General features: G+C 65.7%; 49 protein-coding genes and 1 pseudogene. 29 read left to right on the top strand and 21 right to left on the bottom strand.

Annotation, left to right across the window (positions count from 1 at the left end):
• The 6 genes and pseudogenes from QZY44_RS24850 to rluD all read right to left on the bottom strand — a co-directional run.
• Positions 1 to 308, bottom strand: a pseudogene (locus QZY44_RS24850) (DNA phosphorothioation system restriction enzyme); the annotation flags it as partial.
• A 61-nt stretch (positions 309 to 369) separates the two neighbouring features.
• Positions 370 to 1,350, bottom strand: a complete 981-nt coding sequence (locus QZY44_RS24845) for a DUF4351 domain-containing protein (protein WP_295454472.1) — start codon at positions 1,348 to 1,350, stop codon at positions 370 to 372.
• Between the two features lie 237 nt (positions 1,351 to 1,587).
• A complete protein-coding gene (gene gshA, locus QZY44_RS24840; RefSeq protein WP_295454469.1) occupies positions 1,588 to 3,213 on the bottom strand; it encodes a glutamate--cysteine ligase in 1,626 nt (541 codons plus the stop codon).
• A gap of 206 nt (positions 3,214 to 3,419) precedes the next feature.
• On the bottom strand, positions 3,420 to 5,519 hold the full coding sequence (locus QZY44_RS24835; protein WP_295454467.1) for a carboxy terminal-processing peptidase: 2,100 nt from the start codon (positions 5,517 to 5,519) through the stop codon (positions 3,420 to 3,422).
• 211 nt (positions 5,520 to 5,730) lie between these two features.
• Positions 5,731 to 6,486 (bottom strand): peptidoglycan editing factor PgeF, encoded by a 756-nt coding sequence (gene pgeF, locus QZY44_RS24830; RefSeq protein ID WP_295454464.1) that lies wholly within the window; start codon positions 6,484 to 6,486, stop codon positions 5,731 to 5,733.
• The gene (gene rluD / locus QZY44_RS24825; protein ID WP_295454462.1) at positions 6,467 to 7,447 is read right to left on the bottom strand and encodes a 23S rRNA pseudouridine(1911/1915/1917) synthase RluD; all 981 of its coding nucleotides are present in this window, start codon (positions 7,445 to 7,447) and stop codon (positions 6,467 to 6,469) included. The genes pgeF and rluD overlap by 20 nt, the downstream gene beginning before the upstream one ends.
• A gap of 93 nt (positions 7,448 to 7,540) precedes the next feature.
• Between rluD and QZY44_RS24820 the strand changes: the two genes are divergently transcribed.
• Complete coding sequence (locus QZY44_RS24820) at positions 7,541 to 8,383, top strand: outer membrane protein assembly factor BamD (protein ID WP_295454460.1); 843 nt, start codon at positions 7,541 to 7,543, stop codon at positions 8,381 to 8,383.
• Between the two features lie 4 nt (positions 8,384 to 8,387).
• On the opposite strand, the gene QZY44_RS24815 is transcribed toward QZY44_RS24820, so the two are convergent.
• Both QZY44_RS24815 and QZY44_RS24810 read right to left on the bottom strand, forming a co-directional pair.
• Positions 8,388 to 8,729 carry a hypothetical protein gene (locus QZY44_RS24815; RefSeq protein ID WP_295454458.1) on the bottom strand — a complete coding sequence of 114 codons (342 nt, stop codon included), beginning with the start codon at positions 8,727 to 8,729 and terminating at the stop codon, positions 8,388 to 8,390.
• Entirely contained in the window at positions 8,726 to 8,929 is a 204-nt protein-coding gene (locus tag QZY44_RS24810; protein ID WP_295454455.1) for a DUF29 family protein, read from the bottom strand. Before QZY44_RS24810 ends, QZY44_RS24815 begins: the two co-directional genes overlap by 4 nt.
• A gap of 180 nt (positions 8,930 to 9,109) precedes the next feature.
• Between QZY44_RS24810 and QZY44_RS24805 the strand changes: the two genes are divergently transcribed.
• The 7 genes from QZY44_RS24805 to QZY44_RS24775 are packed head-to-tail and all read left to right on the top strand — an operon-like array spanning position 9,110 to position 16,884.
• On the top strand, positions 9,110 to 9,418 hold the full coding sequence (locus QZY44_RS24805; RefSeq protein ID WP_295454453.1) for a helix-turn-helix transcriptional regulator: 309 nt from the start codon (positions 9,110 to 9,112) through the stop codon (positions 9,416 to 9,418).
• On the top strand, positions 9,415 to 11,442 hold the full coding sequence (gene hyfB / locus QZY44_RS24800; RefSeq protein WP_295454451.1) for a hydrogenase 4 subunit B: 2,028 nt from the start codon (positions 9,415 to 9,417) through the stop codon (positions 11,440 to 11,442). Before QZY44_RS24805 ends, hyfB begins: the two co-directional genes overlap by 4 nt.
• Complete coding sequence (locus QZY44_RS24795) at positions 11,427 to 12,392, top strand: NADH-quinone oxidoreductase subunit H (protein ID WP_295454449.1); 966 nt, start codon at positions 11,427 to 11,429, stop codon at positions 12,390 to 12,392. The genes hyfB and QZY44_RS24795 overlap by 16 nt, the downstream gene beginning before the upstream one ends.
• Entirely contained in the window at positions 12,389 to 13,087 is a 699-nt protein-coding gene (locus QZY44_RS24790; protein WP_295454446.1) for a formate hydrogenlyase, read from the top strand. Before QZY44_RS24795 ends, QZY44_RS24790 begins: the two co-directional genes overlap by 4 nt.
• Positions 13,084 to 14,604 carry a hydrogenase 4 subunit F gene (locus QZY44_RS24785; RefSeq protein ID WP_295454442.1) on the top strand — a complete coding sequence of 507 codons (1,521 nt, stop codon included), beginning with the start codon at positions 13,084 to 13,086 and terminating at the stop codon, positions 14,602 to 14,604. Before QZY44_RS24790 ends, QZY44_RS24785 begins: the two co-directional genes overlap by 4 nt.
• A gap of 58 nt (positions 14,605 to 14,662) precedes the next feature.
• Positions 14,663 to 16,327, top strand: coding sequence for an NADH-quinone oxidoreductase subunit C (locus QZY44_RS24780; RefSeq protein ID WP_295454440.1), 1,665 nt, complete (start codon positions 14,663 to 14,665; stop codon positions 16,325 to 16,327).
• Between the two features lie 5 nt (positions 16,328 to 16,332).
• Positions 16,333 to 16,884, top strand: coding sequence for a hydrogenase (locus tag QZY44_RS24775; RefSeq protein WP_295454438.1), 552 nt, complete (start codon positions 16,333 to 16,335; stop codon positions 16,882 to 16,884).
• Positions 16,885 to 17,030: 146 nt separating this feature from the next.
• On the opposite strand, the gene QZY44_RS24770 is transcribed toward QZY44_RS24775, so the two are convergent.
• Positions 17,031 to 17,483, bottom strand: a complete 453-nt coding sequence (locus QZY44_RS24770) for a phage tail protein (RefSeq protein WP_295454435.1) — start codon at positions 17,481 to 17,483, stop codon at positions 17,031 to 17,033.
• A gap of 54 nt (positions 17,484 to 17,537) precedes the next feature.
• A complete protein-coding gene (locus QZY44_RS24765; RefSeq protein ID WP_295454433.1) occupies positions 17,538 to 19,100 on the bottom strand; it encodes a phage tail sheath C-terminal domain-containing protein in 1,563 nt (520 codons plus the stop codon).
• 1,335 nt (positions 19,101 to 20,435) lie between these two features.
• Here QZY44_RS24765 and QZY44_RS24760 point away from each other — a divergent pair.
• A complete protein-coding gene (locus tag QZY44_RS24760) occupies positions 20,436 to 20,615 on the top strand; it encodes a hypothetical protein (RefSeq protein WP_295454431.1) in 180 nt (59 codons plus the stop codon).
• Here QZY44_RS24760 and QZY44_RS24755 read toward each other — a convergent pair.
• Genes QZY44_RS24755 through QZY44_RS24745 form a run of 3 tightly spaced genes read right to left on the bottom strand, consistent with a single transcriptional unit; the run spans position 20,612 to position 23,019 of the window.
• On the bottom strand, positions 20,612 to 21,313 hold the full coding sequence (locus QZY44_RS24755) for a CDP-alcohol phosphatidyltransferase family protein (RefSeq protein WP_295454428.1): 702 nt from the start codon (positions 21,311 to 21,313) through the stop codon (positions 20,612 to 20,614). The genes QZY44_RS24760 and QZY44_RS24755 overlap by 4 nt on opposite strands.
• Positions 21,314 to 21,328: 15 nt before the next feature.
• Positions 21,329 to 21,766, bottom strand: a complete 438-nt coding sequence (locus tag QZY44_RS24750; protein ID WP_295454424.1) for a DUF29 domain-containing protein — start codon at positions 21,764 to 21,766, stop codon at positions 21,329 to 21,331.
• A 2-nt stretch (positions 21,767 to 21,768) separates the two neighbouring features.
• Positions 21,769 to 23,019, bottom strand: coding sequence for a S1 RNA-binding domain-containing protein (locus tag QZY44_RS24745; RefSeq protein ID WP_295454421.1), 1,251 nt, complete (start codon positions 23,017 to 23,019; stop codon positions 21,769 to 21,771).
• A gap of 182 nt (positions 23,020 to 23,201) precedes the next feature.
• Between QZY44_RS24745 and QZY44_RS24740 the strand changes: the two genes are divergently transcribed.
• From QZY44_RS24740 to QZY44_RS24710, 7 genes are all read left to right on the top strand, one after another.
• Positions 23,202 to 23,789, top strand: coding sequence for a DJ-1/PfpI family protein (locus tag QZY44_RS24740; protein ID WP_295454419.1), 588 nt, complete (start codon positions 23,202 to 23,204; stop codon positions 23,787 to 23,789).
• 9 nt (positions 23,790 to 23,798) lie between these two features.
• Complete coding sequence (locus tag QZY44_RS24735) at positions 23,799 to 24,248, top strand: gamma-glutamylcyclotransferase family protein (RefSeq protein WP_295454417.1); 450 nt, start codon at positions 23,799 to 23,801, stop codon at positions 24,246 to 24,248.
• A gap of 13 nt (positions 24,249 to 24,261) precedes the next feature.
• A complete protein-coding gene (locus QZY44_RS24730; protein WP_295454415.1) occupies positions 24,262 to 24,723 on the top strand; it encodes an OsmC family protein in 462 nt (153 codons plus the stop codon).
• Positions 24,720 to 26,456, top strand: a complete 1,737-nt coding sequence (locus QZY44_RS24725) for a RyR domain-containing protein (protein WP_295454413.1) — start codon at positions 24,720 to 24,722, stop codon at positions 26,454 to 26,456. Before QZY44_RS24730 ends, QZY44_RS24725 begins: the two co-directional genes overlap by 4 nt.
• A gap of 98 nt (positions 26,457 to 26,554) precedes the next feature.
• Positions 26,555 to 28,816, top strand: coding sequence for a 2OG-Fe(II) oxygenase (locus tag QZY44_RS24720; protein WP_295454411.1), 2,262 nt, complete (start codon positions 26,555 to 26,557; stop codon positions 28,814 to 28,816).
• Between the two features lie 118 nt (positions 28,817 to 28,934).
• Positions 28,935 to 29,705 (top strand): polysaccharide deacetylase family protein, encoded by a 771-nt coding sequence (locus tag QZY44_RS24715; RefSeq protein ID WP_295454410.1) that lies wholly within the window; start codon positions 28,935 to 28,937, stop codon positions 29,703 to 29,705.
• Positions 29,698 to 30,576, top strand: a complete 879-nt coding sequence (locus QZY44_RS24710; RefSeq protein WP_295454408.1) for a fructosamine kinase family protein — start codon at positions 29,698 to 29,700, stop codon at positions 30,574 to 30,576. The genes QZY44_RS24715 and QZY44_RS24710 overlap by 8 nt, the downstream gene beginning before the upstream one ends.
• 50 nt (positions 30,577 to 30,626) lie before the next feature.
• On the opposite strand, the gene QZY44_RS24705 is transcribed toward QZY44_RS24710, so the two are convergent.
• The 3 genes from QZY44_RS24705 to QZY44_RS24695 form a co-directional block, all read right to left on the bottom strand.
• Complete coding sequence (locus QZY44_RS24705; RefSeq protein WP_295454405.1) at positions 30,627 to 31,763, bottom strand: SMP-30/gluconolactonase/LRE family protein; 1,137 nt, start codon at positions 31,761 to 31,763, stop codon at positions 30,627 to 30,629.
• A gap of 282 nt (positions 31,764 to 32,045) precedes the next feature.
• Positions 32,046 to 32,555: a histidine phosphatase family protein gene (locus QZY44_RS24700; protein ID WP_295454403.1), complete on the bottom strand. Its 510-nt coding sequence runs from the start codon at positions 32,553 to 32,555 to the stop codon at positions 32,046 to 32,048.
• A gap of 147 nt (positions 32,556 to 32,702) precedes the next feature.
• A complete protein-coding gene (locus tag QZY44_RS24695) occupies positions 32,703 to 32,975 on the bottom strand; it encodes a BPTI/Kunitz domain-containing protein (protein ID WP_295454401.1) in 273 nt (90 codons plus the stop codon).
• A 203-nt stretch (positions 32,976 to 33,178) separates the two neighbouring features.
• Here QZY44_RS24695 and QZY44_RS24690 point away from each other — a divergent pair, with 203 nt between their 5' ends.
• Positions 33,179 to 34,342 carry a carbohydrate porin gene (locus QZY44_RS24690; protein ID WP_295454398.1) on the top strand — a complete coding sequence of 388 codons (1,164 nt, stop codon included), beginning with the start codon at positions 33,179 to 33,181 and terminating at the stop codon, positions 34,340 to 34,342.
• On the opposite strand, the gene QZY44_RS24685 is transcribed toward QZY44_RS24690, so the two are convergent.
• The gene (locus QZY44_RS24685; RefSeq protein ID WP_295454396.1) at positions 34,339 to 34,827 is read right to left on the bottom strand and encodes a low molecular weight protein-tyrosine-phosphatase; all 489 of its coding nucleotides are present in this window, start codon (positions 34,825 to 34,827) and stop codon (positions 34,339 to 34,341) included. The two genes, QZY44_RS24690 and QZY44_RS24685, sit on opposite strands and share 4 nt — an antisense overlap.
• Before the next feature lie 237 nt (positions 34,828 to 35,064).
• Here QZY44_RS24685 and QZY44_RS24680 point away from each other — a divergent pair, with 237 nt between their 5' ends.
• On the top strand, positions 35,065 to 35,346 hold the full coding sequence (locus QZY44_RS24680) for a DUF6516 family protein (protein ID WP_295454393.1): 282 nt from the start codon (positions 35,065 to 35,067) through the stop codon (positions 35,344 to 35,346).
• Position 35,347: 1 nt separating this feature from the next.
• Positions 35,348 to 35,722, top strand: coding sequence for a hypothetical protein (locus tag QZY44_RS24675; RefSeq protein WP_295454391.1), 375 nt, complete (start codon positions 35,348 to 35,350; stop codon positions 35,720 to 35,722).
• Here the strand turns inward: QZY44_RS24675 and QZY44_RS24670 are convergent.
• From QZY44_RS24670 to QZY44_RS24655, 4 genes are all read right to left on the bottom strand, one after another.
• Positions 35,719 to 35,928 (bottom strand): type II toxin-antitoxin system prevent-host-death family antitoxin, encoded by a 210-nt coding sequence (locus QZY44_RS24670; RefSeq protein ID WP_295454389.1) that lies wholly within the window; start codon positions 35,926 to 35,928, stop codon positions 35,719 to 35,721. The genes QZY44_RS24675 and QZY44_RS24670 overlap by 4 nt on opposite strands.
• Positions 35,929 to 36,231: 303 nt before the next feature.
• Positions 36,232 to 37,944, bottom strand: coding sequence for a bifunctional serine/threonine-protein kinase/formylglycine-generating enzyme family protein (locus QZY44_RS24665; protein WP_295454387.1), 1,713 nt, complete (start codon positions 37,942 to 37,944; stop codon positions 36,232 to 36,234).
• 152 nt (positions 37,945 to 38,096) lie between these two features.
• Positions 38,097 to 38,528, bottom strand: a complete 432-nt coding sequence (locus QZY44_RS24660; protein WP_295454385.1) for a hypothetical protein — start codon at positions 38,526 to 38,528, stop codon at positions 38,097 to 38,099.
• Positions 38,525 to 40,570 carry a thioredoxin domain-containing protein gene (locus QZY44_RS24655; RefSeq protein ID WP_295454383.1) on the bottom strand — a complete coding sequence of 682 codons (2,046 nt, stop codon included), beginning with the start codon at positions 40,568 to 40,570 and terminating at the stop codon, positions 38,525 to 38,527. Before QZY44_RS24655 ends, QZY44_RS24660 begins: the two co-directional genes overlap by 4 nt.
• A 270-nt stretch (positions 40,571 to 40,840) precedes the next feature.
• Here QZY44_RS24655 and hoxE point away from each other — a divergent pair, with 270 nt between their 5' ends.
• From hoxE to QZY44_RS24605, 10 genes are all read left to right on the top strand, one after another.
• Positions 40,841 to 41,341, top strand: a complete 501-nt coding sequence (gene hoxE, locus QZY44_RS24650) for a bidirectional hydrogenase complex protein HoxE (RefSeq protein WP_295454381.1) — start codon at positions 40,841 to 40,843, stop codon at positions 41,339 to 41,341.
• A complete protein-coding gene (nuoF, locus tag QZY44_RS24645) occupies positions 41,338 to 42,951 on the top strand; it encodes an NADH-quinone oxidoreductase subunit NuoF (RefSeq protein WP_295454379.1) in 1,614 nt (537 codons plus the stop codon). Before hoxE ends, nuoF begins: the two co-directional genes overlap by 4 nt.
• Positions 42,951 to 43,385, top strand: a complete 435-nt coding sequence (locus tag QZY44_RS24640; RefSeq protein WP_295454377.1) for a DUF29 domain-containing protein — start codon at positions 42,951 to 42,953, stop codon at positions 43,383 to 43,385. The genes nuoF and QZY44_RS24640 overlap by 1 nt, the downstream gene beginning before the upstream one ends.
• Positions 43,386 to 43,556: 171 nt before the next feature.
• On the top strand, positions 43,557 to 44,303 hold the full coding sequence (gene hoxU, locus QZY44_RS24635; protein ID WP_295454374.1) for a bidirectional hydrogenase complex protein HoxU: 747 nt from the start codon (positions 43,557 to 43,559) through the stop codon (positions 44,301 to 44,303).
• Complete coding sequence (locus tag QZY44_RS24630; RefSeq protein WP_295454370.1) at positions 44,300 to 44,869, top strand: NADP oxidoreductase; 570 nt, start codon at positions 44,300 to 44,302, stop codon at positions 44,867 to 44,869. The genes hoxU and QZY44_RS24630 overlap by 4 nt, the downstream gene beginning before the upstream one ends.
• Positions 44,870 to 44,935: 66 nt before the next feature.
• Positions 44,936 to 45,229 carry a hypothetical protein gene (locus tag QZY44_RS24625; protein WP_295454368.1) on the top strand — a complete coding sequence of 98 codons (294 nt, stop codon included), beginning with the start codon at positions 44,936 to 44,938 and terminating at the stop codon, positions 45,227 to 45,229.
• A gap of 71 nt (positions 45,230 to 45,300) precedes the next feature.
• Positions 45,301 to 46,728, top strand: a complete 1,428-nt coding sequence (locus tag QZY44_RS24620) for a Ni/Fe hydrogenase subunit alpha (RefSeq protein WP_295454365.1) — start codon at positions 45,301 to 45,303, stop codon at positions 46,726 to 46,728.
• Between the two features lie 367 nt (positions 46,729 to 47,095).
• Positions 47,096 to 49,414 carry a formate C-acetyltransferase gene (gene pflB, locus QZY44_RS24615; protein WP_295454363.1) on the top strand — a complete coding sequence of 773 codons (2,319 nt, stop codon included), beginning with the start codon at positions 47,096 to 47,098 and terminating at the stop codon, positions 49,412 to 49,414.
• Positions 49,415 to 49,424: 10 nt separating this feature from the next.
• The gene (pflA, locus tag QZY44_RS24610) at positions 49,425 to 50,183 is read left to right on the top strand and encodes a pyruvate formate-lyase-activating protein (protein WP_295454361.1); all 759 of its coding nucleotides are present in this window, start codon (positions 49,425 to 49,427) and stop codon (positions 50,181 to 50,183) included.
• A 10-nt stretch (positions 50,184 to 50,193) separates the two neighbouring features.
• Positions 50,194 to 50,658, top strand: a complete 465-nt coding sequence (locus QZY44_RS24605; RefSeq protein ID WP_295454357.1) for a hydrogenase maturation protease — start codon at positions 50,194 to 50,196, stop codon at positions 50,656 to 50,658.
• Positions 50,659 to 50,817: the final 159 nt, after the last annotated feature.

Genomic DNA, 50,817 nt, shown 5'->3' with positions numbered 1-50,817 from the left:
TCGATCTCGGCCAGGCTGCGGGCGGCGATGGTGCGCAGGACGGCGGCGGGGGTGTCGCGGGCGCGTTCCAGGGCGGCGCAGTCGTCCGGTTCCAGGTGCGGGGAGACGACCAGGCGCATGCGTCCGCGCCGGAGCGCCAGGCTCGCGACACCGCGGGCGGCCAGTGCGAGGCCGGCGCTGGTGAAGTAGCCGGCGGCGCGGCGGTAGAGCACGGCGGCTTCGAGGCAGGGAACGAAGAAGGCACGCACCAGGTCGTCGCGACCGGTGCGGTAGGTGAGTTTCAGCGGGAGGTCGGTGAGGCTAGGCACTGATGGACCGCGCCGCTCGGTGATCACTGGACTGGGTTCTGATAGTCTTGCTGGGACTGGCTCAGTGCCGACGCAACCAGGCATCCAGGTCGGTAACCGCGGTGAAATCCAGCAGCGCCTCACCCAGGGCTTCGATGCGCTCCTCGATTCCCGGGGGCAGTGAGCCGAAGCGGCGCCGGAGCAACTTTTGAATTAGGGCGGAGGCTTCCACATGGCGGCCTTCCTCGCGGCCTTCCTCGCGGCCAATTTCGCGGCCTTCCAGGTGGCCGCGTTGATACCCGATGCGTTCGACAGAGGTGACGTAAGGCATGGTTTTGTTGCACTCCAGGGTGGTGAGTTCCTGCCAGAGTTTGTTCTCCAGATCCGGCGGCAGCCGCATCATCCAATCGATGACGGCGAAAAGATCAATGATCCGCTGCCTGTCCCAGTCCCGTTCGTAGAGTAGTCGGGCGAGTCGCCATTTTGCCGCATATCGGCGTTGCGCGTCGCCCCGAGTCAGACGGGTCAGCAGATGTGCGGCGGTGACGAGGGCAAAGGGGTTGGGGTCCGCGAGCAGGGCTTCCAGCCGGGCCGCGTAGTCGAGGAGCTTGATCAGCGGATATTCCAGGACGTGCCGACAACCGAAGAGATCCCAGCCGAAGGCACTCGGACGCCAGGTGGAGTTGTCGTCCGCCAGCACGGCGAGGCTGGCGACGGGCCGGTCGTAGCGCTCAAAAAGCCGGCAGTTGTAGGTGAACATCCGCTTGGCGAAGGCGCTGTCGTGGCCACCCTGGATCTCGATATGGATATAGACCCAATCCTCGGTGCCATCGGACCGGTGGACGCAGACGAGCTTGTCGACATAGCGCTTGCCCAGTTCGGCATCCTGAACGACTTGGGCCAATTCCTTGTCAAGGAATTGATAGCCGCGGGTCCAGTCGATTCCGGCGTCGGCGTCAGGAAAGTAAAAGCCGAGGAACTCCGGGAAGTGGTGCTCCAGGGCATTCTTCCAAGGGGTGTCATTGTCGGTTGCGGGAGTCGGCTGGTCGGCAGTTTCGGCCATGGATTGATCTCGGATTGGGGCGCTTTGGTCATCATGCCGGCCATCGCGCTACCCATGACTTCGCTGTAGGCTGGGCAGAGCGCAGCGAAACCAATCAAACAACGCTTGGCCTTAGCTCTGACGATGGGTTTCGCTGCGCTCAACCCATCCTACGGGAATACGCTCACAGTCTCTGGAGTCGTGTCGCGAGCGCGACTTTAGGCGCGGTGCGGCGGTCGGAATAACGATCAAGGCCGGTCACTCCACCGCCCGCCCCTGGGCGAAATAACGAGCCAGGAAGGTATCGAAATCCACATCATCGGCGGACTCGATCGCCGCGCGGCGGCGGTTGGACTCGGCGGCAAGCTCGGCGAACAGGGTCTCGCGCTCGGGGGTCAGGGTGCGCGCGCGTAGGCGCGCCCGATGGGCGCTGGAATAGCGCTCGGCCAAGGCGAAAAACGACTCACCGGTGGCGCGCAATTCGGCCAACATGAGCGCGGAGGGGGTGCAGTCGGGGTCGGCCGCCTTGTCGCGCTGGCGAATCAGGCTGCGAGTGCGCGGGCCATCCGCAACACCGTCGAGCAATTCGGCCACCGGCGCCATGGCCTCCAGCACCTCCCCCGCCCAACGGCGCAACGCGACCGGTGTCCCGCCGCGGTTGAGCGTCAGCCCGGGCTCGCGCCCACGGTGGGCGGTGCGGACCTGGTTGTCGTCGATGGCGCACCGCTCAGCGGGGGTGACACGCGGGCTGTCGCCGAGCAGACAATAGAGCATCAGGGTCTCCAGGAACAGGAGTTGCTCCATCCCCACCCCGATCGGCTCGAAGAGATTGAGATCCACCGAGCGCAATTCGACATAGCGAATACCGCGGCGGCGCAAGGCCAGGCTCGGTTTCTCCATCCAGTCGATGATCTGCTTGGGTCGCACCGAGCTATAGTATTCGTTCTCGATCTGCAAGACCGAGGCATTGAGCTGCTCATAGCGGTTACCCACCTTGACCCCCATCTGTTCGTATTGGGGACAGGTGGTCTCGATCGCCCACGTGAGGCTGCGGATATAGGCATCCAGGCTGTCATAATTGGCCTTGAGGCCAGTGCCCTGCTCTTGCTGGTTCTGGTAGCCGATATCACCCATGCGCAGCGAGGTGGCATAGGGGTAGTAGAGGGTATTGGCATCGAAGGGAACCAGGTCGGTGTCGCGCCCCTGTACAAAGCTCCGACACACCGCCGGCGAGGCGCCGAAGAGATAGGGTACCAGCCAGCCGAGCCGCAGCAGGTTGCGGATCATGGCCATATAGGACTCGGAGCGGAACGCCCCGAAATCCCCCCGGTCCCCTTCCTGGTCCTGGTAGAGCCGCCAGAAATCGTCGCCGAAGGAAAAGTTGAAATGGACGCCGGCGATCAACTGCATGGTTCGCCCATAGCGGTTACCCAGGCCACGGCGGTAGACCGTCTTCATGGTCGCGGCGTTGGAGGTCCCGTAGCGGGCCAGCGGTATGTTGCGCGCGCCGTCCAACACACAGGGCATGCTGGTGCCCCAGAGCAGGTCGTCCCCCAGGTGGCGATACACGACGGTATGGATGTCGGCAAGAAAGTCGAGCACCGCCGCGGAGTCACCCAGGGCCGGGGTCACCAGCTCGATGAGTGCCTCGGAAAAGTCAGTGGTGATGTGCGGATGGGTCAGGGGTGAGCCGAGTCCGGGCGGATGGGGGCTGGCGGCGAGACGCCCGGTCGGAGAAACTCGCAGTGACTCCTTCTCCAGACCGATGCGGTTACCCTTCAGCGCCTGCGCCAAGTCATCTGACTGCGCGGCACGTTCCAGCGCGCGTAGGCGCTGAACCAGAGTAGCGGAGGAAGCGTTCACGGTGCGGTCCTTGTTTGTCATTGCGTGGAAAAAGCACTCGCACCCGCGGCGCGGAGCGCCTGAGACATACGTGTCACCGCATAGTGGTGTCACGAGCAATAGCCTTGATCATCGCTGCGACCATTGGCGCTCGCGGCGCAGAACGCCTGACTCATGCGTGACACCGCACAGCGGTGTCACGGGCGCCATATTTTAGCCAACTGAATTTTGGCCCAGCGGGCCAAGATTCAGTTGCGCATGGCGGCCTTGGGTCGGGTCGCGCCCTCCGCTTGGATGCCATCGGCTAGCACCCGCGCGGCCTCTTCCACCTGGATGCGGGCGATCGCATTGCGCTGGGCGTCGAGTGCATCCTCGTCGACTTGGTCTGAGTCCTCCTTCACCGGGGTAATGCCGCGGGCGCGCAGGAAGCGGTCCTTTTCGTCCTCGAACAGGGTGCGCCGGTGCTTGTCCTCGGTGCGCCGGTCGGCCTCGCGCAGCGAAATGCGCTTCTCTTCCTTGATCTCGCGCAGCACTTGATTGCGCCGCTCCAGCATCTGGAAGCCAGGGTCCTGGCCGATCCGCCGGACGGACGCCCGGGTGAGCGCAGCCGCGTCGGGGATCTGGGCGCGGTGATAATCGGCCGCATCAATACGGGCCCAAGGCAGCGGATTGTGCAACGAGCGTTCGCCGTGATCACCGGAATCGTCGGCGGCCGGGAAGTGTACGTCCGGCTCCACCCCCTTCAACTGGGTGCTGCCCCCGCTGACGCGGAAGAACTCTGCCATGGTGAGACGCAGGCGACCCAGATCGGTCTGGTCCCCGGGCACATAGCGGTTGAGATCGACCAGGGTCTGCACGGTGCCCTTGCCGAAGGTCGGCTCACCGATCACCAGTCCCCGACCATAGTCCTGGATCGCGCCGGCGAAGATCTCGGAGGCAGAGGCGCTGTCGCGATCCACCAGCACCGCCAGGGGCCCAGAGTAGGCCACACCGGGGTCCGTATCGCGCTCCACCTCGACCTTGCCGAAGGTGTCCTTGACCTGGACCACCGGCCCGGTGTCGATGAAGAGCCCGGTGAGCGAGGTGGCCTCGGCCAGAGAACCGCCGCCGTTGCCGCGCAGGTCGATCACGACCCCGTCGACCCCCTGCCCAACCAGCTTGGTCAGGAGTTGCCGCACGTCACGAGTGGTGCTCTTGAAGTCGCGTTTGCCCTTGGTCTCGGCGTCAAAGTCACGGTAGAACACGGGCAACTCGATCACCCCGATCTTGAGCCCGGGGGCGTTGGGCAGGTCTTTGATGATGGACTCCTTGGCGGCTTGATCCTCGAGCTTGATCTCGTTGCGCACCAACGACACCTCGCGGGCACCGCCCTCGTGAGCGCCGGTCTGGGCCAGCAGTTGCAGACGCACCACGGAGCCCTTGGGACCGCGGATCTTGTCCACCACGTCCTGCAGCCGCCAACCGACCACGTCCTCGACCTTGCCGTCCAGGCCCTGAGCGACGCCGATGATGCGATCCCCGGCGGACACCTGGCCGGAGTCCCGCGCCGGTCCGCCAGGGATCGTGCGCTGGATGACCGTGTACTCGTTGTCGGAACGCAGCACCGCACCGATCCCCTCCAGCGACAACTTCATACTGATGTCGAAGTTCTCGGAAGTGGCCGGCGACATATAGCTGGTGTGGGGCTCCAGGGTCTCGGTGTAGGCACTCATGAAGGTCTGGAAGACGTCTTCGCCGGTGAACTGCTGGATGCGCCGGGCCAGGCTGTCGTAGCGCTGGCGCAGCCGCTCACGGATGTCGTCGTCGCCTTTGCCGGCGATGCGCAGGCTCAGGAAGTCATTCTTGACTCGCTGACGCCAGATCTCGTCGAGCTCCGCATCGGTCTTGGCCCAAGGCGCCTTGGAGCGGTCGAAGGCGTAGCTCTCGTTGGCGGTGAAATCGAACTTGCCTCCAACGAGCTTCAGGGCATAGGCGACTCGCTCGTCCACCCGCATCCGGTAGACGCGAAAGATATCGAAGGCACTGTCAAGCTCGCCGCGCCGCAGGTTGTCGTTGAGGCGGCGGGCGCCACCCTCGAAGCGCTCAACGTCCCGCGCCAGGAAGAAGGACCGGTTGGGGTCCAGTGCCTCCAGATAATTGTCGAGCACCGCGCGGGCAAAGGCATCGTCGAAGGTCACTTTGCGATAGTGGTAACGCTCCAAGACCTTGTTGATGACGATTGCGGTCTTGGCCTGCGCCTGGGTGGGAAACAGTTCGGAGAGTGATACCTGCCGCGGCGAGGCACCGGCCACCCAAGCGCTGAAACAGAGTGCCACGGCGGTCAGAAACAGGGGTAGGCGGGGTCTCATGAAGATGCTCGATAAAAGTGACTGAAGAAGACCGATAAGTGAAGCGAAAACAGGCACTGCCGGTAGATTCCAGAGAAAGCCGGCGGGGACCGGTGCGAATCAGGATCACACTAAGCGACGAAACCTGCGACGCGGCCGGCCCGGCCCGCCGCGAAGGTATTATCTCACGGTAGAGGTCGGGCAGGAGGATTTCAACAAGTTAGATTGCCTCTCACGCAAAAAAACTGCTCCCGGTGGGCGGCCCCAGCCAGATGAGACTCGCCATCCGCCCGGTAACACCGTCGCGGCGGAAGGAGAAAAAGCGCTCGGGGTCCGCATAGGTACAGTCGCCGCCGCCGAAGACCCGCGTCACCCCGGCCCGGGCGAGCCGGGCGCGGGCCAACGCGAAGAGGTCCGCCAGCCAGCAATCGCCCGGACCGGCGTGGAAGGCGCAGCCGTCCGCCGGGTCAGTCGCGAGGAAGGCCGCACGCACCTCGGGTCCCACCGCGAAAGACGCAGGACCGATCGCCGGACCCAGCCAGGCCAAGATATCCAAGGGGGACTCGCCCAAGGCACTGATCGTATCTTCGATCACCCCCGCGGCCAAGCCGCGCCAACCGGCATGGACGGCCGCCACCCGGCGCCCGCGCCGATCGCACAGGAGCAGCGGCAGGCAATCGGCGGTCAGCACCGCACACACCGCACCGCTCTGCCGGGCGATGGCGGCATCCGCGGTACAACCAAGGTCCGCGGTGGCCAGCTCCGCCACGGCGCACCCGTGGACCTGCTTGAGCCACAACGGCTCGGCGGGCAAGTTGAGCGCGGCGCTCAGCCGCGCCCGGTTAAGGGCGACCCGTCCGGGCTCATCCCCCACATGATCACCCAGGTTTAGACTAGCCCACACCCCGGTACTCACGCCGCCCAGCCGGGTGGTGCAACAGGCCTGGACCCAGGGGGGGGCCGGCCAGTCAGGTCGGATCAGTTGCACGTGCCCTCTCCCGTCGGAAGCACTCGATCAGAGACTCAAGATCGGCCGCCATGGGGACCTCCCAGACCAGCGGCCGGCCGGTCTCGGGGTGATCGAGTCCGAGGCGGATGGCGTGCAGGGCCTGTCGCCCAAACGCCTGGATGGCCGCGGTCAAGGCCGGGTCGCAGCCCTTGGGCGGCCGCGGGCGCACCCCGTAGACCGGGTCGCCCAGCAGCGGGTGGCGCACATGGGCCAGGTGCACCCGGATCTGGTGAGTGCGCCCGGTCTCCAATTCCACCCCGAGCAAACAGTGACCTGGATAGCGTTCCAACACCCGGTAACGGGTGAGTGCCGCACGAGCGCCGGCGACCACGGCCATGCGGGTGCGCTGGGTCGGGTGCCGACCGATAGGGGCTTCCACCGCGCCGCCGGCCACCAGGTCGCCGACCACCAGCGCCCGATATTCCCGGTGAACGCTGCGGCGCTTGAGCTGCTCAACCAGTGAGCAGTGGGCCCGGAGCGTCTTGGCCACCACCAGCAGCCCGCTGGTGTCCTTGTCTAACCGATGCACAATCCCCGCCCGCGGCAGGGCGGCCAGCCCAGGGGCATGGTGCAGCAAGGCATTGAGCAGGGTACCGTCCGGGTTCCCGGCGGCGGGGTGGACCACCAGCCCCGCGGGCTTGTTGATCACCAGGATCGACGTATCCTCATAGACGACGTCAAGCGCAATCGCCTGCGGCAAGTCCCGACCATCCCCGCGCAGCTCGACATCCAGGCAAACCGCCTCGCCACCCCAGACGCGGTCGCGACAGCGGCGCGGGGCCCCGTCCACCAAGACCTGTCCGGCCTCGATCCACTGCTGGACGCGACCGCGGGAAAACTCCGGCCAGGCCTGCGCCAGGGCCTGATCCAGGCGCAGGCCGGCACAGGCGCCGTCCAAGCGCAGCCCGCGCTGCACCCGAACCGCCGGCTCGACACTCATGGGCACCCCCGTGCAACAATCGGCACGGGGCCGGGACCCGGCCCCGTGCCATCGGGTATACTCACCGGCTTAAAATATTGGTAACTTGCCGACATGAGCCGCACCCTAACACGACTGGCCACTTTGCTGCTGATTGCGTTCCTGATCGGGACCCTCGGCGGCTGCTCCATGTTCAAAGGCAAGGAGTACGACGACACCGAAGGTTGGAGCGCCTCCAAGCTCTACGCGGAGGCCGCGTCCGAGATGGACTCGGGCGGCTACAAGAAGGCGATCGAACTCTACGAGAAACTCGAGTCCCGTTACCCCTTCGGCCGCTACGCCATGCAGGCCCAACTCGACGTCGCCTACGCCAACTATAGGGCAGAAGAGCCGGAGGCCGCCATCGCCGCGGCCGACCGCTTCATCAAGCTCTACCCCCAGAATCCGTATGTCGATTACGCCTACTATATGAAGGGCATAATTAACTACAACCGCAGTGTCGGCTACCTGGACCGCTACGTCCCCACCGACGCCTCCCAGCGCGACCCCGGCTCCGCCCTGGACGCCTTCACGGACTTCTCGGAGCTGGTCAAGCGCTTCCCGGACAGCAAGTATGCCGTCGATGCCCGCCAGCGCATGGTCTATCTGCGCAACAACCTGGCGCACAACGAGGTCAACGTGGCCAGCTACTACATGAAGCGCGGGGCCTATGTGGCCGCGGCGAACCGCTGCACCTATGTGATCGAGCATTATCAACGCACCAGTGCGGTCAAGGAGGCACTCGAGGTCCTGGTGGCGGCTTACAAGGCACTGGGTGAGGAGAAACTGGCGGCCGATGCACAACGAGTCCTGGACGTCAACCGCAAGGCCGGGCGCTTCGTCTCGGACGAACCGGCCCCTGGCGAGGTGACCCTCGGCCGCAAGTTCTGGGACTATCTGGAGCTCGACCGGAACTAGCCCCTTAAGATCGAGGGTTTCGCGGGCGTATGCCGCCACGGCGGATACGCCCCAGGCGGATGGTCTGCACGACCATCTGATTCACCAGCCAGGCGTTCCAGGCCACGGCGCCCGCGGTCAGCAGCAGGAACAGGGCCTGCTGCACCACGCCACCGAGGGCGGACCGGGGCTGCTCCAAAAAGTCGAGCAGCAGGAGCGACCAGGGTAGAGCCGCGCTGGTGAGAAAGAATGCCTCGTGGTCATACTCGGGCGGCAGCACATGGAGCACGCGCCCGAGGACCAGCCCGGCGAGGAAGTACCACAGGACCAGGGTGAGGGTAATTTCGACGAGGCGTTTGCTGTTCATTTGAGCAAATGCAGGATCAGCACGTGCAGATAACGCTCGATCGCGCGGCGCTCGCGCTTGCCCATGTCTTCCAATTCTTCCCCAATATGCACCGCATCGATCTCCCTGGGGCGGCCTTGGCGCAAGAGGTCCGCGTTGCCGGTCAGCCAGGCATACAGGTCTTGTTCGTAGTCGGCGGGTGCAGTGGCGAGGGTCGACATGGGACGGCACCTGGGTCAAGAGCCAATGAATGCCTATTTTATCAGGAACTCTGCGACGCGTCGGGCCGCGACCGGCTGAAGCCTCGACCTCCAGCGGCATCCCCGGCCGTTTCCCGCTTGCCGACTCAAGCCAAAAGTGGCTATTCTAACGCCTCAAGCATCACAACCGATGTCTCGCGCATGCTCACCGCCGCCCAACTCCGAGCCGCCCGCGCCCTGCTGGGTCTCGACCAACGCCGTCTCGCCGAGGCAGCGGGGTTGTCGCTGCCGACCATCCAGCGCATGGAGGCCAGCGAGGGCAACGTGCGCGGGAACGTCGACTCGCTGGTCAAGCTGGTGGATGCACTGGAGCGGGCCGGGGTCGAGTTCATCGCCGAGGGTGCTGCCACTGGCGTCGGCGGGCGCGGCGTACGTCTGAAGACACCGACCGCCACATCGGAGCTAAGCCCTGAACAGATTGGGGAGTCGCGAACGGAGTCGGCACCATGACGATGGAGACCGCCCTGGCCCTGGCGGGACTCGCGGTCGTGCTGGCCCTCACCTCCGCGGCGGTGTCGCTGCTCGCCAAGCGGGTGCCCGCAACGCTACGCACGGTAGCCACGCCACTGCTCGGGTTGGCCGGGCTGGCGGCCCTGGCAGCAGGCCTCGCCGCGCTGGTCCTCGGGGGCTCGATCCAGACAACGCTGCCGCTCGGGCTCCCCTGGCTGCCCTGGCATATCCGACTCGACGCCCTGGCCGGGTTCTTTCTGCTGCTGATCGGGGTCGTGACCTGCGCCGTCGGGCTCTATGGCCCGGCCTATGTCCGCGGTTTCGAGCACTCAGAGGATTCACTCACCGCCTTAGGCGGATTCAGCGGTCTCTTCGTGACCGGCATGTTGATGGTGGTGCTGGCGGACGACGCCTTCCTGTTTATGGTCGCCTGGGAACTGATGTCGCTCTCGTCCTATTTCCTGGTTGCCTACCACCACGAACACGGTGCCAACCGACGCGCCGCCTTCCTGTATCTGCTGATGGCCCATGTGGGCGGACTCATGATCCTGCTGGCCTACGGGGTGCTGGCGGCCTTCGGTACCGGCTTCTCATTCAACGAACTGCGCGTGGCCCAACTGCCGCCGATGTGGGCTGGGGTGGCCTTCACGCTGGCCTTCGTAGGCTTCGGCATGAAGGCTGGCCTGGTGCCGCTGCATGCCTGGCTGCCGGCCGCCCACCCGGTGGCCCCGTCGCATATCTCGGCCCTGATGTCCGGGGTCATGCTCAAGGTGGCGGTGTACGGCTTCATCCGCGTCGTGTTCGACCTGATCGGTGAGTTCCCCTGGCAATGGGGTGTGGCGGTGCTCAGCATCGGCAGCGTCTCGGCCCTGTACGGCGTACTCGCGGCCATGATGCAGAGCGACCTGAAGCGGCTGCTCGCCTATTCATCGGTCGAGAACCTGGGGATCATTTTCATCGGGTTGGGCCTGAGCCTGCTGTTTCTCAGCACGGGCTTCCGCGCCCTGGGCGCCTTGGCCTTCGTCGCCGCCCTGTATCACTGCCTGAATCATGCGGTGTTCAAGGGACTGCTGTTCCTCGGGGCCGGGGCCATCCTGCACAGTACCCACGAGCGCGACCTGGATCAGATGGGCGGGCTCTTGCGCCGCAAGCCCTGGACTGGACTCTTCTTCCTGGTCGGGGTCTTGTCCATCTCCGCCCTCCCCCCCTTCAACGGCTTCGTCTCCGAGTGGCTGACCTTCCAGGCGGCACTCCAGGCCTGGCAACTGGAGAGCGGGGTGCTGCGTAGCATCGTCCCCATCGTCTCCGCGGTCCTGGCCCTGACCGGGGCACTGGTGGCGGCCACCTTCGTCAAGGTCTACGGGGTCGCCTTCCTCGGCCAGGCGCGCTCGCGCCATGTGCGCCGCGCCCGCCGGGGGCCCTGGGGCATGCAGGCGGGTCAGGGCTGGTTGGCCGTGCTGTGCCTGCTGCTCGGGGCCTTCCCGACCTGGGCCATCCAGCTGATCGACGCGGTGCCCCGCGAGGTGCTCGGCAGCGGCCTGCCCCAGGCCGGCACCCACGGCTGGCTGTGGCTGACCCCAGTGTCGGCGCAGACCGCCAGCTACAGCGGCCCGCTGGTAGTGCTGATGCTCGCCGGGATCGGCCTGACGGCCTTCTGGGGGCTCAACCACCTGTGGGCACGCGGCGCGCCGGTGCGTTGGGTGCGTCGGGGTGACGCCTGGGACTGCGGCTTCGCCCCCCCGTCGCCGCGGATGCAGTACACCGCCACCGCCTTCGCCCAACCGATCCGCCGGATCTTCGGGCTACTGTTTACGATCGACGAATCGGTCACGGAGCAGGAGGACGGCACCACCCGCCATCGGCTGAAGATCGGCGACCGCTTCTGGGGGTGGCTCTATCTGCCCATCGCGGATGCGGTGGAATCGGCGGCAAAACGGGTGGTCCGGCTGCAATCGGGCAGTGTCCGGGTCTATCTCGGCTGGACGCTCGCAACCCTGGTGGGGCTCCTATGGATCATTACCTGACCCTGCCCGGCTGGGGCATCGCGTTCGTCCAGTCATTCCTGTACATCGCCCTGGCACCGCTCTTGGTGGGCTGGGTGCGCAAGGTCAAGGCACGCCTGCAAAACCGGCGCGGGGCACCCTTGCTCCAGGCCTATCGGGACCTCTACAAGCTCCTGGCCAAGGAGGTGCGCGTCGCCCATACCGCTTCCCCACTGTTCCGCGCCGCGCCCTATATCGTCTTTACCGCCACCTGGATGGCGGCGGCGACGGTCCCCCTGCTGGTGGTGGACCTGCCCACCGCGGCCATCGCCGACATCATCGTGCTGGTCGGGCTGCTGGCCCTGGCCCGCGTGTTCCTGGCCCTCGCGGGGATGGACGTGGGCACCGCCTTCGGCGGCATGGGGGCGTCGCGGGAGATGATGATCGGGGCCTTGGCCGAGCCGGCCATGCTGATGGCGGTCTTCACGCTCACCATGACCGCCCATTCCACCAACCTGTCGAGCGTGATCGACCAGCATCTGGCCGATGGCTTCATGCTGCGCCCGTCCTATCTATTCGCCCTGGGCGGGCTGGTACTGGTGGCCATCGCCGAAACCGGCCGCATCCCGGTGGACAACCCGACGACCCATCTGGAACTGACCATGATCCATGAGGCCATGCTGCTTGAGTATTCGGGGCGGCACCTGGCCATGATGGAGTGGGCGGCCCAGATCAAGCTCCTGCTCTACGGGACCCTGATCGCCAATGTATTCCTGCCGTGGGGGATCGGACGCGGGGTCAGCGCCGCCGCCTTGGGGTTGGGGCTGGCCGCGGTGCTGGCCAAACTCGCGGTGCTCGGGGTGGCCCTGGCCGTGGGTGAGACGGTACTCGCGAAGATGCGGATCTTCCGCGCCCCCGCCTTTCTGAACCTGGCGCTCCTGCTGTCGCTGCTGGGGCTGTTGAGCCATGTGATCCTGGAGGTGGGGGCATGAACATGACTACGCTGCCGCTGCTCCAGCAATTGGTGCTGGTGCTGGCGGCGATCGTACTGTTCCTGTCCTTTGTGCTGCTGGCCCAGACCCGGCTGATCTCGGCGATCCACGCCTTTGCCTGGCAGGGCGCGCTGGTAGCGGCGGTGACCTCGGTGGTCGCAGCGACCGGACAGGTGCCGCACCTGTATTTCTCCGCAGCGCTGACGCTGGCACTCAAGGCGATCCTGATTCCCTGGATGCTGCACCGGCTGGTGCGCCGCCTGCAACTGGAGCGTCACACCGAGTCACTGCAGAGCCCCACGCTCGTGACCATGGCCGCGGTGGCCCTGGTGATCTTCAGCTATTGGCTGGTGCTGCCCATGATCCAGGCGGAACTCACCTTCACCCGCAACATCGTTGCAGTCAGTCTCGCGGTGGTGCTGATCGGGCTCCTGATGATGGTCTTCCGCACGCAAGCGGTGGCCCAGGTGCTGGGATTCATGTCGATGGAGAACGGGCTCTTCCTGGCCGCCGTGTCGGCCACCGGCGGCATGCCGCTGGTGGTGGAGTTGGGGGTCGCCTTCGACGTGCTCGTGGCGATGGTGCTGTTCGGCGTCTTTTTCCTGCAGATCCGCGAGAGCATCGATTCACTGGACGTGGACCGGCTCAATCGATTGAGCGAAACCCCTGGTGAGACCAGGACGGAGGGCCAGTGAACGCGCTGACGCTGGTCTTGCTGACACCGCTCCTGGGGGCACTGGTGTTGGGCCTGATCCGCCCGGCGGCGCCCGCTGGCTGGTTCAATCTGGGCGTCTCGGTGGTCTCACTGGGGGCGGCGCTGTGGCTCGGCTGGACGGTGGCACTGGTCGGTGACGCGGTCGACACTGGGCCCGGTTCGATCACCGGTTCCCTCTCCGGCGGCATCGCCGGTCTGGCCTTCCGGGTCGATGCATTCAACGTCTATCTGGTGGTATTGACCGCCTTCGTCGGACTGACCACCAGCATCTTCTCCCGCCCCTACATGCGCCACGTCATCGACACCGGGCGCATCGGCCCGAACCGGCTGCGCACCTATCATTCCATGTACCAGCTCTTCATGTTCACGATGCTGGTCGCGCTCACCACCGACAACCTGGGTGTCATGTGGGTCGCGGTGGAGGGGGCGACGCTCGCGACCGTGCTGCTGGTGTCACTCTACCGCACGCCGGAGGCGGTTGAGGCTGCCTGGAAATATTTCATCCTGTGCGGCGTCGGCATCGCGCTCGCACTGTTCGGCACCGTGCTGACCTATTTTGCCGCCCAACAGGTGATCAGCGACCCCGCGGCCGGTCTGAACTGGAGCACCCTTTACGCCGAGGCCGGACGGTTGGAACCGGCGGTGATGCGGCTCGCCTTCGTCTTCCTGCTGGTGGGCTACGGGACCAAGGTCGGCCTGGTGCCCATGCATCAATGGCTGCCCGATGCCCACTCCGAGGGCCCCACACCGATGTCCGCGGTGCTCTCCGGGCTGTTGCTCAACGTCGCACTGTACGCGGTGGTGCGGCTCAAGATGCTGGTGGACGGCTCACTCGTACACAGTAGCTCCCCGCACCTGGCCGGCTACCTGCTCATGGGGTTCGGCCTCGTCTCATTCATGGTCGCGGGTCTCTTCCTGCACCGCCAGCGCGACATCAAGCGCATGTTCAGCTACTCATCCATCGAGCACATGGGACTCATGACCTTCGGCTTCGGCCTGGGCGGACCGCTCGCCACCTTCGGCGCTCTGCTGCACATGCTGGTGCATTCGCTGACCAAGTCCGCGATCTTCATCACCGTCGGTCACGCCGCCCACATCGCCGGCACCCAGTCGATCGAGCACATCCGCGGCCTGATCCGCACCCAACCGGCGGTCGGCTGGTCGCTCCTGATCGGGGTCGCGGCGATTGCCGGCTTCCCGCCCTTCGGTGTTTTCATGAGCGAATTCCTGCTACTCACGGCCACCATGAAGACGGCGCCCTGGTTCACGCTGGCCCTGCTCTCCGGGCTCGCGGTCGCCTTTGCGGGGCTGTTCCGGCACCTGCACCCCATGGTCTACGGCATTCCCCCGGAGGGCCAACGCCCGGTCGAGGCCAATATGATCCCGGTGGCGGTCCACCTGACGCTCGTACTGTGGCTGGGGCTGGCGATCCCGGCGTTCCTGGCCAATTGGCTGGACCGCGCCACCGGGTTGATCACCGGAACCCGTCTGCTGTGACCTCCCGCAGGGCATCGCTACACATGAACCTCATGCAACGTCAATCGGACCTGCGACCATGAGCCGACGCGACTGGCTCCCGGACTTTCTGGCCCGACTGGCGGCCGAGCACCTGCTCGCCCGTGCGGCGGATGAAGCGCTCCTGGCACCGGCGCTGCGACTGGTACTGGACCCGGAGGACTGGGGCGCCGCGGCCAAGGTCGCGGCGCACATCGGACTGCGCCACGCAGGGGTATGGGCCGACGCGTCCGAGGGCGCCGGTGTCCCGGCCAGCTTTGCCGCCAACCTCGTCGCGGGCGTTGCCGCCGACCTCGACGGCGAACACGACCCGCAACGCATCGCCGTCTATGCCTGCCTGGAGCACCTGGGGGGCTATCTGGTCCTGGAGACCGCGGTACCCCTGGAGCGCCCGGTCCTCCCCTCGCAGACCCCGCATTACCCGGGACTGGACCGCCTGGAGCGCCACTGCCACGACCTGACCGGGGTGGTCTTTCAGGGCCACCCCGATCCGCGTCGCTGGACCCGTCACCAGGCCTGGGAAGAAGACGCGTTTCCACTGCGCACCGACTTCCCGACGGCCGGACGCTCCGGCGGCCGTGTGCCGGCAGATGCCGACTACCCCTTCCTGACGGTCCAGGGCAGTGGGGTCTACGAGATCCCGGTAGGCCCGGTCCATGCCGGTATCATCGAGCCCGGGCACTTCCGCTTCCAGGCCATGGGCGAGGAGGTGCTGCGCCTGGAAGAGCGCCTGGGCTATGTCCACAAGGGCATCGAGAAGATCGCCGAGGGGCGCGACCCGGAGGGGCTCGCCCGGCTGGCGGCGCGGGTTTGCGGCGACTCCACGGTCGCCCACACCTGGGCCGCCTGTCAGGCCATGGAACGCGCCACCGCGTGTGCCGCCCCACCCCGCGCCGACTGGCTGCGTGCATTGATGGCCGAGCGCGAGCGCGTCGCCAATCACCTCGGCGATATCGGCGCGATCTGCAACGACGTGGGCTTCAGCTTCGCCCATATGCAGTGCGCGCGCCTGCGCGAACTGTGGCAGCGGCGCAGTCGCGAACTCTTCGGACACCGGCTGATGATGGACGCCATCTGCCCCGGCGGCGTGGCCGCCGACCTGTCGGCGGACGCATCGGCGCTGTTGCAGGCGGATCACATGGCGCTGCGCGCGGCGGCGATACCGCTGTTCGACGTCATCGACGATCACCCTTCGCTCAACGACCGCCTGATCACCACCGGGCACCTAAGCACCGCGCAGGCCCGCAACCTGGGCTGCACCGGCAGCGTCGGCAAGGCGAGCGGCCTGGCCTTCGACGTGCGCCGTGACTGCCCCTACCCGCCCTACGACATGCTGGAGGTCGTGGTGCCGCAGGAGAGCGACGGCGATGTCGCCGCCCGGGTGCGGGTACGCATGACCGAGATCCAGGAAAGCCTGATCCTGATGGACCGTTTGATCAGGACCCTACCGACGGGAAAGATCCGCGTCCCCTTGCGCCCGGCACCACCCGGGGCGGTCGGTCTCGGGTTGGTCGATGGCTGGCGCGGGGAGATCATGACCTTCGTGCGCTTTGATACCGACGGAGGCATCGCCCGCTTTTTCCCGCGCGACCCGAGTTGGTTCACCTGGCCGGCCCTGGAGCAGCTGATCATGGGCAACATCGTCCCGGACTTCCCGGTGTGCAATAAATCGGTCAATGGGTCCTATTCGGGCGAGGACCTATAACCGCCATGTTTCGCATACTCAAGCAATCACTGAAAACCGGCGTCGTCACCGAGGCGGCGCCCGCCACCGATGATGCGGAGCTGGAACGGCTCGGTATCGAGCTGCGGCGCCACGTCCATGCCCGGCTCGGGCGCAGCCTCGCCATTCGCCAGGTCGATGCGGGCTCCTGCAACGGCTGCGAGCTGGAGATCCATGCGCTCAACAACCCCTATTACGACCTGGAGCGCTTTGGCCTGCACTTCGTCGCCTCCCCGCGCCACGCCGATGCACTGCTCGTGACCGGCCCGGTCTCCCGGCACATGGAGACGGCGCTGCGCCGCACCTGGGCCGCGACCCCGATACCGAAGCTCATCATCGCAGCCGGCACTTGCGCCTGCGACGGCGGTGAATTCGGCGTCTCCTATGCCAGCCGCGGGGCGGTGGAGAACGTCATACCGGTTGACGTGAAGATCCCCGGCTGCCCGCCCGCGCCGTTGGAACTGCTGCGGGGGTTGTTGGCGGCCATTGCGCCGGGTGCGGCACCGAGCGCCGATCCGGGCGATCACCAGAACGACTAGACCTTTCCAGGCGAGACTTGCACAAACGCTAAGAACAAGGACGCAGACCCCGACGATGCAGCCCGAACAGCTTAAGCCCTGTGCAGCCATCCGCGGTATCATCCCCGATGACTTGGTGACTGTACTCAACGGAAATCGTCTGCTACTTATGCGGTCGCGATGGTCAGGGTTTCGTAAGCGATATCCACCGATTCGACCGCGACCTCGTTGCCCTCGGAATTCAGCTCAGTACCGGTGATCTTGGTCGGCCAGGCGTTGTTGAGGGTCCAGGTCATCTTCGGGCTGCCGGTCTCGTCGAGCAGATTGATCACCACGGTGCAACGGGCGATGGTGTTCAGCTTGATCTCGTTGTACCAGTCCCAGAATTTCTCGTCGTTGACGAAGATGCCCTTGCGCATGGTGACATTGCCGACCCGGCTCAGACCGGGCATCTTGATCGGATAGCAGATCGGGCTGTTGCCGTGGCGGTACTCGATCACCTGGGTCTCGCTCTCCAGGCCGTCGACCTCCTGGAAGCTCACCGAATCGTCCTCGCCCAATTTGACCGAGAAATAGAACTTGGGCAAGGGCCATACGTTGTCTTGAACTTCACCTGTCATGGCGACTCCTCATTGTGGAATAGTGTGAATGCGGGCGATGGCGCTGGGCACGGATCAGGCCACGCCCTCCATCTTCTGCTTGAAGGTCAGCTCGATGAACTCGGCCGGATGAATCATCTGCACGGTGACCTGCACGACCATGTAACCGTTGAGGATGTCCAGGCCGGTCATGGTGCTGCCAAGCCCGCACTGCACCGAGAAGGCCTCGTCGGCCTTGGCCCCCATCAAACCGCCCTGCGCCCACAAGCCCTGCAGGAAGTTGGAGACCATCGCGACCACCGCGGTCCAAGTGTTGCCGTCGTTAGCGGCGAACACGCACGGCTGCAACGCGGCCTTGATCGACTGCTCGATGTAGATCAGCGTGCGCCGCACCTGGATGTAGCGGTAATCGTTGCTGTTGCCGTCCAGGGTACGCGCACCCCAAACGATGGTGCCGCGCCCGACGAAATCGCGAATCGCGTCCACGGCCTTGCCGTCCACCGGCACGTTGAGGTCGCCCTGCTGCTGGTCGGTCAGCCTATAGGTCGGCCCGTTGACGTTGCTCACCGCGATGTTGGCCGGTGCGTTCCAAACGCCGCGACTGTTGTCCACGGTGGTGAAGACCCCTGCGATCGCCCCACTCGACGGCAGGATGCTGGCCTTGTCGGCGATGATGCTCAAGATGTCGCCCAGCAGTGGCAATGCGCCCAGCAGGTTCCGATTGCTGGTCTTTCCCCCGTCGGTGCTCGCCCATTCGGCCGCGATTTTCGCGATGTCGGCGCAAATCCGGCGAAAGCTGGTATCGCTGTAAACGTCTTCAGTGTACCTATTTCCATCGGTGACTATACCGTCCGCGCGATACAGGGAGTAGTCCTGCCAACCCAGTATTTGCATCAAGATGGGCCTGGATGTCTCGGCGATGTTGTCGTAGCTATAGTCCGTGGCATCGACCACGCTGGTGTCGAGAAACGGGAAATAGCCCATGCCGTAGCTCAGGTTCTCCGAGCCGACGTCCGTCCGGAACTGCGCGATAATCTGATCCAGCGTTGTCTGGTCTGTTGCGGACAGACTGCCGTAGACGTCGAGGATCGCCACCCGGTCTTGCAGACTCCCCGCCTGCTTCAGCATCGCATCCACCACTGCCTGAAAATCACCCGATACCCACGCCGGGCCCTTATCCGGGTCTGTTGGCGGAAGCAGCACCGCATCGGGAACCACCAACATGGTCGGCCCGGAGATGTCGGCAACGGCCGCCAAACCATCGAGCAGGGGCTGCTTTTCCACCTTGTTGTCGTCAGGACTGTAGCGACCTACCGAAACCACGTACGCGTTGCCGCCACCATTGGCGTAGAAGAGCTTCAAGCTTTGGTACAGGTTAAATTGGGTTGTGCCTTGTTGTTTCAGGCGGTAGTAGGCCGGTTTGGGTACATCCGGGTCGCTCTGATCGATCACCTTGAAGTCGTATTTTCCGGCATTAATGTCGCCATCGACTGTGACTGCAACGATATCGTAGGTGGGCTGATAGGCGAATCCAAATATCTCCGTATAGTCCGCAAGGCTGGAGATCTTGACCGGTTTGAGATAGACCGGTTGGCCGCTGATCTCGGCCTTCTCGGTGTAGCCGATGAAGGCCGGCACGGCGGTCTGCACACCCACAACGGAGGGCGGAAAGGCGCTCAACTCGGTGAGATAGACGCCCGGTGTGGTGAGTTGATTGAACTTGGGACCTGCCATCGTTGCCTCCGTATCAGGTGGTGGACGAAGTCGAGGCGATGCGGTGAGCCGCTGACGCGCGCGGGTACCAGCCCCTCGATCACGTCCGACTCGCCGCTTGCGCCTCTTGGGATAAACGAGGCGGACGGGCGAGGTGTATGCGAGACCACCGCAGCACTCGGGATCGGGCGCAGAACGGTGCAGACGTGGCGTCGTCGGTGGACGCCTAACACCGAGGGTAGCGCTGAGATGCTTGTCCAATGCCCCACCATCCGGCGCACCCCCGACCTTCACCCCGGAGCAGATGTTCGCGATTATCGCGTTAGCCTCTGAGCCCCCACCGGACAGCGGGCGTGAGATGACGCATAGACCCAGCGCGAACTCGCGGGAGCATGCCCATCGTTCAGCACTAGCGACTTAAGGTGCTATTCGCCGCGCGCGCACAACGGGCTCGGTCATGGCCGGACGCGCACCGCACTTGACGAAGAAATTGCTTGTGGACTAAGCCGATCCTGGCTGCGACGCTTGGGCTGCAGCGGGATTGGTCGAAGACAGGGGAAAGTAACGCGGGAGTCCACCCGGGCGATGGGCACCCGGGTGTATGCAGGTCGGCGAGGCACTGATTCTGCATCCGAGCAACTCCTGGCAAGTGGCCCAAAGGATTTTTCAAACGTGATTTTGAGTGTACGCTGATTTCCGTTTTGCTGTCGAGCGCCATGTGCTCAGGCAGCCACTCCAGATTTGACCGAGATAACGCGGTGCGATCGCCGGGAACGGTATCAAAGGGGGTCGACACGGACCATAAGACAGCGATCTCGCAAACAAGCTTGGGGTCGAATCGCCGCCGACGGGGCGGACGATGGGACGGAGGAGGTGGGGAGCGGACGTGCGCGGCCTTCAGGCTCCTGAAATCCGATACCGGCCGCATCGGCCTGGCCAGCGTCGAGCATGAAGCCGCGAAGCTGAGCCTGTTGCGGGCCTTGGAACTGCCCGCCAGGGCCTGGACGGACACCGCGCCGAAACTGTTGCCCCGTTACCGCGCCCGGGCGGCAACGGAGTCGGTGCGCGACCTGCGACGCCCTGCCCTCGCGGTGCGCTAAACCCTACTGTCGGAGTCTTACTGGCAGCGCCGCGGCGAGATCACCGACGGACTCATCGATTTCCTCGTCCAGCTCGTCCATCGTTTCTCGCTGGCGGGCGATGTAATCACCGGGGCCACGGCGCGTGCAAGGTGCGTGGTCACCGCTGGCAGAGGCAAGCGTGTCGGGGCCGCCTGATCTTCGACTGGACCCGGATTCATCCAATTCCCTCGTTCTGCTGACCCGTGCCCTCTTCGTCTTGGGCGCATCGCACAGCGAGCTTGCCGAACTGATCGGTCGACTTGGTCATCCATTCGCCGCCACCGACGAGACCCAGATGGTCCTCGCGGAGGGGGCCTAGGGCAGCCCCGAGTTGCAGCCGCTCGGCGGTGAGACCGCAGTGACGGCCATCGCGGGGCTGTGGAGCGCCTGGCCGGCAGCGCAGGCCGAGACCGCTGGGGCACTACACCCCAACCTCGCTGACGCCAGTGCATCAGCCGTACGGCTTAACCGCCAGGCATGGAAGAGCGTCGGCACATCGGTGCGCCACTCGCGCAGCACCACCGATACCGCCAGGTCTTCCAAGCCAGCCAGGATACCCAGAGCGAGCACCAGCATTATCCCAATCCCGTCGGACTGCAAGACCAGCAGCGAATAGAACGCGAGGAACAGCGCGAACCCCCACACCTTAGACGACCACAGGTGATAGCTCGCCTCGCGGCGGAATTTGGCATAGGCGAAAGCATACCGAGCAACTCCCAGCCCGGCCAGGACAGCGATGAGTCCTGCGTGCCGGGCGATCACCTGCGGGTACAGCCACCAGAGCGCGAACAGTGCGGCCAGATGGAACAGCAAGTCCACCAGTGAATCGAGTCGCCGCAACCGGGGCGTGACGATGTTCAGGTGCCGCGCAATCGCGCCATCGAAATAGTCTGACACGGCAGCGACGGCCAGACAGGCGGCGAAGGCGACCGGCACTGGGGCAAAAAGCGCCAGCAGGACGACACCCAGCGCGAGACCCGCGCGCAGCAGGGTGAGCAAGAGAGGGATCTGGGTCACACTCAGCAATCGATCTTAAGTGTCTGGATAATAATCCGCATCAAACAATTGCTGGAGCGAATAGCCGCAGGTCGGCGGAAAATCGGCTTCATCCATGCCGGTCTCATCCGCCGCCCAGCGCAGCGCGCTGTCGTAGGCGTCCACCAGGAGTTCGGGAAGCTTTGGCCGCAGGCTGGGGCTGTCGTCCAAGAGCCGACTGATCCGCTTGCGTTGCTCGATCAGGGTCCGCCGCCAACTCTTGGAACGTTGTTCCGGCTGGTATTCCCACTTGAGCAGGTGCGCCAGGAGCACCATCAGCCGACTCTCCAGACTCCGCAGTTCAGTCTTGCCCATGGACTCCAATTCCTCGGCGAGATTGATGGCGTCGATCTCGGAGAACCGCCGCTCGCGCACCAACCGGGCCGTCTGCGTAGCCCAGCCGTAGAGATCTTGGTCGTAGAGAGACTGCTGCATGGTCACCGCTGCTTATTCAGACTCTCCTGCAACAAGGCGCCGAAGCTGCCCATGGTCTTCTCAGACGCCGGCTCGGCGGTCTTGGCCGCGCCGGTGCCGGCACCCTTGGCGGAGACCGGCTTGGGCGGTGCGTAGTTGCGCACATCCGGGATGTCGGAGGGCTGTTTGGAGGCGTCCAGGGTCAGGCTGATCCGGCGCCGCTCCATGTCGACCCCCAGCACCGTCGCCTCCACGCTGTCCCCGATATTCAGGACCTCACTCGGATGGTTGATCCGCCGCCCGGCGGCCAGTTCGCTGATATGCACGAGCCCGTCCACCCCGGGGGCCAACTCCACGAAGGCGCCGAAGGGCTGGAGGCGGCTCACGGTGCCGGTGACCCGCGTGCCGGCCGGGAAGCTCTCCACCGCATCCGCCCAAGGGTCCCGGGACAGTGCGCGAATGGACAGCGCGATCTTGTCCCGCCCCTTGCCGTCCTTGGACGGTTCGATGCGCAGGATCGCCACCTCCACCGCCTGGCCCGCGGTCAGGAGCTCGCTCGGGTGCTTGATGTGGCCGAAGGCGAGTTCGCTGATATGGATCATGCCCTCGATACCGCCGATGTCCACGAAGGCGCCGTAATCCTTGATGCTGGTGACGATGCCGGGAAGTGTGGCACCCTCCTTGATCTGGGCACGGGTCTCGGCGGCGCGCTGGCGTTGTTCCTCTTCGAGGATGGCGCGGCGCGAGACCACCAGATTGGGCCGGCGCCCGCCCTCGATCTTGGTGATACGGAAGTCGAGCCGTTGACCCACGAACTCGGACAGGTCCTCAACGAAGCGGATATCGATCTGGGAGCCCGGGCAAAAGCCGCGCATCCCCGCAATCAGCACCTCCACCCCGCCCTTGACCGCCCCGGTCACCTGGCCATGCACCGGCAGGCCTTGGTGGTAGGCCTGGCGTACCTCCTCCAGACCGTGGTATTTATGTCCATGCTGACTGCCGAGCAGGAGAAAACCGGCGTCCGCATCTTTACCGGTCACCGCCGCTTCGATCGCGTCGCCCACGGCGACCTTGAGCTCACCCTCGGGTGTGCGCAGGGCCGCCAAGTCCATCCGCCCCTCGGTCTTGCCGCCTAAGTCAATGAATGCACAGTCTTCGCCGATGGCGACGACGGTGCCGCGCACCTTCTCGCCCACCTTGGGCTCGGCCTGCTTCGCGGGCTTGGCCTGGTTGAACTGCTTCAAGAGGTCTTCAAAACTATCGGAACTGGACATCACTGTGCTCTGGACGATGGGCAGGGATGGGCGGTGAGGCCCGGGCTGTGCCGCAAGTCGTGCGGTTGTGCCCAGTATACCCGCACAACTGCATCGACTCTTGCGTACGCGGCGCCGACGCTTCGCGCCGCCGATGCTATAGTCTGCCATCTCACTGACATCATCACCGGCAGGGCCACCCAATGACAGCGAAAACGATCCTGATGCTGGTCGGCGACTTCGTCGAGGACTATGAGGCGATGGTCCCCTTCCAGATGTTGCAGATGGTCGGACACACCGTCCACACCGTCTGTCCGGACAAGGGCCCCGGGGACTGTGTGCGCACCGCCATCCACGACTTCGAGGGCGACCAGACCTACAGCGAGAAGCCCGGGCACCTGTTCGCCATCAACACTGACTTCGCCCTAGTGGACCCGGCCGCGTACGACGCGCTGATCATCCCGGGCGGGCGCGCCCCCGAGTACCTGCGACTCAACCCGCGGGTGATCGAGATCGTGCGGCAGTTTGCCGCCAGTGATAAGCCGATCGCCTCCATCTGTCACGGCCAGCAGATCCTGGCCGCCGCCGGCGTGCTGGACGGCAAGCGCTGCACCGCCTACCCGGCCGTACGCCCGGAGGTGGAACGCGCCGGCGCCCACTGGTGCGAGGTCAACGAGAACGCCTCCAACGCCTACACCGACGGCAACCTGGTCACCGCCCCGGCCTGGCCCGCCCACCCGGAGTGGATCCGCAAGTTCCTTCAGGTGCTGGGCAGCCGCATCGAGGCGTGAGCAGCGTCGATGCAGCACCAGGTTTTCGTCTATGGCACCCTCCTGCGCGGTGAGGTCAATCACGAGTTGCTGGCCGGGGCACAGTTTCTGGGGCCCCACCGGACCGCGCCCTGCTTCAGCCTGGTGCTGCTGGGCGCCTACCCCGGAGCGGTGCGGACCGGCGCGACGGCGCTCGTGGGCGAGGTGTTTCGACTCGACACGGGCGGCCTCAGACAACTGGACCGGCTGGAGGAATACCCCAGGCTCTATACCCGCCGGCGGTTGCCGACCCCCTACGGCAGCGCCTGGGTCTATCTCTACCGCGGCCATCGGGGGGACCGGGCGCGGCTGCCGGGCGGCGACTGGCGCGCCCTGGTCGCCGACCCGCAGTCCTGCCGCGCCGCCGGGGTGCGCCACACCCGTGACCCCAAGAACCGTCCACGTCGACAGTCGACGTGGTGCAATGATTCGTCCGCGTGAGGGGGATGTTCGCATGTCCGAAGAAGGCCTCTTTACCATCCACCTGGAGCAGCAGGAAGGCTTCCAGATCACCGCCAAGTTCGACTGGAAGCGCGCCCCTGACCTGCTCATGGATGAGGGCCCGCCCTTAGGCGAACAGGCCGGACCCAACGCCTCGCGGATGCTGGCGGCGGCGGCGGCCAACTGCCTCGCGGCCAGCCTATTGTTCTGCGTGTTCAAAGACGAGCCCCCGGCCAACTGTCTGCGGGCGGAGGCCAGCTGCGGCGTGGCGCGCAACGACAAGAAGCGCCTGCGAGTCAACCGGATCGAGGTCAGGTTGATCGTCGCCGACGTGGTCAAGGAGGCCCCCCGCTTCGCGCGCTGCAAGGACCTGTTCGAGGACTTCTGTGTGGTTTCGGCGAGCATCCGCCAGGGCATCCCGATGCTGGTCACCATCCTGGACCAGTCCGGCGAGGTCCTGCACCAGTCGGCATGACCTGGCTGTTGCGTCAACCGCCCATTTGGGTCGCCGGGGCCGAGCCCTTGGTGCGGCGGATCGTCGCGGGTCTGACACTACTGGGCCGGCGCGTCCAGGTGCGGCCCGTGGCAGACCTCTCCGACCTCAAGGCCTGCCGGACCCTGGTCCTGGCCGATCCGCCGGAACCGGCCGAAGTGATCGCCAACCTGCTCGGACAGCTCAGCACCCGCGGCGGACGGGTCGCGCCGCTGCGCCTCATCCTGATGCACCAGGCGGACCCGCCGCCGACCCTGCCAGATCTCGACCCGGACGGCCCCATCACCCTGGAGACCTTTGCGCTCGAGGACCGGGCCGCCCGGGTGCTGCTCGCGCGCTGGCCCCTGCACTGCGGTCTGGACCCGGTATTCGGTCAGGTTCCCCACCTGCTGCTGGTCGGCTTCGCCCCCCCGGCACGCGCGCTGCTGGCCCAGGCCCTGCGCCTGATTCCCTACGGCGAGTGGCGGCCGCGGGTGACCGTCGTGACCGCGCAGGCGCAGGCACAGACCGACTTCACGCTGGCCTACCCACACGCGGGCGAGGTCGCTGAAATCCAATGGGTTGGACCGGACCTGCCAGGGCTGGCCCAGGCGCCGCCCGTGTCGCTGGTCCTGGTGTGCTCGGACCCACCGGTTGCCGCGGCCAGCGCGGCAGCACGCACCGTGCGGCGGCTGGCGCAGGCACAGGGAGTCTCCCCGCCGATCCTGCTGGAGGTGGGAGACGCGGTCCCGTCCGGCACCCTGGCAGACTGGGACGGCCAAACCTTCCCCTTTTCCTATCTGGACGAGGCCTGCCGGCCTGCGGTGCTGTTCGATGGTCTGGGTGATGAGCTGGCCAGGACTATCCATGAGAGCTATACCGACAGTATCGCCGCCCAGGGACGCGACCCGGAGCGGGAGCCGGCCGGGCGCCCCTGGTCGCGGCTCAGCGCATCCTATCGCGACGCCAATCGGCACCAGGCGGACCACCTGTGGGCCAAGCTCGCGGTGATGGACTGCCGGGCGATCCAGGAAGAGCGGGTGGATTCATTCACCTTCGCCCCCTTGGAGGCGGAGCGCTTGGCGGTGATCGAACACCTGCGCTGGGCCGCGGACCGTCACCTGGACGGCTGGAGCTACGCCCCGGTGCGGGACAACGCCCGCCGGCACCACCCCCAACTGATCCCCTATCCCGACTTGAGCGAGCCGATGAAGGACCTGGACCGCTTTGCCGTACGTGGCGTGCCCACCCTGCTGGCCCGCTCGGGGCTCGGCGTCGTGCGGATGCTGATCCTGGGCCTGCCGCCACCCGTCGCGGACTGCCCCGCGGACGAGCGCGTGCAGCAGCTCGCCGCGCAGGTATTGGAGCGGCTGGTGGCGCGCTACCCGGACCGCTCACTCGTCATCGCCGGCACCCTGGCCGATCCGGCCGCGCGCCTGGTCACCCGCATCGCCTTGGAGCAGGCCGGGGCCGGACTCTTTCTGCTCTGCCCACAGCCGCTGCGTGAAACCCTGGCGACGCAGCCGGATGAGGCCGCGCGACTCGATCTGCTCGGACTCCTGACCCATGCCGAGCGGCGTATCGCGCTCCCGGGGGCGGGTGAGTTGGAGCACTGGTTCGCCACGCGCGCGGAGATCAGGATCTGCCTGGGCACCGCGCCCGCCGCGGCGGGGGCGGCCAAACGGGTGGTCCTGGACCCGCTCGGCGGACAGGTCGAGTGGGGATTTGAATACTGAGACCGCCGCACCGCTACCGGCCGGTGCAGGTACTGAAATTGACCGCCCCACCGATGACGTCACCCCACACCCATTGCTCGCTCCTGGAGCCCTCCCCCATGTCCGATCTCGCCACCGCACTCGCGCAATGCCTGGCCCGAGTCCAGCGCCCCGGCGACTTCTATGCCACCGGCACCTTTGACCTGCACCCGCCCCGTCTGGAGGTCGAGGGCGTCGGCGCCATCGCGCTGCCACTGCTGTCCATGCAGGCCGAGCAAATCAAGTCAATCGCCGAGCAGGCACCTTATGGACGCGGCACCGAAACGCTGGTGGACACCCGGGTCCGGCGCACCTGGCAACTCGACGCCGCCCGGGTACAGATCACTGGCCGGCGCTGGGCCGAGGACCTGGCTGCCGTGGTGACGCGGGTCGCTGCCGCGTTTGGCGTGACCGGACGGGTGGAAGCCGAACTCTACAAGTTGCTGGTCTACGAGGAGGGCAGCTTCTTCCTCTCGCACCGCGACACGGAGAAATCGCCCGGGATGTTCGCCACCCTGGTCGTCGTCCTGCCCGGGGACTTTGCGGGCGGGGAGTTGCTGGTGCGGCACCGGGGTCAGGAGGTCCGGCTGGACCTGCACCGGGACGAGCCGTCCGAGGCCGCGTTTGCCGCCTTCTATGCGGACTGCCTGCACGAGGTCCTGCCAATCCGGTCCGGCCACCGGCTGACCCTGATCTACAACCTGATCCGCCCGGATGGTGAACAGCTCCCCCAGCCGCCTGATTACGACACCGAGCAGGCCCAGTTGACGGCGCTGCTGCGCGATTGGGGCAACCCGCGGCACTCTGCCCCCGCGCTGCCCCTGAAGCTGGTCTATCCGCTGGAGCACGCCTATACCGAGGCCGAGTTGGGATTCGACACCCTCAAGGGCACGGATGCCGCGATCACCGCCGTGGTGAGCGCCGCCACCCGCGCGGCCGACTGCGACCTCTTCCTGGCACTCGCGAGCATTGAGGAATACGGCTACGCGGAATGCGGCGGGGATTGGCATGAGCCCGAGTTCGAGGTCGGCGAAGTCACCGAAAGCAGTGAGTCGCTCCACGACTGGCGCCACCCGGACGGCACCCGGCCGGCCATGGGCGCCCTGCCCTTCTGCGGCGACGAGGTCGCTCCGCCAGGGGCATTCGCGGCCGGGGACGACGCGGAGCCCGAGTTTTCCGAGGCCACCGGAAACGCGGGCGCCTCCTTCGAGCGCACCTACCAATGCGCCGCGCTCGTCCTCTGGCCCCACGCCAACCGGGCGGCCGTCCTCGCGGCTGGGGGCCTGGAGGTCAGCCTGCCGTTCCTGGGGGAGCTGGTGCGGCACTGGGAAGCGGCCGGCCGGGCACCCGCGGACCCATTGCGCGCGCAGGCGCGCGCACTCGCCGCCCAGATCGGCGCCACCTGGCCACAACAAGACTGGGCGCGCAAAGAGGCGAGCGAGGCCGGCCGGACCCGGGCACTGCTCGATGCGCTGGCGCGCCTCAACGACCCCGAGTGCGCCGCGGTCTTCCTGGCCGGACAGTCCGCGGTCGGGGCCTATGGCCCGCACGACAACGAGCAGCTGGCGGCCATGCTCGCCCGGCTGCCCAGCGCGCGCGCCGCGAACCTGCTGGCGGCCATCGTCGCCGGCAACGCACCCCGCCAGCCGGCCGCCTGCGCAGACCTATTGGGGCGCATGAGCGCGGACCCCGCGGGCGGGCCAGAGCCCTGGCGCGCTGCGGCACTCGCACTGCTCGCCGCGCTCACCACGCAAGAGCAGCCGCCACCCAGCCCCCCGTTCGGTCTGCACCCGCGGCGCGAGCCCCCAACCCCCGAACTGGTCGTCCAGGCCCTGACCGCACTCGGGCGGATCGACCCAACACTGGCCGACCGGGCGCTGGAGCATTTCATGGCACACCCCGAACGTTACGGCATGGACAACATCCTACTCCCCGCCGCCCTCGTGCTACACGCCGCGACCGTCGCGGGTCCGCGAACCACGGCCGTTGCGGCGCTACGCCAGAGCGTCCTCGCACATCTGAACCAACGCATCGCCGAACCGCTGGAGCCACCGGCGGATCTCAGCCGCCCGGCGGGCCTCACCTGCTCCTGCAACGATTGCCAGGGTCTCTCCCGCTTCCTCGCCTCCCCCATGGAGTCGATCTGGCGGCTCAAGGCCGCGCAGAACGCACGCACCCATGTGAGCGAGGTGGCGAGGCACAGCGGCAGCGACCTGAATCTGGCCACCGACAAACGGGGTAGTCCCCATACCTTGGTCTGCACCAAGAACCAGGCGAGTTACGAACGGCGGGTGCAGCAGCGGACACAGGACCTGGAGCAGCGAGGACGGCTGGAGCATTGACATGGCGAAATCATCGCGTTTACCAAGGGCGAGTCTCGTTATCAAAGGCTTATGCCTTAGCTTCCTGTTGGCTTTGAATGCGCCGCAAGCACTCCAGGCGGCGGGCCACGCGACGATCGTGTCGTTGACCTTCGACGACGGTTTGATGCAGTCGGCCGCCATCGCGCCGCTGCTCGACACCGGATTGCCGGCGACCTTCTACGTCAACTCCGATGCGATACGCCGGTCCGGGCGCATCAACAATGGCGATTTTCTGACCAAGCGCGAACTCGATACGCTGTTTTACAACGGCGACGACATCGGCGGACACACCATCGACCACGTCGACCTTGCCACACTGAGCGAGGTGGCCCAGCGCAAGGCCATTTGCGATGACCTGAAGCAGTTGCGGCAGTGGTATGGCAACGCTGTGTATTCGTTCGCCTATCCCTTCGCCTCCACCGGCCCCGCCACCCGGGACATCGTGGCCGGCGGCTGCCCCGGCACCTACGGCCCCTTCCATAAGCCGATCGGCAGGTACGAAAGCGCGCGCAGTGTCGGCGCATCGGGGGACTGCCCAACCTGTCCTGCGGCAGAGGCACTGCCCCCACCTGACCCCTATTTCCTCTACAGCAACGAAAGCGTGATCGCAACCGACAGCCTGGCCGCCTTGCAGCACCACGTCACAGCGGCCGAGGCCCACGGCGGCGGTTGGGTGACGATGGTCTTTCACAAGATCTGCGATGGCTGCGACCTCTATTCAGTGAACGAGGACACCCTGGTGCGATTCCTGTTCTGGCTGAAACGGCGCGCGGTACACGGCACCTATGTGAGGACCATTCACCAGGTCATCGCGGGAGACTACCCTGGCGCCCCCCCGCACAGCCGCGAGGGCCGCCCTCGTGACTGACTGGGCAGTGATCGCCCAGCACATCGCCTCGGCCACCGGCCAGCCCTTCGCCCCCACCGCGGCCGCGCGCCCGGTGGGCGGCGGCTGCATCAACGACGCGGTGATTTTAACCGCCGGAGAGCGTAGCTATTTCGTCAAGACCAACGCCGCCGCCCGGCACACTATGTTCGAGGCGGAGGCCGCGGGGCTCGCCGAGCTCGCCGCAGCCGGCGCGCTGCGCGTACCAGCGCCGGTCTGTTGGGGCCAGACCGCGACCCGCAATTTCCTGGTACTGGAGCGGCTGGAACTGGGTGGACCCACCCGCGGCGCCACCGCCGGACGACAGTTGGCCGAGTTGCACCGCAGCGGATCGGCGACCTTCGGCTGGTCGCGGGACAATTTCATCGGCGCCACCCCCCAGTCCAATACCCCAAGCCATGACTGGGCCGCCTTCTGGCGCGACCAGCGGCTGGGATTCCAGCTCGAACTGGCCGCACGCAACGGCTATGCCCGCGGCCTACAGGACGCCGGGGAGCAGCTGCGCTGCGACCTCGACGCCGTGCTGACCCACCGACCCCAGCCGGCACTCCTGCATGGTGACCTGTGGGGCGGGAACCTGGGCTGGCTCCCCGATGGGGCGCCGGTGATCTTTGACCCGGCGGTCTACTATGGAGACCGTGAGGCCGATCTGGCCATGACCGAACTCTTCGGCGGTTTCGGTGCGGATTTCTACGCGGCCTACCGGGAGGCCTGGCCGCTGGACCCTGGCTACACGGTCCGCAAGACCCTCTATAACCTCTACCACATACTCAACCATCTGAATTTATTTGGCAGCGGTTACCTGGGACAGGCGCGCGGGATGATCGACCGACTGCTGGCCGAGGTGCGCTGAGGGTGGAGATACTGACGGTTGCGCCGCCGACGGAGGCGCAACCCACGGGCTCAGTGACAACCGTGTAGGGCGTTCGGGTAGGGGTCACCCTTCTCGTCGACGAAGATGCGCAGGATGGCCCAGTCGGAGGGGTTACCGAGGATGGCGTGATTGGCGACGAGGAGCGACTTGTTCGCGTCGTCGAAGGCCATGGTCGCGGGACCGTCGAGCGGGAGGGCACTGCCCGCGGGGCCGCTGATGCGCGTGATCTCGGTCCCGCCCTCATCGAGCACGGCGATCTGGTTCGAGCCGGCGAGCGAGACATAGAGCCGGCCCGATTTGCCAAACACCAGGCTGTCCGGCGCCGCGAAGCCCGTGAAGGTCGCGAACAGTTCGATGTCCGCCGGGGCCGGCTGGTCCACCAGCGGGATGCGATAGACGTGCCCGACGGTCAGGTCGACGGGGTCGAAGGTCTCGTTGACGTAGACATAGGTGCGATCCGGGCTGAGCTTGATGCCGTTGGCCCCGAACGGCAGCGGTGCCGCGAGGTTGCCCGCCAGCAGCGGGCTCTGGAACCAGGGTTCGGGCGCGCCGCCGCCGGGTGCGACACGAAAGATCGTCGCCTGGAGCGAGTCAGTGATGTAGAGATAACCGCTGTCGTCGAAGGTCATTTCGTTGGAGATCGGCGGCAGATCGACCAGGGTCGGCGAGCAAGGCGAGGCACCACCGGGGGAGCATACCGGCAGGTCCGGCAGGGCCGTGGCATACCCAGACTGCGTGTACGCTTGGCCGTGACGTTCGATCCGCACGACGCCCAACTGCGTCGAGAGGACGTAGACATTGCCGTTGCCGTCGACCGTGATGCCGCTCAGCGCGTGCTCCTGCGTCCTGTCCTCGCCCGCGATCGGGATCTCGGTGAGATGCCGGCCAGTGGATTTCTGGATGACCGTGACCACACTCGGACCCTTGCCGCTCGTACCGAAGGTCGCCGGTCCGGCGACGTACACGAGGTCTGCAACGACCGCCACCCCTTCCGGGTAGCCGCCGTTACAGCCGGGCTGTCCGGCGCAGTAGGCTGCCTGCGGGGGGATGGTCGCGAGTACGCTCCCGTCACCGAACACACGCGACTTGCCGCCCGCCGCCAGATCGGTGGCGCCGACCGCCAGGACCAAGCCGCAGGCCGCCGTCTGAATCAAACGCTTCGACATTTTGTTCACTCCTCATCGCATCTTGTGGACGCGCTCGCGGCGCTGCCTGCCCGGGCGCTTGGGTGTCATTCGGCGGGAAGGACGCAGGGACTGTTCCCCCCTTGCGCTACCGCCCACATGGCGCGCCGGGCCGACCCCAAGGCCGCCAATTCGGCAAGAGACACGAGATTCAATCTCCACAGAGCGAGTGTAGCCCCGACTTTAGGCCCATCAGCACTGCCGCGTCAGGTGGTGAGGCGGTAACTGGGGCAGTCCGAGGCCAGTGCAAGCATAAGATTTATGCTAAATATTGCGCGGGCGGATGATAGAGATGAGTCGGGCCGAGCCGGGCACCAGCGGCGCCCAACCCGTCGGCAATTCCAGCCGGGCCAGGGTCCCGGTGGCGAGCAGCTTGCCGTCGTCCGAGGGCTCCAGAGGATCGCCGCACAGGTGTTCGAGCAGTGTCTCGAGCCCCGGATTGTGGCCGATCAGCAGGACCCTGGACGCGCTCGGAGGACAGCGCCCGAGCACTCCGAGCAGTGCGCTCAGGGTCGCCTCATAGATCTTGGGGTCCCAGGCGATCCGATCCTTGTCGATGCCCAGTGCTTTGCACACCTTGACCGCCGTCTGGCGGGCGCGCTCGGCCGGCGAACTGACGACATGATCCGGCACCAGCCCCTCGCACAGCAGCCAGGCGCCGATCTTGGGCGCGTCATGCTTGCCGCGCCCGGTCAGGGGGCGATCGAAATCTGCGCCGGCGCCGGAGTCCCAGTCGGACTTGGCATGGCGCAATATCAGGAGTTCAGGGGACATAGAAGTGGTACTCGTGGTCACACAAAGGCAGTCATGGCGGCGCGCCCCGCAGCCGGGCGACTCGCGAACTGTTAAGCCAGCTTAACACGCCGTTCCGACGACCAGCCTGCGGCGCGGTTTCCGACCGACACCGGGGGGAAGTAGACTTCAGTGAACGGCCCCGCAATAGTTCACGCAGTCCTCCAGGGTCTCGAAGGGTACCCGGCCGCCGCAGCCGCTGTAGTTGAATGATTTGCAGCGGTTGCTGCGATAATCGTAGTAGAACTTCCGGTAGTGGCCGTGACAGCTGCCCACGCCGGGCTTGGCCACACAACTGACCGGCAGGTCCTCCGGATTGCTGACCACGGACTGGCCGCCCCCGCCACAGCCACCGAGCAATACCACCGCCACCAGCATCCAGCACCAACACACAACACGCATAAGGCCCCCAAGCAACACCCGACACCGATCGTACAGGGCGGAGATTCTAGCCTTATCCGGGGACACACTCACTGCGGGTCGCGGCGGCCGACCGGGTACCGCGTCGATTTCAGTCGTGCTACCTTCGCCGCCACGCGCTTGGGGCGTCGCCTGGGGCGCGGCGCCCGGACACGCACCGAACCAACAGATCCCGGAACTAACCGATGCTCAACAGCAAGACCCGACGCCGATCGACCGCCTTGACCCTGGCCATCACCCTGGCCGCTGGAGTCGGCCGTACGGCCTGGCCCTACGAGGTCAACGACACCCTGGAAATCAGCGGCATCTTAACCAGTGCCGCGCAATGCCAGCAGATCACCCGCGGCGCCCCCCACGGCACACTCTGCCGTGGCGCGGTTGTCTTCCAGCCAGAGATCACCTACAACGCAACCAAACAGGACCAGTTTTTCGCCAAGCTGGGCTTTGCCGCCTGGAACGGACTGAACCCGGTATCCCCCTTCGCGCTTGCCCCTTGGGCCGCCGATCTGGCAGCCAATGTCACGCACATCGGCGGCAGCAACCGCAATAACCTGCTTGAAGCATGGTACGCACACACCTTTGAGTTCGCGACGGCCAACACCGTCCAGATCACCGGTGGCATCATCGATCCGGGCGTCTATGTCGACCAAAACGCCTTTGCCAACGATGAAGCGACTCAGTTCATGAACGAGGTATTCGCCAACGCGCACAACGCCGTCATCCCCAGCTATCACTGGGGCGGGGTGCTCGTGTGGAAGGTCGGCAACTGGGCATTGAGCGGCGTGGGCACGAGCGTCCCGCAGAACAGCGACGGCTACCACTTCGAATGGTTCGCCGCGCAAATCGATTACAAACTCCAAACCACACTGGGAGAAGGAAACTACCGATTGATGTCTGTCCGCACGTCCCGCTCCTTCTTGAGCCCGGCGCCCACGGTGGACCCGAACGCAAGCCCGGTCACGGACCCGCCCCCAGCCAGCAGGCAGCGCCGCGCCGGCCTGGCACTGTCCTGCGACCAAGATCTGGGCAAGGTAGTGGGCGTTTTTCTGCGTGTCGGCTGGCAGACGCAACACGCCTTGGTGGACTATGGGGCCGAGTACTCCGGCGGTTTCAACTTCAAAGGGGCCGGCTGGGGCCGGGAGCACGACACGATCGGCCTAGCCTTCGCCTACCTGCCGGGGGGCAACATGGATATCGCCCGCACCGATGTCTTCGAAACCTATTACCGCCTGGCCTTCAACGAACACTTCGCCTTGAGCGCGGACGTCCAATACATGCAGGACCAGTATCGGTCGGGGGGGAGCACGGAGGGTTGGATCTACGGACTACGCGCCACCGCCGCCTTCTAGCGGCCCTGGCCGGCGAGATGCTCCAGCAGACCGCGGGCGGCGGCCTCCACCAGGTCGAACACCTGATCGAAACCGCGCGCGCCCCCATAGTAGGGGTCAGGCACCTCCCGGCACTTCAGGTCCGGCGCGAAATCCATGAAGAGCAATAGCTTGGGCTCCATCGTCGGGGGGCAGATGCGGGCTAGGCTATGATAGTTGTCCTGGTCCATGGCGAGGACGTAGTCGTAGTAGAGGAAATCCTCAGACGACGCCCGGCGCGCCCGCAGGTCACTGATATCGACGCCGCGCGCCCGCGCCGTCGCCGTCGCCCGGGCGTCCGGCGGCTCGCCGACGTGATAGGCGTGAGTCCCGGCGGAGTCGATCTGGATCACCGCCTCCTGGCCGGCCTCCCGCACCAGGTGCCGGAAGACACCGTGGGCGGTGGGGGAGCGGCAGATGTTGCCCATGCAGACGAACAGAACCTTGACTCGTGCGTTATCGTTCATAACTGTTTAATCTCTCTTTCCTTTTTTCTTCCATCTGCGTACATATGTTCGCCCAAGCGTACTAACCTCTGGCACACAAGCACACACAAGGGCGCCGTTGTGTGTTTCACTGAGCCACAGGCTACGGCAGAATGTTGGGGCGGTAAAGACCGTCTATCCCATCGTCAGGTCGGACGTCAGCCCGGTACCGCATCGCGAACCCTGGCAGAACGGCAAGCGATTGCCTACCATAAAACGATGCCAGCAACGCCCGTCTACCAACTGCGCGACGTCCTGCCCAACGGTCTGACCGTTGAGGCTGTGGTGTGGCAAGTCCCGGTGCCGGTTCCGGGCTGCACTCACCCCTACAAATACCGGCTCTACTGCGGACGCGCCGGCACCTGCCTGGTGCGCTACGACAACGAGCGCGGCAAGGGGGATCACAAGCACCTCGGTAACCTGGAGGTGTCCTATGCCTTCGTGTCGATCGAACGACTGATGGCCGATTTTATCGCCGATGTGGAACGGCTGGGAGGTTGAGGTGGCAAGAAAAGCGATTGTACGAGTGGCGGACTGGGCACGGACCAAGGCCGAACTGACTGACCTGGCGCACCGGGCGACGGCGGGCGAAGCACTGCCGGCGGCGGACTATCAATTGGGCTTTGCCACCGTCTCGCAGCTCTTCGACGAGCTTACCCCGGCACGGCTGGCGCTGTTGGACGCACTCAAGGGGCTGGGGTCAGTCACCGTCGCCGCCTTGGCCAGACACCTGGGGCGCGACGTCCATGAGGTGGACTCAGACACCGCCAAACTGCTGGATCTGGGGCTGGTTGAGCGGAATGCGGCAGGATTGGTCTGTGTGCCCTGGGAGGAGATTCAGATCCAGGTCACCCTGGCCAGGGCCAAAGCGGCTTAACCCATGCGGTCGAAATCCTCCGGGACCCGGATCTCGCCCGTGAGAAAACCGAGCCGCTGCGTCGCGCCGCCCTCCCCCGCCAGCAGCGGCACCACCTTGACCAAGGGATGGCCGGCCTTGGCGATAATGAATGACTCGCCCTGCGCCGCACGCTCGACCAAGCGGGAGCGATGGGTCTTGGCTTCGTGGATGTTGACGGTCAGCATGGCGGGGCTTCGTTGTGGACTAATGGGCGTTAGTCTAGCACGCGTCCGCCGCCCGGCCGAAGTTCAGGGGAACCGCGTCCAGACCGGAGGCCGAGGCTTCAGCCGGCTGGGATCGCGTCCGGGGTTCGGTCCGCGCAGCGGACCCTACGGATTTGCGCCGACCCGTCGCGGCCGGGAGCCGCTCCTACGGGGAGCGGGGTCGCACCGCGCCAAGACGTGACCCAGCCCAGCGCCGAACAAAACAATCGGCCAAGGGGGCTTAAGCCGACCTTGGAACCCCCCAAGAGGCAAAGGACTAAAGGATCAAGGGGCAAGCGTCCTGGCCACGCGGAAACCGAGGGCGTCGTACCGACTGCCAGAGCCGACCCTGCCGCGAAGGGCGGTGCGCAGGACCATCGCGTCGACGCCCCAGGAACCGCCGCGCACCACGCGCCGCCCACTGTCTTCGGAAGAATCGAGCCATGCCGAGCCATCCTGCGGGGCACCGGTATAGCTGCCATGCCAGCAGTCCTGCACCCACTCCCAGACATTCCCATGCATGTCATACAGGCCCCAGGGATTGGCGGGATAGCTACCGACCGGCTGGGTCTTCCCCAGGTATACGCCGGTCTTGGCGCCGCAGTCGGCATGATCGTCGTCCCCGTCGTAGTTGGCCTGGTCGGTATTGATGCAGTCGCCGGTGCTGAAGGCGGTCGTGGTCCCAGCGCGGGCCGCATATTCCCATTCGGCCTCAGTCGGCAGGCGGTAGGTCTTGCCGGTCTTGCGGCTGAGCCAGGTCACATACTGCAGGGCATCGTCCCAGGAGACGTCGATCACCGGACGCTTGCCCCGCCCCCAACCCGCGTCATCCGGTTGGTGGCTGCAGCCGCCATCGGCGACGCAGGCGTCCCACTCGTCAAAGGTCACCGCGAATTTGCCCAACTCGAAGGCTGCCACCTTGACCCAATGGGCTGGCTTCTCATCATCCTCGCACTCCTTCTCGCCCGGTTGGCAGCCCATCGAGAAGCGACCGGCGGGGATGCGGACCATCTCTGGGAGGGGGTCGGAGCGCACCAGCCTGGTCTGAAAATCCGCAACCGTCTGCGGGCGCTCCTCGGGCTGCATCGCCAAGGCCACCGTCAGGGTGTCGCTGAGTGCCTGAGAGACACCAAAGTCAGCGGCCGGCTTGAGCGGGTCCCCGACCAGGCGGGCGATGGACTCGGGCAGTGACTTACCCGTCACCAGGCGATAGAACACGGCCGCGGTGGAATAGATGTCGGTCCAGGGGCCTTGCTTGCCCTTCTCGTGGTATTGCTCAATGGGTGAATAGCCGCCGCTATAGATCACGGTCCTGCTGCGCTCACCCATGCCCGCACGGGCGGCACCGAAGTCCAGCAGCAGCGGACGCGAAGCGCCGCCCTCGGTCTGCGCCAGGTAGATGTTCAGCGGCTTGATGTCGCGGTGCAGGAAACCCTTGGCGTGGACGGCGCTCAATCCTTCGAGGATGGGCAGGATGAGTTGACGCGCCTCATCCTCCGGCAGGCGTCCGCCCCGCTGCTCCAGGTGCTCGGCAAGCGAGAACCCCGGGTAATAGTCCATGACCAGATAGGCGGTCCCGTTGGCCGGAAAATAGGTGCGCACCCGCACCACATGCGGGTGGTCAATCCGGGCCAGGGTGCGCGCCTCGACCAGAAAGCGGTCCAGGCCGTATTGAAAGAGCCCGCCCTCATCCTCCCGCGAGTGGGGTACGACGGTCAGCGCATCGGTGGCGCGCCCAGCCCACTCGCGCGGCAGATATTCCTTGATGGCGACCAGCGTTTCGAGGCGCTGGTCCCAGCCCAGGTAAGTGATGCCGAACGTACCCGGCTTGCCGAGCACCTTGCCGACCAGGTATTGACCATGCAGCAGGGTGCGGTGGGGCAACAGGAAACCGCTGCGCCCGGCGCATTCGTCATAGCCGCAGCGCGAGCAGGGACCAGACCGCCCCGGGGCGGCGAAGCAGCCGGGGCACTGAGTGGCAATCCGTGTTTCCGTCATTGATGGCGTTCCCCGGTGTCAGTATTCCCGGGACGGCGGGCGAGCCCGCTTCCCGAACCACGGCAATGGAATATCAACGGGCCTGGGATGTCAACCCAGAACCCGCGCGCAAACTGGAGGTCGAGGCTTCAGCCGGACGATGCCGGAAAACCCTAGGGGGTCCCGGACCGCCCCAGCGGCGTGCCCTCAATGAAACGCTGCGTGTCCTGTCGCAGACGCAACGCATCCAATGCCTGCACGTTGCGCATCTCCTGTCCGAAGGTCTGGATATCAGCTGGAGACAGTGGCGACGACCGCTCCAAGTCCCGGCGGCGCGACTGCTCCAGCAGATCGAGGTCACGCTGCTGCCCCTGCAGGGTCTGGCGCAACTGCGTCGACTCCTGCCACTCGCGCAGTTGCAGCCGCTGCGACTCCTGCGGCGTCATGGGTTCGGCCTGGCGACGCGCCTCCCGCTGATCCCGCTCCAGTTGCAGCCAACCCTGGGCGGCCTGTTGCTGCCCGTCGGCCCGGGGTACCCCTGGCAGGACCAGACCGACGACGACTGCGCCCAGCAGGCAGCCGGCGCACATCACATGGTGTTTCACAGCTGCGCAAGGTCCTCGACCGGCGGCTCGCACTGGGTCCCGCGGCAGCGGTAGGCGCGCGGGCCGGTGCCCGGCTTCATGCCCGCCAGCACGCCGGGCAGGTGGGTTTCGCTGTCGGGGATGGCCAGCACCAGTCGCCGCGGCTGGTAGCCCTGTTGCGCGGCGGCCCGCCAGTCGTCCAGCAGGTCCGCGTCGGCGCGGATGATGACTGTCTCGGGCGGGTCCAGGCACTCGTCCAGCGCAAACAGCAAGCTCGCATGGGCCGAGGGGAGACGGCGGATGGAGTCGGCCGCGAGCTTGAGCGTCCCGGCCGCCGCGTCCAGGTAGCGGGGTTCGCCTACCAGGTGCCCCAGGCGTTGCAGTGCCCAGGCGGCGATGCCGTTGCCGGACGCCATGGACTCGTCACCCAAGGGCTTGGGCCGCTGGATCAGTGGTTCGTGGTCGCGGCCGGTGAACCAGAAGCCGCCCGCGTCCGGGTCGTGGAACTGATCGAGCAGGACCTCCGCCAGTTCCACCGCCCACTTCAGATCGGCCGCCGACCACCGGGTCTGGAGCAGTTCCAACAGCGCATCCAGCAGATAGGCATAGTCGTCCAGGTAGGCAGTGAACTGCGCACGCTCACCCCGGCAGGCGGCAAGCAAGCGGCCGTCCCGCCATAGGGTCCGGTGGATGAATTCGCGGGCCGCCTGCGCCGACTCCAGATAATCCGGGCGTCCCAGGACCCGGGCGGCGCGGGCCATGCCCTTGATGGCGAGCGCATTCCAGGCGGTCAGGACCTTGTCGTCCAGGGCCGGGCGCACCCGACCCTCGCGCTCCGCCGCCAGCGTGGCGCGGGCGGTGGCGAGCAGTGCCTCGACCTGCGCCAGCGGCAACCCCTGATGCTCGGCCACCGCGGCCGGGGTGCGGTAGCCGTGCAGGTGCCACCGGCCCTCGAAATTCGCCGGCCGGTCGAGTCCGTAGACGGCCGCAAAGGGGCCGTACTCCTTTGGCGTCAACAGCGCGCGCACATGCTCCCGGTCCCAAACATAGAAGCGGCCCTCGTGACCCTCGCTGTCGGCGTCCAGGCTCGCATAGTAGCCGCCCGCCGGTGACTGCATCTCGCGCACCAGCCAATCCGCGGTCGCCACGGACGCGTCCCGGAACAATGGCTCACCGGTGGCAGCCCAGGCGTCGCAGCACAGCGCCAGCAGGGGGCCGTTGTCGTAGAGCATCTTTTCGAAGTGCGGGATCATCCACAGTTCGTCCACCGCGTAACGGCAGAAGCCGCCGCCGAGTTGGTCGTTGATGCCACCACGGATCATCTGCGCCAGGGTGAAGGTGGCCATCCGCAGTGCCAGCTCGTCCTGCTGTCCGGCGGCCGCCCAGCGGCGCAGCAGGAACTCCAGATTGGTGGCATGAGGAAACTTCGGCGCCCCGCCAAACCCGCCCTGCTCACCATCGAAGTGCTCCGCGAGCAGTCCCGCCGCGGAGTCCATCACCGCGGCCTGCGGGACCTGCGCGGAACCTGCCGGCGCCAGCCCCGACAGGGTCGCCATCAGGTCCACCCCGTGGGCCCGGATCGCCTCACGCTGCTCGCGATAGGCCGACTCCACGCCGAGCAGCAGTTGGCTGAAACCGGGCAGACCATGGCGGGGCGCTCGCGGGAAGTAGGTCCCGGCAAAGAAGGGGCACAGTGCGTCCGGCGTCAGAAAGACAGTCAGCGGCCAACCGCCGGGGCGCCCGGTGATGAGCTGGTGGGCGACCTGATAGACGCGGTCCAGGTCCGGCCGCTCCTCCCGGTCCACCTTGATGTTCACGAAGAGCCGATTCATCAGATCCGCGGTAGCCGGGTCCTCGAAAGACTCGTGCGCCATCACGTGGCACCAATGGCAGGCCGAGTAACCGATGGAAAGCAGGATGGGCCGGTCCTGGGCGCACGCCAGGGCCAGGGCCTCCGCGCACCACGGCCACCAGTCCACCAGATTGGCGGCATGCTGTTGAAGATAGGGGCTGGCGGTCTCGGCGAGCCGGTTGGTGGGGCCGGGTGGATGGGCGCTGGTCATCGGCGGGGTCCGCGACGGATGGGTGGATACCGCGACAGTGGGGCCAGTGAGGACCGCTTTCCACGTCGGCGGGGAGCGGCCGTGACGGCCCTCCGGGGCAACGCGCGCGCCGCTTTTGCACATACGGACAGTGGTGCACCAAAAACAAGGATGGACCGGGCGGCGTTAGCGCGTTAGTCTCTACCCGGCCGGTGCCGCGCGCGTGACGTCTGTCGACCCGTCCCCCGGCTCAACCCAATCCATTTTGACGGCCCTCGACAAGGAGGGGACATGTCCCTGCTGCAAACCCGGCCCGCCCTGCCCAGCGACGACAAGCGCTGGAAGCTCGTCAACGCAACGATGCGCCGTACCGGCTACGCCGACCATTCGCTGATCGAGGCCCTGCACAGTGTGCAAGAGTCCTTTGGGTTCCTGGACGAGACGGCCATGCGGTTCGTCGCCGGCTCACTGGACCTGCCCCTGTCGAAAGTGTACGGGGTCGCGACCTTCTATCACCTGTTCCAGCTCAAGCCCAAGGGCCGCCACGCCTGCGTGGTCTGCACCGGCACCGCCTGTTACATCAAAGGCGCCGGCGCACTCTTGGGTGCGATCGAGGAGCGCTACGGCGTGAAGCCGGGCGAGACCACGGAGGATGACGAGCTGTCGGTCCTCACCGCGCGCTGTGTCGGCGCCTGCGGTCTGGCCTCGGCCGCGGTCGTGGACGGCCAACTCATGGGCAAGCTGACCCCGGAGAAACTGATGGAACGCCTTGAGCTGGAGACCGCCAAGTGAATATTGATGATATCGACGAGTTGGCCCAGAAACACCGCGACAAGTTCGCCGGCATCGACACCGAGATCCGCGTCTGCATGGCCACGAGCTGTCAATCCTCCGGCGCCCCGCCGGTGTTGGAGGCCCTGACCGAGGCCCACAAGGCGCACGGCCCCGGCACCTGTCGGGTCAAGTCAGTCGGCTGTATGGGCCTGTGCTCGGCCGGACCCATGGTGGCCGTCGCCCAAACGGACGCGCCGCCGAGCGAGGAGGTCCTTTATCGCGAGGTAACGCCGCACGACGCTGCGGACCTCGTGGCGAGCGTGGGCGGGGAGCCGGTCGCGCGGATCCGCTTCCCAACCGACGCGCCCTTCTTCACCCGGCAGCAACGCATCGTGCGCGAGCACACCGGCATCATCGACCCGGAAAGCTTCACCGGCTATGTGGCCGTCGGCGGCTACCGCTCGATGGTCCAGGCACTGACCGAGATGACCCCGGGCGCGGTGGTGGCCGAGGTCACCACCAGCGGTCTGCGCGGGCGCGGCGGCGGCGGTTACCCAACGGGGCTCAAGTGGTCGACCATCGCCAAGATGCCGACCGGGCAGAAATATGTCGTCTGCAACGCCGACGAGGGCGACCCGGGCGCTTTCATGGACCGCGCCATCCTGGAGTCTGACCCCCACCGGGTGCTCGAGGGCATGGCCATCGCGGCCTACGCCATCGGCGCGAACAAGGGGTACGTGTATCTGCGCGCCGAATATCCGCTCGCGGTGGACCGCGTCACGACCGCCATCCGCAAGGCCAAGCGCGCGGGCTTCCTGGGCAATCACATCTGTGAGACCCAATTCAATTTCGATGTGGAGATCCGGCTCGGTGCCGGGGCCTTCGTCTGCGGTGAGGAGACCGCGCTGATGGCCTCGATCGAGGGCAATCGTGGCCAGCCCCGACCGCGCCCACCCGTCCCGGCCGAGTCGGGGCTGTGGGGCTGCCCGACGCTCATCAACAACGTGGAGACCTTCGCCAACATCACCCCCATCATTCGCGAGGGCGGTGACTGGTATGCGGGCATCGGCACCGAGCGCTCCAAGGGCACCAAGGTCTTCGCGCTCGCTGGCGCCATCAACAACATCGGGCTGATCGAGGTGCCGATGGGCATCACGCTACGCGAGATCATCGAGGAGATCGGCGGCGGCATCCCCAACGGCAAGGCCTTCAAAGCGGTGCAGACCGGCGGTCCCTCCGGCGGTTGTATCCCGGCGGAACACCTGGACATCCCGGTGGACTACGATAGTTTGAAGACGCTCGGCACCATCATGGGCTCCGGCGGCATGATCGTGATGGACGAGACCTCCGACATGGTCGATGTGGCGCGCTATTTCATGGAGTTCTGTATGACCGAGTCCTGCGGCAAGTGCGTCCCCTGCCGGGCCGGCACCCAGCAGATGCACGCGCTCTTGGACCTCATCGCCAAGGGTCAGGGCACCCACAAGGACCTGGCGCTCCTGGAGGAACTGTGCGAGGTGGTGCAGGCCACCAGCCTGTGTGGGCTGGGTCAGACGGCGCCGAATCCGGTCTTGAGTACGCTGCGATTTTTCCGCAACGAGTATGAGGAAAAACTGAAGGCCGAGTGATGTCAAGCCTGCAACACGATCGTGATTTCTACGCCTGGGCGACCGATAGCGCCGCGTGTCTGCGTGCGGGTCGCTGGGCGGAGGTGGATGTCGATCAAATCGCCGAGGAATTGGAAGACATGGGCAAACAGCAGAAGCATGCCCTGGCCGGCCACCTCAAGATCCTGATACTGCATCTGCTCAAATGGCGCTATCAGCCGGGCCTGCGCGGTGTGAGTTGGCGGCGGTGGATCAACAATGCCCGCGACGAGATCGCAGAATTGTTGGAGGACAGCCCAAGCCTTGCAACCAAGCTGCCGGAGATTGCGACGCGCCGTTACCCGGCGGCGCGCAGTCGTGCGAGCCTGGAGACTGGGTTGACGTTAGAAACCTTTCCGGCGCAGTGCCCGTTCACCGTGGATCAGTTGCTTGACCCGGATCACCTGCCGGACTGAAATCGGAAGTCAGGCAACTGATATTATGGGACAAGACATGAATCGCACTGCTAATAGGGGCACCGGTACACCCCCGATGCCCCAAGCTTCCGCCTGATCACAGATCCATACCCCAGGCCCGCCGGGAGGCGGGCCTGGTTGACCAAGACACCCGACGCAACCGGAGCCCCCATGCCCCCACCCGCAACAGCACCCAGTGTCCGCGTCGTCACGCTGACCATCGACGGGAAAGACTTCTCCGCCCGCGCGGATGAGACCATCATTGAGGTCTGCCGGGAGAACAAGATCCCGATCCCGAGCCTGTGCTACCTGGACGGCCTGAGCGTCTGGGCCGGTTGTCGCCTGTGCCTGGTGGAGATGGCCGGCCAGTCCCGGCTCTACGCCGCCTGCTCCACCATGGTGGCCGAAGGCATGCAGGTCTCCACCGATACGCCGCGCCTGCGCCGCTATCGCCGCACCATCGTGGAGTTGCTCTTTGCGGAGCGCAGCCACGTCTGCTCGGTCTGCGTCTCCAACAGCCATTGTGAATTGCAGGCCATGGCGCAGAAGTGCGGGGTGGATCATGTGAGCGTCCCCTACCGGCAGGCGCGCAATCAGGTCGACAGCTCACACGAGATGTTCCGCCTCGACCACAACCGCTGCATCCTGTGCACCCGTTGCGTGCGGGTCTGCGACGAGATCGAGGGCGCCCATACCTGGGACGTGATGGGGCGCGGCAGCGACTGCCAGGTCATCACCGACTTGGCCCGCCCCTGGGGCGAGAGCGACACCTGCACCGGCTGCGGCAAGTGCGTGCAGGTCTGCCCCACCGGGGCCCTGGTGAAACAGGGCACGTCCGCGGGAGAGATGGTGAAAGACAAACACTTCCTGCCCATCCTCGCCCGCCGCAGGCACGCCCAAGGAGCGACACATCAATGACCGACAACCCAGTCAGCGCGACCCCAGTCAGCGATAAGAAGATCACGGTAGCCACCGCCTGGCTGGACGGCTGCTCCGGCTGCCACATGTCATTCCTGGACATGGACGAACGCCTGGTGGACCTGGCCCAGAAGCTGGACATCGTCTATAGCCCACTGGTGGACACCAAGGTGTTACCGGACCAGGTCGACGTGGGCATCCTGGAAGGATCCATCAGTAACGAAGCCGACCTGCATCACGCACAGGAATTCCGCAAACACTGCAAGCTACTGATCAGCCTGGGTGACTGCGCCGTCACCGGCAATGTCCCGGCGATGCGCAACCCGTTCAAGCTGGAGGCCGTGCTGAATCGGGCCTTCCGGGAGACCGTCGATCTCCAGCCCCAGATCCCGACGGTCGGCCTGCCGGCCCTGTTCCGCCAGGTACGCCCCATCCACGGGTGCGTAGAGGTCGACGTCTTCGTCCCCGGCTGCCCGCCCCACGCCGACGCCATTTTCTATGTGCTGAGTGAATTGCTCGAGGGGCGCACGCCGGACCCGAATAAGGTGACCCGCTTCGGGGCCTGATCGACGAGCGGCCGCGTGTCCCTCCTGACCCTTAGCGTCCATTTTTTGATCCCTGGTGATTTGCACATGACCGACCAGACCGCCCAAACCGACTCCGGTGTCATCGTCGCCCTGCTGGAGCGGATGCGCACCCAGCGCCTGCCCCGCCTGTTGGACCTCAAGGCCAAGGTGGACGCGGGTGGCGCACTGGACAGCTTCGACATCGACTTCCTCAATGAGGTCTTCACCAGCGCCAGAGAACTCAAGCCGCTGTGGGATCGCCACCCGGAATACAACCAAATCGCCACCCAGTTGATCTCGCTCTATCATGAAATCACCGAGCGTGCCCTGGCCAATGAGACCGGGACCACTCCGACCTGATCCGCTTGAACGCGCGCCGTGCCACACCGGCCGGACCGTTCCACTGACTTTATTCTAAGGGGACTGCACCCATGAGCCGCACCGTCACCATCGAACCGGTTACCCGCATCGAGGGGCATGCCCGTATCACCCTGCAACTCGGCGACCAGGGCGAGGTGCAGGACGCCCGCTTCCACCTCACCCAGTTTCGCGGCTTCGAGAAGTTTTGCGAGGGCCGCCCCTATCGCGAGATGCCGGCATTGACGGCCCGCACCTGCGGCATCTGCCCGGTGAGCCATGTGCTGGCCTCCAACAAGGCGTGCGACCATCTGCTCTCGGTCACGATCCCGCCGACCGCCGAGAAGCTGCGGCGTATCATCAACCTGGCCCAGATCACCCAGTCGCACGCGCTGTCCTTCTTCCATCTGTCCTCCCCGGACCTGCTCCTGGGATGGGACTCGGACCCGGCCACCCGCAACATCTTCGGCGTGATGCGCCAGGACCCGGCACTCGCCCGTGATGGGATCAGGCTGCGGCAGATCGGCCAGACCATCATCGAGACCCTGGGCGGCAAGAAGATCCACCCGACCTGGGTGGTACCGGGCGGTGTCGCCGAGGCCCTGACGCCCGAGAAGCGCGAGGCGATGCTCAAGATGCTCCCCGAGGGGCTGGAGATCGCCAAGCGCACCTACGCCTTCTTCAAGACCTTGGTCCCCAAGTTCAAGGACGAGGCGAGCCATTTCGGCACCCAGGACACCCTGTTCCTTAGCCTGGTCTCCCCCGAGGGCAACCTGGAGCACTACGACGGCTTCCTGCGCGTCAAGGACGCCCGCGGCCACCTCCTCGAGGACATGGTCCCCACCTGGGAATACGAGCGGTTGGTGGGTGAGGCGGTGGAGGACTTCAGCTATATGAAGTTCCCCTACTACAAGCCCATGGGTTATCCACAAGGCGTCTATCGCGTCGGCCCCCTGGCCCGGCTCAACAACGCCAACAGCTGCGGCACCCCCTACGCCGACGTAGCGCTCGCCGAATTCCACATGCTCCAGGAGTCCGGCCCCATCGCCAGCAGCTTCCACTACCACTATGCGCGGTTGGTGGAGATCATCTATGCGCTCGAGATGATGGAGCGCCTGCTCAAAGACCCCGAGATCCTGGACACCCGGGTCCGCGCCCGCGCCCGCAGCAATCGCGATGAGGGCATCGGCGTCTCCGAGGCGCCACGCGGCACCCTGATGCACCACTACAAGATCGACGACGACGGGCTCGTCACCTGGGTGAACCTCATCATCGCGACCGGCCACAACAATCTAGCCATGAATATGGCCATCCGCGAGGTCGCCGATGCCTATGTCGACGGTAACAACCTGCAGGAAGGCATGTTGAACCGGGTCGAGGCGGTGATCCGCTGCTACGACCCCTGCCTGTCGTGCGCCTCCCACGCCTTCGGTGAGATGCCGCTCGTGATCGAGCTCAAGGACAGCGCGGGCCTGGTGGTGGATCGGCTGAGCCGGGGTTAGGGCGCGTCGAGCGAACGCCGATGAGGCCATCCAGGCGCGCCAACCGGGCGCGCCTGGGCTGTCCAACCCGTTGGGCGCCTCGATGGCGGTTCCGGCTACAGCATTGAAGTGACTAATGGCTACCCGCACTTAACATTACCTCTATCAATCGTTATAATAGGCACCTGACGTGCCGGTGGCACGGTTGACAACCATGACCAGGGCCACAATGCTTAGTCCCTGTATGTCTGACATAAACACTAGGACATACCCCGCCGCGGATGGCGAACGCGCTGCGCAACGCTGGTCGCAAACCGCGGCTAGACCAGCGCGACTGCCCCGCAACGACGCCTAACAGATAAACTATCCGGAATTCAAAGAGAAGGACATGACCAGACAAGACACTGAAACCGCCGCTCTCGCCGGCGACGGGCAGGCATGGGGCCAAGGCAATACGGCCGAGACGTCCTGGGCTGGATTTACCCCCGGCCCCTGGCAGCACGAGATCGACGTGCGCGACTTCATCACGCGTAATGTCACGCCCTACACGGGTGACCACAGCTTTCTCGCCGGGGCCTCCAAGGCGACCAAGGCGCTGTGGGACCATGTTCTGGACCTGCGGCGGCAAGAATACGAGAAGGGCGGCGTGCTCGACGCCGACACCAGTGTGCCGTCCGACCTGATGTCCCATGACGCGGGCTACATCGACCCTGCAATCGAGATCATCGTCGGCCTGCAGACCGAAAAGCCACTCAAGCGGGCGATCATGCCCACCGGCGGGGTCAAGATGGTGGTCGACGGGCTTAAGGCCTATGGCTACAAGATCGATCCCTCGATCCAAGAGGTCTTCGGGCGCTATCGCAAATCGCACAACCAGGGCGTCTTCGACGGCTATACCTCGGAAATGCGCGCGGTACGCAAGTCCGGCATCATCACCGGCCTGCCCGACGCCTATGGCCGCGGCCGGATCATCGGTGACTATCGCCGCGTCGCCCTGTACGGCGTGGACTACCTGATTGCCGAACGGGTGGCGCAAAAGGATGTGACCGACCAGGCGCGCATGATCGACGAGGTCATTCGCGAGCGCGAAGAGTTGAGCGACCAGATCCGGGCACTGAAGGATCTGAAGGGCATGGCGGCCAAATACGGCTATGATATCTCGGGACCGGCCCGTACCGCCCAAGAAGCCGTCCAGTGGCTCTACTTCGGCTATCTGGGCGCGATCAAGGAACAGAACGGCGCGGCCATGTCCTTGGGGCGCACCTCGACCTTCCTCGACATCTATTTCGAGCGGGATCTCAAGGCGCACCGACTGACCGAGGCGCAGGCCCAGGAACTGTTCGACCAATTCGTCATCAAGCTGCGGCTCGTGAAGTTCCTGCGCACCCCGGACTATGATGCACTGTTCTCGGGCGACCCGACCTGGGTGACAGAGTCGATCGGGGGCATGAGCGCCGATGGCCGCACCCTGGTGACCAAGTCATCCTTCCGCTTCCTGCATACGCTCGATACCCTGGGTGCCGCGCCGGAGCCGAACCTGACCGTCCTGTGGTCCCATGCCCTGCCGCAGGGTTTCAAGGACTTCTGCGCACTCACCTCCATCCGCACCTCGTCCATCCAGTATGAGAACGACGACCTCATGCGCGGCTTCTGGGGTGACGACTATGGCATTGCCTGCTGTGTATCACCGATGCGCATCGGCAAGCAGATGCAGTTCTTCGGCGCCCGCGCCAACATCGCCAAGTGCATGCTCTATGCCCTGAACGGTGGCCGCGACGAGTTGAGCGGCGAGCAGATCGGGCCGGCCCTGGAGCCGATCTCCTCCAATGTGCTGGATTACGAGGAGGTGATCTCCCACTTCCTGCCGATGATGGACTGGCTGGCCCGCACCTATGTGGGCGCGCTCAACGTCATCCATTACATGCATGACAAATATTCCTACGAGCGGCTCGAAATGGCGCTGCACGACAAGGATGTACTGCGCACCCTCGCCTGCGGCATGGCCGGCCTGTCGGTGGTCGCCGACTCATTGGCTGCCATCAAATATGCCAAGGTCACGGCGGTGCGTGACGAGAATGGCCTGGCCCAGGACTTCATCATCGAGGGTGATCCGCCGCGCTTCGGCAACAACGACGAGCGGGTGGACGCGATCGCCCGCTGGTTGACCGAGGCCTTCATGGAGAAGCTCAAGAAGATCCCAGCCTACCGCAACGCGATGCACACCCAGTCGATCCTGACCATCACCTCCAACGTGGTGTATGGCAAGAAGACCGGGGCGACGCCGGACGGGCGCAAGAAGGGCGAGCCCTTTGCCCCGGGTGCCAATCCGATGAGCGGGCGCGACCTGAAGGGCGCACTGGCCTCCATGTCATCCGTGGCCAAGCTCGATTACCGCCAGGCCCAGGACGGCATCTCCTATACCTTCTCGATCGTCCCGGGCGCACTCGGGCGCACCGAGCATGACCGGGTGGCCAATCTGACCGGGCTGCTGGATACCTATTTCGGCCTGAACCCGCACAGCAACGGGGCCCAGCATATCAATGTCAACGTGCTGGAGCGCGAGGCACTGCTGGATGCGATGGAGCACCCGGAGAACTATCCACAGCTCACCATCCGCGTATCGGGCTATGCCGTCAACTTTGTCAGGCTGACGCGGGAACAGCAGCTGGACGTCGTCAACCGGACCTTCCATGGCTGTTGTGCCTGAAGCAGGCTCTGTGGACGGATACGTCCATGCGGTGGAATCCGCCGGGACCCTCGATGGTCCCGGCGTCCGCTTCGTCGTATTCCTGAGCGGCTGTTGGCTGACCTGCCTGTATTGTCACAACCCCGACTGCCAGAACATCAACAACGGCCGGCAGGTGGCGAGCACCGAACTGCTCAAGGAGATTGCCGATTACAAACCCTATCTCCAGCATACCCACGGTGGTGTGACCATCAGCGGCGGCGAACCGCTGGTGCAGCCCGCCTTCACCGAGGCACTGCTGCGGGGCTGCAAGAAGATGGGGCTACACACCGCGCTGGATACCAGCGGTTTCCCCGGCTGGCGCGCGCCTGACTCATTGCTTGATGTCACGGATCTCGTCCTGCTCGATATCAAGGCCGGCCTGCCGGAACTGTATGAGCGCATCACCGGCAAGGCGCTGGAGCCGACGCTGGAGTTCGCGCAACGATTGCGGGCGCGGGACATGCCGATCTGGGTGCGCTTTGTGCTCGTGCCGGGCCTGACCGATGGCGAGGACAACATCCATGCCGTGGCGCAGATCGCGGCGGACCTGCCGAACGTCGAGCGTGTGGAGGTCCTGCCGTTCCACAACATGGGCATCCATAAATGGGCCGAACAGGGCATGACCTATACCCTGAGCGACACGCCAACCCCCACGCACGAACAGACGGCCCATGCCGTTGCCATCTTTCGCGAGCATGGGATTGCGACCGTCTATGGCGGCTCCGAAGGGACCACGGCACCGCTGTGAGCCAGAGAACATGAACCCCAAGACCCTGATCATCGGCTATGGCAGCCCCATCCGCGGCGACGACGCGATCGGCCCGCTGGCGGCCGACGCCTTGGAGGCCGGCCCCCTGCCCGCAGGGGTTACCGTCATCGCCCGCCACATACTCACTGCGGAACTCACGGAGGACATCGCCGCCGCCGACCGGGTGATCTTTCTCGACGCCACCGTGGAGGGCGAACCGGGTGAGGTGCGGGTCCGCCGCCTGGAGCCTGACGCCACCGCGCTCTCCAGCATGGCCCACTTCCTGGACCCGCGGGAGCTCCTCGCCTGGTGTCAGACCCTCTACCAGCGCGAACCCGCCGCCTATCTTGTCTCTGCCACCGGTCAGTCATTCGACTACGCCAACTATGCCCTGAGCCCCACCGCCACCGCCGCCCTGGAGCCGATGCTGGCCCGGGTGCGCGCGCTGATCGCCGAGCCGCTACCCGCCCGGTAGGGCCCGCTGCGCGGACCAGCGCCCTCGCCCCGCGACAATGCCAAATTTGAGGATACGGCGGACCACGGCAGGTAGCCGGCCATCGTCATCCGGCGCGGGGTTTCGTTGAGCCGCAATCACAAGGACCGAGCGCGCAGCACCCGTGGGAGCGGCTTTAGC

Source organism: uncultured Thiodictyon sp., assembly GCA_903837595.1.
GTDB lineage: Bacteria > Pseudomonadota > Gammaproteobacteria > Chromatiales > Chromatiaceae > Thiodictyon.
The sequence above is the reverse complement of the archived record's forward strand: the minus strand, read 5'-3'. Positions and strand labels throughout refer to the sequence as shown.

Excerpts from the sequence above, each read along its gene's own strand:
- QZY44_RS24735 (WP_295454417.1), top strand. The coding sequence starts at position 23,799 with ATGCAGCACCAGGTTTTCGTCTATGGCACCCTCCTGCGCGGTGAGGTC.
- QZY44_RS24605 (WP_295454357.1), top strand. The coding sequence starts at position 50,194 with ATGAACCCCAAGACCCTGATCATCGGCTATGGCAGCCCCATCCGCGGC.
- QZY44_RS24770 (WP_295454435.1), bottom strand. The coding sequence starts at position 17,483 with ATGACAGGTGAAGTTCAAGACAACGTATGGCCCTTGCCCAAGTTCTAT.
- QZY44_RS24690 (WP_295454398.1), top strand. The coding sequence starts at position 33,179 with ATGCTCAACAGCAAGACCCGACGCCGATCGACCGCCTTGACCCTGGCC.
- QZY44_RS24725 (WP_295454413.1), top strand. The coding sequence starts at position 24,720 with ATGACCTGGCTGTTGCGTCAACCGCCCATTTGGGTCGCCGGGGCCGAG.
- QZY44_RS24700 (WP_295454403.1), bottom strand. The coding sequence starts at position 32,555 with ATGTCCCCTGAACTCCTGATATTGCGCCATGCCAAGTCCGACTGGGAC.
- QZY44_RS24640 (WP_295454377.1), top strand. The coding sequence starts at position 42,951 with ATGTCAAGCCTGCAACACGATCGTGATTTCTACGCCTGGGCGACCGAT.
- QZY44_RS24835 (WP_295454467.1), bottom strand. The coding sequence starts at position 5,519 with ATGAGACCCCGCCTACCCCTGTTTCTGACCGCCGTGGCACTCTGTTTC.
- QZY44_RS24720 (WP_295454411.1), top strand. The coding sequence starts at position 26,555 with ATGTCCGATCTCGCCACCGCACTCGCGCAATGCCTGGCCCGAGTCCAG.
- QZY44_RS24620 (WP_295454365.1), top strand. The coding sequence starts at position 45,301 with ATGAGCCGCACCGTCACCATCGAACCGGTTACCCGCATCGAGGGGCAT.
- QZY44_RS24630 (WP_295454370.1), top strand. The coding sequence starts at position 44,300 with ATGACCGACAACCCAGTCAGCGCGACCCCAGTCAGCGATAAGAAGATC.
- QZY44_RS24730 (WP_295454415.1), top strand. The coding sequence starts at position 24,262 with ATGTCCGAAGAAGGCCTCTTTACCATCCACCTGGAGCAGCAGGAAGGC.
- QZY44_RS24805 (WP_295454453.1), top strand. The coding sequence starts at position 9,110 with ATGCTCACCGCCGCCCAACTCCGAGCCGCCCGCGCCCTGCTGGGTCTC.
- hoxE (WP_295454381.1), top strand. The coding sequence starts at position 40,841 with ATGTCCCTGCTGCAAACCCGGCCCGCCCTGCCCAGCGACGACAAGCGC.
- QZY44_RS24810 (WP_295454455.1), bottom strand. The coding sequence starts at position 8,929 with ATGTCGACCCTCGCCACTGCACCCGCCGACTACGAACAAGACCTGTAT.
- QZY44_RS24670 (WP_295454389.1), bottom strand. The coding sequence starts at position 35,928 with ATGCTGACCGTCAACATCCACGAAGCCAAGACCCATCGCTCCCGCTTG.
- QZY44_RS24665 (WP_295454387.1), bottom strand. The coding sequence starts at position 37,944 with ATGACGGAAACACGGATTGCCACTCAGTGCCCCGGCTGCTTCGCCGCC.
- QZY44_RS24790 (WP_295454446.1), top strand. The coding sequence starts at position 12,389 with ATGAACATGACTACGCTGCCGCTGCTCCAGCAATTGGTGCTGGTGCTG.
- hyfB (WP_295454451.1), top strand. The coding sequence starts at position 9,415 with ATGACGATGGAGACCGCCCTGGCCCTGGCGGGACTCGCGGTCGTGCTG.
- QZY44_RS24780 (WP_295454440.1), top strand. The coding sequence starts at position 14,663 with ATGAGCCGACGCGACTGGCTCCCGGACTTTCTGGCCCGACTGGCGGCC.
- QZY44_RS24845 (WP_295454472.1), bottom strand. The coding sequence starts at position 1,350 with ATGGCCGAAACTGCCGACCAGCCGACTCCCGCAACCGACAATGACACC.
- hoxU (WP_295454374.1), top strand. The coding sequence starts at position 43,557 with ATGCCCCCACCCGCAACAGCACCCAGTGTCCGCGTCGTCACGCTGACC.
- gshA (WP_295454469.1), bottom strand. The coding sequence starts at position 3,213 with ATGACAAACAAGGACCGCACCGTGAACGCTTCCTCCGCTACTCTGGTT.
- QZY44_RS24695 (WP_295454401.1), bottom strand. The coding sequence starts at position 32,975 with ATGCGTGTTGTGTGTTGGTGCTGGATGCTGGTGGCGGTGGTATTGCTC.
- QZY44_RS24705 (WP_295454405.1), bottom strand. The coding sequence starts at position 31,763 with ATGTCGAAGCGTTTGATTCAGACGGCGGCCTGCGGCTTGGTCCTGGCG.
- QZY44_RS24740 (WP_295454419.1), top strand. The coding sequence starts at position 23,202 with ATGACAGCGAAAACGATCCTGATGCTGGTCGGCGACTTCGTCGAGGAC.
- rluD (WP_295454462.1), bottom strand. The coding sequence starts at position 7,447 with ATGAGTGTCGAGCCGGCGGTTCGGGTGCAGCGCGGGCTGCGCTTGGAC.
- QZY44_RS24750 (WP_295454424.1), bottom strand. The coding sequence starts at position 21,766 with ATGCAGCAGTCTCTCTACGACCAAGATCTCTACGGCTGGGCTACGCAG.
- QZY44_RS24795 (WP_295454449.1), top strand. The coding sequence starts at position 11,427 with ATGGATCATTACCTGACCCTGCCCGGCTGGGGCATCGCGTTCGTCCAG.
- QZY44_RS24745 (WP_295454421.1), bottom strand. The coding sequence starts at position 23,019 with ATGTCCAGTTCCGATAGTTTTGAAGACCTCTTGAAGCAGTTCAACCAG.
- QZY44_RS24625 (WP_295454368.1), top strand. The coding sequence starts at position 44,936 with ATGACCGACCAGACCGCCCAAACCGACTCCGGTGTCATCGTCGCCCTG.
- QZY44_RS24655 (WP_295454383.1), bottom strand. The coding sequence starts at position 40,570 with ATGACCAGCGCCCATCCACCCGGCCCCACCAACCGGCTCGCCGAGACC.
- QZY44_RS24685 (WP_295454396.1), bottom strand. The coding sequence starts at position 34,827 with ATGAACGATAACGCACGAGTCAAGGTTCTGTTCGTCTGCATGGGCAAC.
- pflB (WP_295454363.1), top strand. The coding sequence starts at position 47,096 with ATGACCAGACAAGACACTGAAACCGCCGCTCTCGCCGGCGACGGGCAG.
- QZY44_RS24680 (WP_295454393.1), top strand. The coding sequence starts at position 35,065 with ATGCCAGCAACGCCCGTCTACCAACTGCGCGACGTCCTGCCCAACGGT.
- QZY44_RS24775 (WP_295454438.1), top strand. The coding sequence starts at position 16,333 with ATGTTTCGCATACTCAAGCAATCACTGAAAACCGGCGTCGTCACCGAG.
- QZY44_RS24815 (WP_295454458.1), bottom strand. The coding sequence starts at position 8,729 with ATGAACAGCAAACGCCTCGTCGAAATTACCCTCACCCTGGTCCTGTGG.
- QZY44_RS24820 (WP_295454460.1), top strand. The coding sequence starts at position 7,541 with ATGAGCCGCACCCTAACACGACTGGCCACTTTGCTGCTGATTGCGTTC.